The 49,262-nt window shown below is 46.1% G+C and carries 32 protein-coding genes; 15 read left to right on the top strand and 17 right to left on the bottom strand.

Annotation, left to right across the window (positions count from 1 at the left end; all coding sequences use genetic code 11):
- The 5 genes from PJF56_RS11485 to PJF56_RS11465 all read right to left on the bottom strand — a co-directional run.
- The coding region (locus tag PJF56_RS11485) for an Hpt domain-containing protein (protein WP_283762811.1) at positions 1 to 2,416 on the bottom strand (2,416 nt) is incomplete at its 3' end.
- Positions 2,417 to 2,510: 94 nt separating this feature from the next.
- Positions 2,511 to 5,492 (bottom strand): methyl-accepting chemotaxis protein, encoded by a 2,982-nt coding sequence (locus PJF56_RS11480; protein ID WP_283762810.1) that lies wholly within the window; start codon positions 5,490 to 5,492, stop codon positions 2,511 to 2,513.
- A gap of 125 nt (positions 5,493 to 5,617) precedes the next feature.
- Positions 5,618 to 6,148: a chemotaxis protein CheW gene (locus PJF56_RS11475; RefSeq protein WP_283762809.1), complete on the bottom strand. Its 531-nt coding sequence runs from the start codon at positions 6,146 to 6,148 to the stop codon at positions 5,618 to 5,620.
- Positions 6,149 to 6,195: 47 nt separating this feature from the next.
- Entirely contained in the window at positions 6,196 to 6,561 is a 366-nt protein-coding gene (locus tag PJF56_RS11470; RefSeq protein WP_283762808.1) for a response regulator transcription factor, read from the bottom strand.
- Positions 6,562 to 6,725: 164 nt separating this feature from the next.
- The gene (locus tag PJF56_RS11465) at positions 6,726 to 7,994 is read right to left on the bottom strand and encodes a response regulator (protein WP_283762807.1); all 1,269 of its coding nucleotides are present in this window, start codon (positions 7,992 to 7,994) and stop codon (positions 6,726 to 6,728) included.
- A gap of 533 nt (positions 7,995 to 8,527) precedes the next feature.
- Here PJF56_RS11465 and hmpF point away from each other — a divergent pair.
- The gene (gene hmpF, locus PJF56_RS11460; protein ID WP_283762806.1) at positions 8,528 to 10,249 is read left to right on the top strand and encodes a pilus motility taxis protein HmpF; all 1,722 of its coding nucleotides are present in this window, start codon (positions 8,528 to 8,530) and stop codon (positions 10,247 to 10,249) included.
- Positions 10,250 to 10,345: 96 nt separating this feature from the next.
- On the top strand, positions 10,346 to 10,948 hold the full coding sequence (locus PJF56_RS11455) for a hypothetical protein (protein WP_347179523.1): 603 nt from the start codon (positions 10,346 to 10,348) through the stop codon (positions 10,946 to 10,948).
- A 116-nt stretch (positions 10,949 to 11,064) separates the two neighbouring features.
- On the opposite strand, the gene PJF56_RS11450 is transcribed toward PJF56_RS11455, so the two are convergent.
- The 6 genes from PJF56_RS11450 to PJF56_RS11425 form a co-directional block, all read right to left on the bottom strand.
- Positions 11,065 to 12,450: a hybrid sensor histidine kinase/response regulator gene (locus PJF56_RS11450; RefSeq protein ID WP_283762804.1), complete on the bottom strand. Its 1,386-nt coding sequence runs from the start codon at positions 12,448 to 12,450 to the stop codon at positions 11,065 to 11,067.
- Positions 12,451 to 12,500: 50 nt separating this feature from the next.
- Complete coding sequence (locus tag PJF56_RS11445) at positions 12,501 to 14,852, bottom strand: ATP-binding protein (protein ID WP_283762803.1); 2,352 nt, start codon at positions 14,850 to 14,852, stop codon at positions 12,501 to 12,503.
- Positions 14,849 to 17,128: a sensor histidine kinase gene (locus tag PJF56_RS11440; RefSeq protein WP_283762802.1), complete on the bottom strand. Its 2,280-nt coding sequence runs from the start codon at positions 17,126 to 17,128 to the stop codon at positions 14,849 to 14,851. The genes PJF56_RS11445 and PJF56_RS11440 overlap by 4 nt, the downstream gene beginning before the upstream one ends.
- 53 nt (positions 17,129 to 17,181) lie before the next feature.
- Positions 17,182 to 19,005 carry a two-component system response regulator gene (locus tag PJF56_RS11435; protein ID WP_283762801.1) on the bottom strand — a complete coding sequence of 608 codons (1,824 nt, stop codon included), beginning with the start codon at positions 19,003 to 19,005 and terminating at the stop codon, positions 17,182 to 17,184.
- Positions 19,006 to 19,094: 89 nt separating this feature from the next.
- A complete protein-coding gene (locus PJF56_RS11430; RefSeq protein WP_283762800.1) occupies positions 19,095 to 22,913 on the bottom strand; it encodes a PAS domain S-box protein in 3,819 nt (1,272 codons plus the stop codon).
- A 209-nt stretch (positions 22,914 to 23,122) separates the two neighbouring features.
- On the bottom strand, positions 23,123 to 25,651 hold the full coding sequence (locus tag PJF56_RS11425) for a CHAT domain-containing protein (protein ID WP_283762799.1): 2,529 nt from the start codon (positions 25,649 to 25,651) through the stop codon (positions 23,123 to 23,125).
- A gap of 87 nt (positions 25,652 to 25,738) precedes the next feature.
- On the opposite strand from PJF56_RS11425, the gene PJF56_RS11420 reads away from it, so the two are divergent.
- Entirely contained in the window at positions 25,739 to 27,802 is a 2,064-nt protein-coding gene (locus PJF56_RS11420; protein WP_283762798.1) for a thioredoxin domain-containing protein, read from the top strand.
- Positions 27,803 to 27,878: 76 nt separating this feature from the next.
- On the top strand, positions 27,879 to 28,472 hold the full coding sequence (locus PJF56_RS11415; RefSeq protein ID WP_283762797.1) for an esterase/lipase family protein: 594 nt from the start codon (positions 27,879 to 27,881) through the stop codon (positions 28,470 to 28,472).
- A 75-nt stretch (positions 28,473 to 28,547) separates the two neighbouring features.
- Here PJF56_RS11415 and PJF56_RS11410 read toward each other — a convergent pair whose 3' ends face one another.
- Positions 28,548 to 30,656 (bottom strand): pentapeptide repeat-containing protein, encoded by a 2,109-nt coding sequence (locus PJF56_RS11410; protein ID WP_283762796.1) that lies wholly within the window; start codon positions 30,654 to 30,656, stop codon positions 28,548 to 28,550.
- Positions 30,657 to 30,769: 113 nt separating this feature from the next.
- The gene (locus tag PJF56_RS11405) at positions 30,770 to 31,078 is read right to left on the bottom strand and encodes a hypothetical protein (RefSeq protein WP_283762795.1); all 309 of its coding nucleotides are present in this window, start codon (positions 31,076 to 31,078) and stop codon (positions 30,770 to 30,772) included.
- A gap of 202 nt (positions 31,079 to 31,280) precedes the next feature.
- Here PJF56_RS11405 and PJF56_RS11400 point away from each other — a divergent pair, with 202 nt between their 5' ends.
- From PJF56_RS11400 to PJF56_RS11380, 5 genes are all read left to right on the top strand, one after another.
- Complete coding sequence (locus tag PJF56_RS11400; protein WP_283762794.1) at positions 31,281 to 32,099, top strand: tetratricopeptide repeat protein; 819 nt, start codon at positions 31,281 to 31,283, stop codon at positions 32,097 to 32,099.
- Positions 32,100 to 32,121: 22 nt separating this feature from the next.
- Complete coding sequence (locus tag PJF56_RS11395; RefSeq protein ID WP_283762793.1) at positions 32,122 to 33,426, top strand: SLC5/6 family protein; 1,305 nt, start codon at positions 32,122 to 32,124, stop codon at positions 33,424 to 33,426.
- 183 nt (positions 33,427 to 33,609) lie between these two features.
- On the top strand, positions 33,610 to 34,464 hold the full coding sequence (locus PJF56_RS11390; RefSeq protein WP_283762792.1) for an alpha/beta fold hydrolase: 855 nt from the start codon (positions 33,610 to 33,612) through the stop codon (positions 34,462 to 34,464).
- 54 nt (positions 34,465 to 34,518) lie between these two features.
- The gene (locus PJF56_RS11385) at positions 34,519 to 35,862 is read left to right on the top strand and encodes an adenylosuccinate synthase (RefSeq protein WP_283762791.1); all 1,344 of its coding nucleotides are present in this window, start codon (positions 34,519 to 34,521) and stop codon (positions 35,860 to 35,862) included.
- Between the two features lie 71 nt (positions 35,863 to 35,933).
- Positions 35,934 to 36,527 (top strand): 50S ribosomal protein L25/general stress protein Ctc, encoded by a 594-nt coding sequence (locus PJF56_RS11380; RefSeq protein ID WP_283762790.1) that lies wholly within the window; start codon positions 35,934 to 35,936, stop codon positions 36,525 to 36,527.
- Positions 36,528 to 36,689: 162 nt separating this feature from the next.
- Here PJF56_RS11380 and PJF56_RS11375 read toward each other — a convergent pair whose 3' ends face one another.
- Positions 36,690 to 37,400, bottom strand: a complete 711-nt coding sequence (locus PJF56_RS11375; protein ID WP_283762789.1) for a Uma2 family endonuclease — start codon at positions 37,398 to 37,400, stop codon at positions 36,690 to 36,692.
- Positions 37,401 to 37,461: 61 nt separating this feature from the next.
- The gene (locus PJF56_RS11370) at positions 37,462 to 38,241 is read right to left on the bottom strand and encodes a TIGR01548 family HAD-type hydrolase (RefSeq protein ID WP_283762788.1); all 780 of its coding nucleotides are present in this window, start codon (positions 38,239 to 38,241) and stop codon (positions 37,462 to 37,464) included.
- Positions 38,242 to 38,356: 115 nt separating this feature from the next.
- Between PJF56_RS11370 and PJF56_RS11365 the strand changes: the two genes are divergently transcribed.
- Entirely contained in the window at positions 38,357 to 38,656 is a 300-nt protein-coding gene (locus PJF56_RS11365; protein ID WP_283762787.1) for a 30S ribosomal protein PSRP-3, read from the top strand.
- Between the two features lie 130 nt (positions 38,657 to 38,786).
- Here PJF56_RS11365 and atpC read toward each other — a convergent pair whose 3' ends face one another.
- Together atpC and atpD are read right to left on the bottom strand one after the other, a co-directional pair.
- Complete coding sequence (atpC, locus tag PJF56_RS11360; RefSeq protein ID WP_283762786.1) at positions 38,787 to 39,206, bottom strand: ATP synthase F1 subunit epsilon; 420 nt, start codon at positions 39,204 to 39,206, stop codon at positions 38,787 to 38,789.
- A gap of 109 nt (positions 39,207 to 39,315) precedes the next feature.
- Positions 39,316 to 40,770 (bottom strand): F0F1 ATP synthase subunit beta, encoded by a 1,455-nt coding sequence (atpD, locus tag PJF56_RS11355; protein WP_283762785.1) that lies wholly within the window; start codon positions 40,768 to 40,770, stop codon positions 39,316 to 39,318.
- Positions 40,771 to 41,104: 334 nt separating this feature from the next.
- Here atpD and groES point away from each other — a divergent pair, with 334 nt between their 5' ends.
- From groES to PJF56_RS11330, 5 genes are all read left to right on the top strand, one after another.
- Positions 41,105 to 41,416 (top strand): co-chaperone GroES, encoded by a 312-nt coding sequence (gene groES / locus PJF56_RS11350; RefSeq protein ID WP_283762784.1) that lies wholly within the window; start codon positions 41,105 to 41,107, stop codon positions 41,414 to 41,416.
- 72 nt (positions 41,417 to 41,488) lie between these two features.
- Positions 41,489 to 43,120, top strand: coding sequence for a chaperonin GroEL (gene groL, locus PJF56_RS11345; RefSeq protein WP_283762783.1), 1,632 nt, complete (start codon positions 41,489 to 41,491; stop codon positions 43,118 to 43,120).
- Positions 43,121 to 43,246: 126 nt separating this feature from the next.
- Complete coding sequence (locus PJF56_RS11340; protein ID WP_283762782.1) at positions 43,247 to 44,593, top strand: nucleoside recognition domain-containing protein; 1,347 nt, start codon at positions 43,247 to 43,249, stop codon at positions 44,591 to 44,593.
- Between the two features lie 261 nt (positions 44,594 to 44,854).
- A complete protein-coding gene (locus PJF56_RS11335; RefSeq protein WP_283762781.1) occupies positions 44,855 to 45,793 on the top strand; it encodes a D-hexose-6-phosphate mutarotase in 939 nt (312 codons plus the stop codon).
- Positions 45,794 to 46,217: 424 nt separating this feature from the next.
- On the top strand, positions 46,218 to 49,262 hold a 3,045-nt coding region (locus tag PJF56_RS11330), incomplete at its 3' end, for a calcium-binding protein (protein WP_283762780.1).

Here is a 49,262-nt window from a genome sequence, read left to right as displayed (position 1 = left end):
CACTGAAGTCTTCTAACTCTAGGGATTCATCTGCTGATGGTTCTTCTAATCCAAATATGTCGTCTGACTCGCTGTTGCTGTCGTCGGTGAGAGACATATCTCCTAATTTTTCTGTGTCACTGAAGTCTTCTAACTCTAGGGATTCATCTGCTGATGGTTCTTCTAATCCAAATATATCGTCCGACTCGCTGTTGCTGTCGTCGGTGAGAGACATATCTCCTAATTCTTCTGTGTCACTGAAGTCTTCTAACTCTAGAGCTTCATCTGCTGATGATTCTTCTAATCCAAATATGTCGTCTGACTCGCTGTTGCTGTCGTCGGTGAGAGAAATATCTCCTAATTCTTCTGTTTCACTGAAGTCTTCTAACTCTAGGGATTCATCTGCTGATGGTTCTTCTAATCCAAATATGTCTTCTGACTCGCTGTTGCTGTCGTCGGTGAGAGACATATCTCCTAATTCTTCTGTGTCACTGAAGTCTTCTAACTCTAGGGATTCATCGGTTGAGGATTCTTCTAATCCAAATATGTCTTCTGACTCGCTGTTGCTGTCGTCGGTGAGAGAAAGATCTCCTAATTCTTCTGTGTCACTGAAGTCTTCTAACTCTAGGGATTCATCAGTTGAGGATTCTTCTAATCCAAATATGTCGTCTGACTCGCTGCTGGTGTCGTCTGGCTGCACGTCTAGTTCTGACTCTAATTCACCACTATTGGTGGTTTCTATATCTCCGGACAAATCATCAAACAACTGATTGAAGTTGTCAAAATTACGATCTAGGTTTTCGGAGCTAGATTCTTCTTCTATTTCTAAAAGATTATCAATTTCAGATAAATTTTTCGATTCTTCAAGTGATGAATTGGACTCGAAATCTAAATTGAAGTCTGATTTTTCGGTTTGTTCTGTGTCATCTATTTCAAAATCTAAGTCTTCTAAGGATCGATCGTTTTCTGATGAATCGATATCGATTTGCAATAATTCATCGATATCATTAGAGTTGTTTGAGGTGGATAATTCCAAGTCATTATCATTCGCAAACAAATCGGATAATTCAGGGTCTTGAGGTTTATTTTGATTATTTGACATAACGGTTGGCTCAATTTCTAGTAAGTCTTTTAGATCATCTTCGGGGTTTTCGGAGTCTAAGTTAAAAAGTTCGTTGTTGGATAGATTCTGTCCTAAATTGTCTGTCGTCTTTTCCGATCGCTCATTGGAAAAATCATCGACTAAGAAATCGGAGAGGTCACCCATGTCATCGACTTCTGAGGAGTCTAAGTTTTCAGTGTCCTCTAGGGAAGCAGAAGAGAGGTCTGTTTCCCAACCGAGTTCAATATCTGAGGTTTCTCCTTCAAATAGATCGGCTAAGGTGCTGAGTTCACTGAGTCCAACTTCTGGCCCGATGCGTTGTGATGACGATCTGGGGGGATCGAGTGGGGGGGGAGTGTTGTCCGATCGCCCTCCTTTAGAGGAAGCATTCTGTACAGTGTCTTCTGGGGGAGTGGTTCCCATTCTTAATAAGGTGTCGAGTTCAGCATCACTTGGGGACGTGGTAAGAGACGGTTCAGATTGAAGATTTAACAGCGCTTGACTGGGTTTAATCTGCTCTGGTGTACCGGCTAACACCAAGTCTCTAGCGCTTTTAAGTTCTTTAATGATGATGGGGGCAAGATCGGCATAGAGATGATCCCTGTTGGCGATCGCTCCTTGAGCCAATTTCACTAACTCCACCCAGGGGTTAATATCAAAGTTTTCCCCCGCTTGTCTTAAGCTAAAACAGATTTGAGCTAACTTTTTGCGACTTTTTGCCGTATCAGGTTGCTTGAACCCTTCGAGCATTTGCCGTAATTGGGTGGGCACATCACTCTGGAAAACTAAATGCTTGGCGCTCTCTTCAGGATCGGGGAGGTTAGACGCTCTATAGGCTAACACTGAACTGGACACTGATGGTGTTGCGATCGCAGGAAACATTCCCCTTGGCTCTTTTGCTGTGGCATCTACCCCATTGTTCTCCATGGCGATCATCTGATTCACACTCTCAAACAAGGGAGTTAAGGAAGCCATAATTTCTGCATCCTTAGCATGAGAGTCCCCTTCACTCTCTTCTAAGTTTTCCACTAACTCACTGAGTCCATCAAAAACCTGTAGCAGTAAAGATTCTAATTTGGGGTTAACCTGAGTCGGTCTGTCTTTGATGAACTTAAAATAATCTTCTAGCTGGTGGGACGTTTTTTTTATACTGCTGGCTCCTAACATGGCCGAGCCGCCTTTAATCGAATGGGCAGCTCGAAAGACTTCATTAACCAGTTCAGAATCCTGGACAGTTTCAGCTAAATTCAACAATCCCTGTTCAATGATCCTGAGATTATCTTTCGCTTCCTCTAAGAAGTAGCCCATTATTCGGTCTAATTGTTCCTGATCCATGGTTCTTTTGCTCCCCTAACCTTCGCATCCTGTCAGTGATAGCGTCCTTCAGTTGTACACCCTGATGCCACCCATTCCAGCTTAACCTCTCGTCCTAACGGCTTTTGGGATCGACTTTGAATCGTTCCACACCCGTGAGCAAATCCCGTGCCACATTCACCAGACTCGCCAACGCCTGTGAAACCCGTCCGCACTCTTGAGACGTTTCTTGGGCAGTCAATTCCACTGATTGCATGACCTGAGCTACTGCTCGTGAGGTTTCCGTTTGTTCCACGGTATCAGCAGCAATGGAGCGCACCAAGACATCAATCCGGTTATTGGTTTGAATAATATCTTCTAGGGATTTCGCCGCTTCTTTGGCTAAGTTTGTCCCTTGAATGACCTGTTGAGTTCCTTCTTCCATCGCTTGCATTACCCCAGCCGTTTCACTTTGGATTTGCAATACGATTTGTTCAATTTCTTTAGACGCTTTAGCTGCCCGGTCTGCCAACTGTCGGACTTCATCGGCAACAATGGCAAATCCGCGACCGGCTTCTCCGGCACGGGCGGCTTCAATACTGGCGTTGAGGGCAAGTAAATTGGTTCGGGAGGCGATTTGGGCAATCAAGGCCACAATCTTGGAAATTTCTTGGGAGGATTCCGCTAACCGTTTGACTTTCCGGGTCGTTTCTGCCACCGTTTCTCGAATTTCTAAAATACCGGCTACGGTTCTCTCTACGGATTCTCCCCCTCGGCGGGCGGTGTCATTTGCAGAGCGGGCAACGGCTTCGGCTTGGCGGGCGCTTTCTGCTACCCGTTGAATGGAGTCGGTCATCATTTGTACCGAATTCAGGGTGACCGCTAGTTCTTCCGCTTGCCTCAAGGCATCAGCCGCTAACCCCCGTGCAAAGGCTTCACTTTCTGCCGAGCCTTTGTTCACTTGCCGAGCGGCTACGGTAACCTGTTGTACAATTTCCCGCAGGTTTTGAATGGTGAGGTTAAAGGAGTCGGCTACGGCTCCGAGTACGTCGGCAGTGACTTCGGCTTGAACGGTGAGGTCTCCGCGAGCGGCTCCTTCTACGTCGTCGAGTAGGCGAATCACTTGCCGTTGCAGGTCTTCTTTGGCGGATTCGTTTTCGGCGGCTTTGCGTTGGGACTCACTCATGGTGGTGAGGACGTTTCTGGCCATGACGTTGAAGCTCTCTGCCAGATAGCCCAGTTCGTCTTCGCCATAGACGGTGGCTTGCGCTCCCAGTTGTCCGGAGGCTACTTTTTCAAATTGGGTTTGCAGTTCGTCCGTAGTTTGTTTGACCTGACTTGTTACTTTTCGCCCTAGGACGTAAGTGGTTGCACCGGATAAACCGCCCGGTAGTATAATCATGGCTAGTTTGCTAAAGGCTTTGGCATCACTTGCTGTAGCATAGATTACGGCAGCAATGGCAAAGGCGGAACTGAGTCCAGTGGCGATCGCACTATAAACATTCTTACTAATCAGAGGCGCATTATCAAAGAAGCTCAATACCCCTTGATCTACGGAGACACTCGGTTCTACTTGCCGTTGAGATTTACCCGCAAAGGTGGGAATGGTATCCGTATTATTGGAGATACTAAACATCTCTTCTTCGAGCAAGGCGGAATTATCATCACTGGGATCGGCATCTTCATCGAGTTTGAATCCATGAGTGTTCATGCCATTCATGGAATTGTCCTTAAAGTCCTTGGAAAAATCTGATGAGGGTTCATCAAAGCCAGAAAATTCATCCAGAACTTTATCATCGAAGGCATCAAATTCATCGAGAAAATCCACTGCCCCATTGCCATTTTTGGCTTCTGAGACTTCTGACTCTGTGTCAAATTGTTCTAAATCGTCATCAAATCCAAAACTTTCTGTATGAAAACCGGATTCTGTATCAAACCCGGTTTCGGTAAAATCCGTGATTTCCTCGGAATGAGTGCCATTGCCATCAAAACTATCCTCATCGCCAATACCTTGCCAGAGATGACTATCTGATAGGGTTTGATCGCTTGCCATTGAGCCATTACGGCCATTTTTGCTCAGGGATATGTCTCCCCCATTTTCCTGATGTCCATTGGCTGAGTGAGAGGTTCCACCGACAAATAAGGTGGGACTCTCTCCCATGGTTAGTCCTTGAGTTGGCCGATCTTCTACGAACTCAGAAGATTCAGGAGCTAAGGCTTCTTGTTCAGAGGTTTCAACCCCTAGGTTTTCGGAAACGGATGGGCTGCTATTGAAGGCGGGTTCTTCGTCTGGAAATTCCGAGGGATCAAAGGCTATACCTTCGTCACCATTTAAGAGTTCTCCCGTTTCTTCTATGAGATCTACATCGGTGTCAAAGGGGGAGAAGGCTTCTTCTTGCAGGTCATCGGATTCTTCTTGTAACTCTGCTAAGGATTCTCCGGCAAAGATATCATCTTCAAAGGTTTCTTCTTCCTGGAATTCTTCGAGTTGGGATTGGTCTACGGTAAAGGGGTCATCTTCTTCGGCTAATTCTTCGTTCCAGGAAGCTTCCTCTACGTCTAAGTCTAAATCGTCCGGGGTGTTGAAGGTCGGTTCTGCTTCTAGATCTGCTAGATCTGCCTCTTCTATGAATTCATCGGTTTCATCAAGCAAGGCAGATTCATCTAGACTTTCGGCATCACCTAGGGTAGGATTGCCCATCATTTCGGTATGAATAACTTCTTCTTCTTGTTCTTCTCCCTGGAGGTCTAAATCTTGCCATTCTGAAGCAATTTCGTCCTCATCCAAGTCGTCCATGGGGGGGATTTGACTGGAGGTATCTCCTTCAAAGTCTGCTCCCATGGTATGGTAGGTCGAGAATTGTTCCACATCTTCCAATCCTTGGTTCGCATAATCCATAAAGACTTGATCGGAAGTGATTTTTAATACTGATTCATATTCTTCACGGGCAACTGTATATTCTTGTAATCCATAACAGTAAATATGGCCTCTGAGTAAATGAGAATTCGGATCGTCGGGAAAGTGTTCTACCAAGTGATCGATAATTGAGGCCGCATCTTCATAGCGTCCTTGAACATAAGCCGTTTCTGCTTGTTGATATTCTGTTGCATAATCCATCCCAGAGCCTCCCCCAAAACACGATAGTTTGACTTGTTGATTTAATTTACTTGCTTTGACTATATTATGATCTCAGATTGATAGTTAAGTGTGTTGATCTTTAGGTTTATCAGGTTATACCAATTTTAGGCTGCCCAACGAGCCGATCGCAAAATAGCCACTTGGTTGAGCAACCATAAATATTGGTTGTTTTCCTCATCAATGACCCATTCGCCCCGTACAAACGGTTCCATGGTATCAGCAATATTGGTGGCTCGTTGGAGTTGTTCCACATCTAACCAATCCATTCCTCCCATGCGATCTATGGCCAAACCTAACATAGTATCTTGGTCTTCGATCGCAATCACGGGCAGTTCGGAGCGATCGGTATTTAAGGGGGTCTGCTCTCCGAGGAACTGTCCCAGGTCAGCCACCCAAATGACCCGGCCGCGAATATTCATGGTTCCCAACAGTAGGGGAGAGACATTGGGAATCGGAGTAATGCGATCCGGAGGAGATTCAAACACTTCCTTAATCCCAATAGCACTCAGGGCCAGTTCATGGCCAGAGGGCAGAAAAAACCGCAGATGTAACTCTCCTTCAGGATTTTGCAGTTCCTGAAACTCGGTTACCTGTTCGGAGTCAACTTCATTGAATAATTCGGAATTACCTACCATAATCTTATCGGTTTGGGCGTTCTGAGGGGCAATCTTGAGGCTCGCCATTAGCTGCGTAAAAGTTGTTTAACTGTTCCGACCAACTCGGTAGGCTGAAAGGGTTTAGCGATGTAAGCATCTGCCCCTTGTTTCATGCCCCAATAGCGGTCAAACTCTTCTCCTTTCGAGGAACACATGACCACAGGAACATGCTGAGTCTTTTTGTCATTTTTGATTCGCCGACAGACTTCATAACCATTCATACGGGGCATAACAATATCCAAAACCACTAAATCGGGAAGACTACTTTGAATATTTTCGATCGCTTCTACGCCATCGCTGGCAGTGGTAACTGTGAGACCACTTTCTTTGAGCAGGTCGATAATCATCTGCCGTTGGGCGGGGCTATCTTCTACTACTAAAACGCTACTCATAGGGGTATCCTACTACTTTGCTATCGTGTCCTTAAAGTTGGGGTTGAAGGGCTAACTCACTTGACTAGGGTTGAGCGCTTCAAGTCTCTCTAATTTATCGAATAAAGTGCCCTATCTGGCCACTTAATTGGATTTTTAGGTCAGAGAGGGAAAAGGTAAAGGGGTTAGGGTTGGGGAAGGTCTCCAGAGGGGGGCTTGAGGGGTTCCAAGTCGAGTTCTGAGGCGATCGCATCATCAAGAATGCGATCGGGAGATGGGTCAGTTCCTCCTCCTTTGCCAATATATTTTTCCAGAACCATCAACAGCTCCCCTTGACCAAAGGGTTTGGTCAGATAGTCAGTGGCTCCTACCATCCGGGCTTTAAGGCGATCGATAAACCCATCTTTGCCCGTGAGCATCACAATCGGAGTTTGCCGAAATAGGCTCGATCGCCGTAACATCGCACAGATTTCATAACCATCTAATTCTGGCATGGCGATATCACACAAAATTAAATCCGGTTTGAGTTGAAACACTAAACTCAAGGCCCGTAGAGGATTGGTGATCCCTGCCACTTCATAACCACTGGCTTTGAGAATCTGTTCAACCGCTTTACATAAGGCTACCCCATCATCAATAAAAACAACACGGGGGGGGCGAACGGGCTTGAGGTCTTCGGGCATCCAATCCGATTCTGAAGAACTCAGATAAGTTAATTGAACCCAGCCCTTTTGCACAAAGGGATACATCGCTTTGGCCACCGTGAGAATATCCCCATTTAAGTAACGGGCAATTTGGCGAATTGAGGTTTGTTTGTTAGCCCAAGCCGACAGAATCTTAAATCGCTTTGGGTTCAGGTTTTTGCTCAGGGCTGGGGCATCACAGAGGACAGGACATTGATCGGGCGATTGAATATGGGGATGGAGTTGGTTCCATTCTTGAACCTGTTTGAGGACTTTCGTAACTAAGGGGCCAATTTCCAGAGGCGTGAGTTGGGGCGCTAAAGGAGGGCCCAATTCAAACATAAATGAGCCATTATGCAAAGAGAGCAGATCGAATAGGGTCTCTTGAACCATGCTTTTAATGATACTTCTTCCCTGGGCAGGGGTGAGGCTGTGGTTTTCTAGCATCGCCCACAGGTAACCATATTCCGGCGCATTCGTGGCCGCAATGGTGGGAACCCTGATCGGATCGAGGGTAGTAGATAATCCATAGCGATGCAGATGATGACGTAGGCGCACCAGAGAATTGTCTGCATCTGAACCGGCATAAATAATTTTGCCATTGGCAAAAAAAACAAACCAACATTGAGGGGGCAGACGCTGGGGGCGATCGCCTCGATTAAAATGAGGTTGAGGACTATAGCTCTCAACACACAATTCCCCAGTGCGCTGTCCCAACTCAATGAGCTGGAAAATGCTGCGAATATCAATCTCGCTTAACTGTCCCTGCATTCGGTGTTCATTACGTTGGTTACGTTCTGCTACGGCTCAAAGTCCAGGCTGAATTCTCTGGGGGAATCCATTGCCCTAAAGCTGCCCTAAAGCTATTGTAAGTCCTTACGATGGCAGGTATTCCCTTGAAGTCAGATTAGACGGTCGCAGTTGATAACGGTTGGTAACTTTTAAGCTAAACTAATGGCAATGGGAAATAAATCTTGAAACATCCCTGAACTTATCCGAGTGGATTCCTGACGGCGAGTTTGTCATTGCCTTAGTTTAAGACAGTAATAAATTTTGTAAAGCTAGTTGCGGCTTCACTTGAGATAGGATCGTCATAGGGATGAATCGATCGCAGCTCATCCTCTCTTGGCTCTATACAATGGCTTCAGAACCTCACCCTGACCCTAGATTCAGGTGTGATGGGGAAAAGAAACCAATGCAGGGGTTTCCCTAAATTGGCTAGAGCAGTCAAAATAAAGTAAAGATCAGGGAGAGTTTACCCCAGGATCATTTGATTGGTGGACGCATAAACGAGGACTATCAGCGTGCTTTATCTAGCGGAAGTACAAATCCAAAAGGGGTTCATGGGCAATAAAGCCATGGTGAAACTGCTGGCGTGTCAGCGCAGCGAACAGAATTGGAGTTCGGTCTCTGAAGAACTGATTGAATTGGCAGAACCGGGAACCTTAAAAGATGGAGCGCTGGTTTTGGTAGAGGTGGCCAATAAAAAGATTCAACGACCCCCTCAAGATGCAGCGCGTCCTTTAATTGGGATTTTACAGAAGTTTTCCACCCTTCAAGGAAAATTTGAAGGCCAGGAGGAGGAAATTGAGCAGTGGAAACAGTCCTTGACCTTTCAAGCCCAGGAGCTAAATCGTCGGGAAATGGAGCTGGTAGCGCGAGAAGATGAGCTGGCTCAGTTGGAGGACGAAGCGGAGAAACTAGAGGAGAAGCGACAGGAAATTGAGTCTTTATCGGAGGAGGCCGAGCGACAACGGGAGGAGTTTGAGCGCAAAAGTCAGGAGTTGGAAGGCGCTTGGGCCCATTTGCGGGGCGAACAACAACGACTAGAAGAACAACAGGGCGAACTCTCGTCAGCTTCCATACTTGATGAAGAGAAAGCAGACCAAATTCGACAGTCTTTACAGTCTTTGTCCGAGGCTGTTTCGCCAACGGAAAGCCTGCGAGAAGCAGTGGGACAGATGACGACGGCCGTCTCAGAACAGCAGCAGGTTCTCGACCAACATTGGCAGCAACTGGAGCAGTCAAAAGGGCAAACCAGTCAACAGCAAGGGGAAGTAGAGCAACTCAAGCAGACGATTGAAGGCCGTTGGCAGGAGTGGAACGAGGCGCAAACGGTTCTGGAAAAGGCACAGGTCGATTTGAAAACTCAGCAGAGTATCCTCCAAATTAAGCAAGAGTTACTCTCACCGATGCAAACTCACTTGAGTCAGACTGAACAGTTGTGTCAACAGCTTCAGCAGTTGTCGGAAGCATCAGGGAAACCCGCAGTCACCGTCGATCGCCAGACTCTGGAAAATATGCCCATTGATGAACTACAAAAACGGGTGGAGGACTTGGAACAAGACCTGAAACGGGCATCGGGGTTTGTTAAGGATCAGGAGGAAGAGTTAGGGTATCAGATGGAGGCCATTGATGAACTTAAGCAGAAAATTGAACAAGCCAGTGAATACGATCGCCTCAGTTTAGAAACCGAATTATCCAGCGAACAAGAAAGCTATGATTTCCTGAATGAATCTTTAGTGGGGTCGCGGCGAAATTTAGCCGAGAGAGAATTTGTTTATAAGACCCATGTCAGTATTCTCCGGCGCAGACAAGGTTATCCTGTGGAAGCTGGAGGAGAAGCACTGCTCGATTTTAGCCCAGCCTTGGAAGCGGCCGAAAGCCAACGAGAACAGCAAAGCGAACAAATGCAACGGATGGAAGCAGAAATAAGTCAGATTCAATCGGCAATTGGGCAAGCAGAGGAACTGGTGAATAGCCAAATGGCCGATCAAGAAACCAAGCGCAATGAAATTAAGCAATTGGAAGAAACCTTAGCTCAACAAGAGCAACAATGGGCACAAGCAAGAAGTCAAGTGGAGATTTATGAACAAATGCTCCAACCCCTGCAAGATCAACTGGCCCAATATCGGGAAAAAGTGGAGCAACTGCAAGAGGGGATAACTGGAATTCAATCCACCAACGATCGCCAATTACAGGCGATTTCCCAACTTCAGCAAACGGTCACCGAGCTAACTCAGTAAGCCCAAGTTTGCCCTTAGCCTTATTTTCCTACTCCTTTGAAGAGTTCAACACCCGACCTCAACCACCTCAACGAATGGCCAATAAACTCCTTTGCTATGTCCCAGGTCTACAGCACTGAAGATTTAATTGCCATATTGGCCCAAGAGCGTCAAGCTTGTATGAGAGGAGAGCGTTTGAGTCTCAACATTCAGCTCTCTGGTCACCCAATTATCGACCAATTTGTAGCCGTTGAAGGGGTGCAAAACTTTATCGCTTACAAAGACTTTAAATCCACCATTCACCGCTATCAGAGAGAATATCAAGTTTCCGGAATTATCTGGCAAGACATTATCATTGGCGGACAAACCTTGCGCTATCCTGCCATTCACGATCAACTCATTGCCTTACCCCAAGATTTAGACATCCTGCAACAAGCCAAATCTAAAATTCTCCACTTTTGGCATCAAGTGACTGTCGCTATGGATATCTTTATTGCTGATGGTCGGCGATATCAACAGATTACCCATCAAGAAATTGAACCCATTTCCCAACGCACCCAATGGGCCCTGATTTACAAATGGGAAAATTCTTCTTACTTAGAAATCTTACTGCAACTCGGTTGGGGACAACCCACAGAAGCCTCCTATCAACGCAGTTTACCCCACTCTGGAAGTCGATGCATTCATGCCGTTTATCCGGGAACTCGCCCCATTGGGTAATGGGTAATTGGTAATTGGTAATGGGTAATGGGTAATTGGTAATGGGTAATTGGTAATTGGTAATTGGTAATTAGCCATTACTCTTCATTCCCCCACAGAGGATGCAAAGCGCTGTATCACATTGTTTCTTTGCAATGAACAGGAATTTGAAGCATAAATTGACTTCCTCCATCAGGCAATCGGGAATAACTTAGTTCTCCCTGATGTTCCTCCACAATAATTTTATAACAAATAGAAAGACCTAATCCACTGCCTTTACCCACAGATTTAGTAGTAAAAAATGGATTAAAAATTTGCGTTTTAATATCATCCTCAATCCCCACTCCGTTATCCTTAAAACAAATTTGCACTTCATGGTCATTCATAAGTTTCGTGCTAATCTCTAGGGTGGGAATAGCATCCGCCGAAGTCCAATAACCCAATGGTTTATCTTCTATCGCATCAATAGCATTTTCAATCAAATGAAGAAAAACTTGATGAATTTGCCCAGAATAGCAAGTGACTTTAGGTAACTCACCATAGTGTTTCACCACTTGAATCGGGGGTCGATCGCGAGTTTCCTGCAATCGATGTTGTACAATTAATAAGGTACTCTCAATTCCTTCATGTAAATCGACGGATTTAATCGCGGCTTCATCCAGTCTAGAAAACGTCCGCAGTCCTAAAACTATACCATGAATTCTTTCTACACCGTTTTCCATCGAACCGATCATGGTCTTGAGGTCATCAATGACAAAATCTAAATCAATTTCTTCCGTAAATGCTTTAATCTCTTCTGTCGGTTCAGGATAACTTTTCTGATAAATTTTGATGGTATCGACCAAGTTATCTAAATAATCATTGACATAATGCACATTGCCATAAATAAAACTAACCGGATTGTTTATTTCATGAGCAATTCCAGCAACAAGCTGTCCCAGGCTGGCCATTTTTTCACTTTGAACCAGTTGTAATTGAGTGTTCTGTATTTTGGTTAAAGCTGCTTCTAAGCGTTCTGTTTGCTGCTGGAGTTCTATTTCTCGCTCTTCTAGGGAAGCCTGAATTTTTGTGCGATCGCAGATTTCTTGCTCTAAAATTATATTCTGCTCGGCCAGCATTTTTTGGGCTTGACGAAGCTGTAGCTGATTTTGCACGCGCACAATGACTTCTTCAATTTGAAAGGGTTTGGTAATATAATCTGAGCCACCGACGCGGAAGGCTTTGACTTTATCAATGACATCATCTAAGGCGCTCAAAAAAATTACGGGGATGTCTTGAGTGACTTCAGTTTGTTTTAACTGTTCGCACACTTGATACCCATTGAGATCGGGCATATTAATATCGAGCAAAATTAAATCCGGCGGTTTTGCGCGAGCCGCTTTCAATCCCATGGCTCCATTAATCACACTTCTGACTTTATACCCTTGCTTGGTTAACAAACTCGACAACAAGCGAAGATTGTTGGGCAGATCATCAATCAGGAGAATATTAGCGGGTTCTGGGGGATCGGTGGAGTGATTCATTAGATCGCAAGCAAGCTAGGCGGCACTATGGAATGGAACGATTGGAGATCTTAGCGAGCAATAAACTGGTTACTTTCTTGGAGAATGCACTCTTCTGTTATCTCACAAATTGCTTCAAACTGGAAATTATTCACCCAATTGACTAAGTGCTGTCTCAATTCTAATTGGGAGGTGGGCAATTGGTTGATTAAGGGCAAAATTAAATCGGTATCGGCTTCAGTGGCGGCTTTCTGTAAGGCAGCAATCCATTCTATCGGTTGTTGAGCCATGGCTGCTGACAGAGAGGAGTCGGGGTTCTCAGAGGTAAGGGGAGGGGAGGGTTCGTGGCGATCGCCGCTTTGGGGTTCTGATTCATAAGTATATTCGAGTCCTAAATACTGGGCAAGTTTTTCTAAAATCAGGGCTTCAGGAAAGGGTTTATGGACTAAATCATTGCATCCTATGTTCAACATCTGTTGGCGCTCTTCTTCAAAGGTACTGGCTGTGGTGACAATGATGGGAACGGGAGGGAGAGCGCGTTGTTGTTCTCGTTGACGGATGCTGGCGGTTAGCCCATAACCATCGAGGAGGGGCATCTGAATATCGGTTAGGATCAGATCGATCGCTTCTTGTTCCCAGAGCGTTAGGGCTTCTTCTCCTTGGGTGGCTTGTAGCACTTCAAACCCTAAAGGGGTGAGTAAAGCGCGAAGGATTTCCCGGTTTTCCCATTTATCATCAACGACTAAAATACGATAGGTTTGGTCTGTGGAGGCAATTCCTATGATTCTGCGCTCAAGCCCGGCTATGGATTCTGCTGCCACTGGGTTAGAGATTAGGGGGAGGTCAAAGCGAAACACACTGCCTTGGTTAACTTCACTCGATACACTCAGGTTTCCTCCCAGGAGGTTAACCAATTGGCGGCTAATGGTTAATCCGAGTCCGGTTCCTTCCTGGGATTGTTTGCCACTTTGGGTTTGTTCAAAGGGCTGAAAGAGTTGGTCTAATTCTTCGGGGGCTATCCCCATACCGGTATCGGAGACGGTAAATTGTAGAGTGTCGGGTCGATCGCCAAGGGTGAGGGTGAGAGAAACGCTGCCTTTGTCGGTAAATTTAATTGCATTACTGAGTAAGTTGAGTAAGATTTGGCGCAGTTTCTGTTCATCGGTGTAGAGGGATTGGGGGACATGGGTTTGGATGTCGATGTTCAGATGGAGGCCTTTTTTTTTGGCTTTGAACTCCAACATGCTTTCTAAGTGATGAATAAATGTGGGTAAATTAAAGTGGTGGGGTAAAAGCTCTAATTTTCCGGCTTCGATTTTGGATAAATCTAAGATGTCATTAATTAGGCCGAGCAGATGTTGGCTGCTGCTGTAGATGGTTTGGAGTTGTTCTTGATGTTGGTCGAGTAAATGTTGGTCTTTGACCATGATTTGCGTGAATCCGAGAATGGCATGGAGGGGGGTACGCAGTTCATGGCTCATTTTGGCGAGGAAGGTGCTTTTGGCTTGATTGGCTCGTTCTGCGGATTCTTTGGCTTCGAGGAGTTGCTCGGTACGGTGTTGGACTCGTTCCATGAGGGCGTTGAGGGTTTTCCCCAAGGAGGCGATTTCGTCTTGGGTGTTAATGGGCATTCGCAGTTGCCAGTTTTCTTGTTGGGTGACGGTGCTGGCTAAGTCGGTGAGTTGTTCGAGGGGGCTGAGGATGTCTTCGGTGGTACGAAGGGCAATCCAACCGGCGATCGCCACGGCTAAGAGGCTACTGATGATAATAATACTTTTTTCCAGACCTTGGGCATTTTCGAGTTCGACTTCTGCTTGTCTAGCTTGCTGTTGAGCCATGGCGAGGAGTCCATCGAGGGTTGTTGCCAGTTGGTCTAATTCTTGCTGTTGCTCGGAGAGAATCAGGGAGCGCAGTTGAGTTTTGCGCTCTTGTAAGGGAGTATTGGGTTGATTAACAATGTCTTGGATGCGATCGCTGTACTCAACTAAGGCTTGAGTATACTGGTCTAGAAATGGCTCGAAGCTCTCTACAGGCGTGACTAACCAGGCAGGATTTCCGGTGATAAAGGTTTGTAGCTCTTCTTCGGTCTCCTGAATTTCTATGAGGTTATCATTGAGCTGCTGTTGATAGAGTTGTGAGGCTTGGCGATCGCCTGCGACTGTGCCCAGCAAAACCGCTAATCGTTCGGCTCTCTCGATTTCTACCTGAAAATGAGCCAACAATTGGGCTTGAATATTGGCATCAGCCAATTGCATCATTCCCTGTCCTTGATAATAATCGGCCACCACCATACCAATCAAGGAACCGGCTAACCCCGTACCGATGGCTAAGGCATAACCCGATCCAATTTTGTGTCGGATACGTCCCGATCGGATGTGTTTCCATCCCTGTTTAATCTTGCCGGTGATGCGATCGAGGGTCATAATCCGTTAGCCTTTTGAGAAAGTTGCTCGCGAATCAACCGATCCACGCGATCGAATTGAAAATCATACACCCATTCAGTTAAGCACTCTCGCATCTGGGAATTGGGAGTAAAAATAGTTTCAATCAAATTCAGTAGTAGTTCCTCATCGGCGGCTAAGGTTGCCTGTTGGAGTTTTTCCCAATCTGAAGCTTGAACATAGCTGAGGTCTTCCTCTTCAACCTTTTCTTTTGGAGTTTCTAGGGGAGTCGTATTCGGTCTCAGAGCGGCTGGAACTTCATACTCTATGGGGTCTGAGGATGTCCCCAGGGTTTCCCGCTTAATCGGTAGCGTAAACTGAAACCGACTACCTTTACCCACCTCAGATTCTACGGTCAGTTTTCCTCCCATCAGTTCCACCACTTGCTGACTAATGGGTAATCCTAAACCCGTACCTTCTTGAAATCCGCGATCGCCCGAACTTTGTACAAAGGGTTCAAACAGATGAGTCAATTCACTCGGTGCAATGCCAATCCCCGTATCCTGTACTTCACAGATTAAGAGTGCCTCTTCTAGAGACCGATCCTCGCGCCAATGGATTCCCACTCTTATGCCACCTTCAGGGGTAAACTTGAGAGCATTCCCCAACAAATTAATCAACACTTGGCGGATTTTACCTGAATCTCCTTCAATGAAGGGAGGCACATGAGTATCCACTTCAAAGGACAACCTTAACCCTTGATGCTCGGCCTTGAGCTTAAACATTTGATAGAGGGTACTGAGCATGTCATATAAATTAAACCGACTTTGATGCAACTCCATTTTACCAGCTTCGATTTTTGACCAGTTCAACAAATCGTTAATCAGGTCTAATAGATGTTCTCCACTGTTATGAATCACTTTCAGATAGCCAAAATGATCCTCAATTTGAGTTCCAGTCAGGGAACGCTGATTCGCGCTCAGATGGCGGATCATCACTTGGGTAAAACCGAGAATTGCATTCAGGGGAGTTCGCAGTTCATGGCTCATTTTCGCCAGAAAATGACTTTTGGCCTGATTGGCTTTTTCTGCTGCTTCCTTAGCGTCAGAGAGGGCTTCCATCACTTGTTTGCGCTCCGTAATATCACGGGCGATCCAAATCACCGAATCCCCCATGCCCGACACATCAGTAATGGGGGCAATGGTGGCAGAAAACCAGAGAATTTGATCTTCGATAGTAAGTTGATATTCGGTTTGTAGGGTGGTTTGAGTATTGAGGCTTTGCCAGATCAAATTGATAAAGGTCGCGGATTGATTGGGTTCAAAGATATCTTGTACGCTTTTACCGATCAAGTGAGCTGGCATCTGATAAAGAGGTTTGGGGGTGGTGGGAGCAATATTAACAATATATCCTTGGTCATCAAAGACTAGAATAACATCCGTGATGGCACTGAATAGGGTTTTGAATTCGGTGGTGACTTGTTTTTGATGCAGAATTCTGCCAAAGTCAAGGGCGCGATCGGAGAGTTGTTTAACCCAGTATGAATCTTGGAAGGACGAATAATGGGTAAAGAACACTAAAATCCCCAAAGTTGCCGAGCGTCTCGGTATCAGGTTAGGGGTGAGGGTTTCTTGGGCAGGAATGGGGATCGGTAGGCCAAAGGCAGCCCCTAGACCGACTTTTTGGGCTAGGGTTCCCCTGGAAAAAATATCATTATCTTGGGCGAGGTTACCAAACCATTGGGGTTTGTTGCTATACCAAACTTGTCCGGGAATGTCTTCGTCGGGGAGGAGAATCAGACCTTCGGTGTAGTGGCGGAAGTCTTGTAGGGCAATGCGGTGGTCTGGGGAGAGGGTTTGGATATTTTGATGCCATATTGGGCTACATTGGAGGGCGCTTTTGTCAGCCGTGGGAATCCAGGCTTCGGCGTAACTCCAACCGGTGAGTTGACAAATTTGTTCTAGGATCAGGTGCAGGGCACTGGGGAAGTCAGGGGTGGTGTTTAAGGTTTGTTCTAGGGCTAGTAAGAGGTTGGGGGAGGTATCTGCTGGGTGCTGAGGCTCTAGGGGTTCACTTGCAGGGGATTCGCTTGGAGTGGGTTCATTTTGAGAGTGTTGGCGTAGTTTACGGTGGAGGGTATGGGCTTGTTTAAGGCCGAAACTGGTTGTGAGCAGTAAGATTGTCCAGGCGAACCAGATGCCTGGGGGGATCGGGAGGGATTGACTGGAATATACCCATGCTGTCAGGGCGATACCGATCGCACTTGAGACCAATAAGGGGGCGATGACCAGGATAGGAAAGGATGGGTATCGGAACATGGATTTAGGAAGTTAATAATCATTAAATTCATTAATCATTAATCTTGTTGAGTTTACCATTGGGGATTAGATTGCAGCAGGGCTGTGGCTTCTCTGATGTTCAGAGGTTTGGCAAACCAATAGCCTTGGCCAAAGTCACACTGGAGTTTTCTGAGGATTTCTAGTTGTTCGGGGGTTTCGATGCCTTCGGCGACGACTTTCATCTTCAGGGTTTGGCCAATTTGAATAATGGGAGGAATCAGGCCGAGATCGGATTCTTCTTGACTCAGGGGGTTGATGAAGGAGCGATCGATTTTGAGGATATCAATGGGTAGGGTATGCAGGTAGGAGAGGGAAGAGTAGCCTGTGCCAAAGTCGTCTAGGGAAATGTGAATGTCTTGGTCTCGGATTTCATGGAGTAGGGTGCGGGCGTGGGTAGGGTTGTCAATTAGGGCACTTTCGGTGATTTCCATGGTTAAGGATTGGGGCGAAATCTTGGTTTTGGTGACGGTTTCGGCCACTTTTTCCATCAGGTTCATTTGCGAGAATTGACGGACGGAGAGGTTAATGCTGATTTTGAGCCTGTCGTTTTTGAGGGTCTGTTGCCAGATTTTGAGTTGATTGCAGGCTTGCTGGAAGACCCAATAGCCAATGTCGTTGATCAGGCCGGTTTCTTCGCAGATGGGGATAAATTCGCCGGGGCTGACGAGTCCTTTTTGGGGGTGTTGCCAGCGCACGAGGGCTTCAAATCCACTAATTTTTCCGGTTTGTAGGTTGATGATGGGTTGGTAGTGAACGAGGAATTCTTGGTGTTCTATGGCTTTGCGGAGTGCGGTTTCTAGGGTGAGCCGTTTGAGGGCTTTTTGGTGCAGGGTGGGGTCAAAGACGTGGTATTGTCCTTTCCCCATGGCTTTGGCTTTGTACATGGCGGTGTCGGCATCCCGGAGGACGTATTCGGGTTTGTGGTAGTCCGGATGGCTGAGGAGGATGCCGATACTGGCGTTGATAAAGACTTCGTGGTGTTCGAGGTGGAAGGAGTGGGAGAGGCTGTTGAGGATGGTTTCTGCGAGTTTTTCGATCTCTTCTAGGCTGCTGCAAGATTCTACGAGGATGGTAAATTCGTCTCCTCCGAGGCGGGCGAGGAGCATGTGGGAGTTTAGGAGGGTGCCGATCCGTTGGGCGATCGCCTGGAGGAGGCGATCGCCCACCAGGTGACCGAGGGAGTCGTTGATCACTTTGAAGCGATCGCAGTCTAGAAAGAGAACGGCAAATTTTTGGTCGGCATTTACTTTTAGGGCTTGAATGGCTCCTTCGAGTCGTTCCATAAATAGGGCCCTGTTGGGCAGTCCAGTTAAGGAGTCATGCAGGGCCATTTCTAGAAGTTTTTGTTGAACGCGCTTTCGTTCTTGAATTTCTTGGCTTAGGGCTTGATTGGATTCTTGCAGTTCTTGGGTACGCTCTTGGACTCTTTCTTCTAGTTTTAAGTTTAATTGTTTGAGTTCGGTTTGTGTTGACTTAAGTCGCAATTGATGCTTGACTCTCGCTAAGACTTCTTCGATTTGAAAGGGTTTACTGATATAGTCACACCCACCCACTCGGAAGGCTTTAACTTTATCGAATACTTCGTTTAAGGCACTAATAAATATAATCGGTATTTCTTTGGTAACCTCAATAGTTTTGAGTTCTTGACAGACTTGATAACCGTTTATTTCGGGCATATTAATATCCAGTAAGATCAAGTCTGGAGGTTTTGCCTGAGCTGCCTTAAGGGCCGTTCTGCCATTCATGACACTGCGAACTTTATAGCCTTGTCTACTGAGTAAGTCTGACAATAGACGTAAATTTTCTGGGGTGTCATCAACGAGTAATATGTTGTGTTTTGGGTTGGTATATTCCACGGTGCTGGTTACTTTTTGGGTGGATAAAACTCTGAGGAAAATTTCGATCGATCCAAGAGGAAGTTATTGACTGTAAAAATTCTCTTTTATTAATATAACACTGAACTTATTTTTTGGGTAATCACTTCAAACTCAAAATTATCGACTAAATCATTTAAATAAGTAACTAGGTTTTGCTGGGGTTCAGGAATTTCCTCCATCAGTTGTAAGATTAATTCTGCATCGGCTTCGATCGCGGCTTGATAGAGGTTCTGTAACCACGCTTGGGGCATTAACTCCCACTGTAGGGTCGAGTCTGAGACGGTTTCTAGGGAATCGGAGAAGGAAGAGGATGGGGGGCGGTTCGCTGTATAATCACAAACATAAGTAAGGTCTAAGTATTTAGCCATGGTCTGGAATAACTCTTCGTCTTGGAAGGGTTTACTGATATAGTCATCACAGCCGATGGCCAGGACTTGCTGGCGCTCTTCGGTAAAGGCGCTGGCCGTGAGGGCGATAATGACTGTGGATTGCCCTTGAGGATGGGATTTTATATATTGGGTGGCTTGGAGTCCATCCATAACAGGCATCCGAATGTCCATCCAGATCAGATGGGGGTTCCAGGTTTCCCAAAGGGCGATCGCCTCTTGTCCATTGCTGGCCTGTTTCACCTCAAAACCGACACTTTGTAACAAAGCCTCTAGGAGTAGGCGATTATCTGGGGAGTCATCCACCACTAAAATGCGGTAAGTGGGTTGATTGGGCGCTAAATAAATCACTCGACTGGAGATTGGGAAACTGTGGGGTCGATCCTTAATGGGTTGGAGGAGTAAATCAAAGGTAAATTGACTGCCAACCCCCACTTGAGAGGCTACCTGAATCTCTCCGCCCATGAGTTGGACAAATTGACGACTAATGGGTAATCCCAGACCCGTTCCTTGTTGAGATTGTCGGCCGACGGCAGTTTGCACAAAGGGTTCAAATAGGGTTTCTAGCTCTTCTGGGGCAATTCCCGGGCCGGTATCGCTAACTTCAAAGGTGACTCGGAGGGGGCGATTTTCTGGGGAGGCGATCGCCGAGACCACTAATTTTACCTCTCCCTGTTGTGTAAATTTAATCGCATTGCCTAACAGATTGAGCAGCACTTGACGCAATTTACTCTCATCTCCCTCCACATATTGGGGTACTTGAGGAGAGCGCACTAAGGCTAAACTTAATCCTTTGTGGTCTGCTTTAATTTGCAGCATCTCATTGAGGGTATCTAGCAATGTCCATAGATCGAATACACTCTCGTTGAGGGTGATTTTTCCTGCTTCAATTTTTGACATTTCTAGAATATCATTGATCAAGGAGAGTAAATGCTCGCCACTGCGATTAATAATCTGCAATTGCTCGCGATGCACTGAGCTTAGATCGGGACTGCGGTCAATGAGTTGAGTAAATCCTAAGATGGCATTTAATGGCGTTCTCAGCTCATGACTCATGTTGGCTAAAAAGCTACTTTTCGCTTGATTGGCTGATTCGGCTGCCTCTTTCGCCTGAATTAAGGCTTTTTCTGCTTGCTTGCGATCTGTAATATCAGCAATCATGGAGGCATATCCAATCACATTATTTTGGCGATCCATTAACACCGTATTATACCACTCACAAACTATTTTTTCTCCCGATCGCCTCACATTATCACAAATGGCATAGGTGGTATCTTCTTCGGCTTCTAAGGCTTGGATTAAGGCATCAGCTTGCTCTTTTTTGGACTCAGCAAATAAAATCTCAAAGCTGTGGCAAGAGGATAAAATTTCTAGACGACGATAGCCAAAAATTCGTTCGGCTGCCTTATTCCATTCTACAATCTGCCAATCAATTGACCATTCAATCACTCCTAAAGGGGTTTGATCGACTAAAAATTCTAAGCGTTGTTGGGAAGCTCGCAGTTTTTCTTCCGATTCTTTTCGTTCTGTAATATCAGTATAGGAGCCAATAATTCGGACTTCTTCCCCATAACGATCGTACAAAATTTGTCCCCGGTCTAAAATCCATTTATAACTGCCATCTTTACAGCGCATCCGATATTCAATGGTAAATAGGGGATTGTTTGGACTGCCCTGATAATCTAGATTGGTAAACATCACCTGTTCAAAATCATCGGGATGTAAACGAGTCATCCATTCACTGGGGCGATCGCTAATTTCTGAATCGGAAAATCCCAGCATTTCTTTCCATCGAGCCGAATAAAATATACTATTGTTTTCTAAATCCCAATCATAAATCCCATCATTATTACTTTTCAGGGCTAATTGCCAACGTTTTTCACTTTTTTTCAAAGCTTCTTCGGCAGCAATGCGTTCTGTGACATCAGATTGGAGCATGACATAGTGAGTGAGTTTTCCTGTTTTATCTCGCAAGGGATACAGGGAGAGATTGCTCCAAAAATGCTGTCTATTTTTACGATAGCTTTGGCAAGTTACCTCGAAAAAGTTTTCGTTGCGAATTTGTCTTTTTATATCCGTATATTCTGATTTATAGAGGCTTTTTTCATAGAGAAAAAAAAGCGGCTTTCCCAGAACTTCATTGGCAGAATAACCGGTGATTTTCTCAAAGGCGGGATTAATATAAATAATGGGCATATGAGAGCGTTGAACTTCACTAATGATGATCCCATTATCCGAAACTTCTACGGCTCTTTGTAGAAGCCTGAGTTGTTCTTCATTGTGTTTTCTTTCGGTGATGTTGCGAGCGACAAAAATAACTTTTTTGTCCGGCATGGGGGATAGGGTGGCGGAAAACCAAAAGGTCTGTGTCGATAGGGTTAGGTAATATTCAAAATCGATGCTTTTGTTTTGCTTGGAGACTTGTTGTAAATAACCAATCAACTTTGAACGGTAGTCTCCATAAATAATTTGATTAATGGTTTCGCCAAGGAGATCGTAGGATTGATGGAAAGAGAGGGCTGGACAAGTGGGGGAAACTTTAACGACTTCTGCTTCATAATCCATGACTAAAACCAGTTCGGTCATGCCAGCAAACACCGATCGCAGTTCCGCTTCAGAACTATGTAATTTTTGTTCTAGGAGCTTGCGATCGCTGATATCTTCAATCACACTGAGAAAGTAAGCCGGTTCTCCAGACGTAGAACGCACTAATGAGATGGTTGTATTGACCCAACTCTGAACTCCAGAGTGGCGCAAATAACTATTTTCGATGGTGATAAAGGGTAATGTGCCATTTAACAGCCGATCTAAGTAACGTCGAGTTACTTGTGCATAATTACGACGCTCTGAACTCTGAATATTTTGAGGAACCATGAGTTCAAAAAAAGAGTGATGAATCAGATCTGAACTGGAATAGCCGACTAAATCGCAAAATTTCTGATTGACTTCAATAAAGTTGCCTTTTAGGTCAATATGAGCCATACCAATGACGGCTTGGGCAAAGGTTTGATCGAAATGGGTTGGGGAGGGTGCGGGGGGTTTGTCTCTGGGGTTATCACTCAGGTACTCGAATAAAGTGGAGAGAGCAACCACACCGATCAATTCATGGGTGGGGGTGACTAAAGGGAGATGGGTGAGGCGATATTGCTGAAAATAGGCGATCGGGGTTGAGAAATTATCCTGAGTGCTGAATGTTCCCCAGTCAGCAATTTCTAGGGTTATCCCTTCGGGTTCCATCACTTGCGCGACGGTTAGGTTCTGAGGGTTCTCTAGCCCACTCAGATAGGGAAGCAAAGAAGATAGATGTAAGCGTCCGACTAAACGTTGGTCTTGGATCGCCCACGCTAGGGATGGCTGATGGTCTAGGTTTTGGGAATTTTGGTAGTGTTGCCAATGGGCGATCGCCTCTGACAATAGCATCTGAGGTTCGAGGGTGAGAGGATGAAAATTAATCCACTCATCGGCTTGAAAGCTGCATTTTTGAAAATCAGACTGGTGCATCATCGCCAGAGAGTTTAGAATTTACGCCGTATTTTGATTCCCACCATCAATCCTGTACTGATTAGGTCTTGTTGTAATTGGGCACTTATTTTCTGTTATATCAAATTTAAATCGGTTTTCCTATTTCTGTTAATTTGCGTAAAATTCAGGAGCTTTGATGGTTAAAACGAACAGCTTTTTCCGGAGTCAAGTGGGGTTCAATTCTGACGTTATTCAGACATACCGATCAAGGTAAAAGCCGCCCAATTGCGAGGTTCAGGGAACTGTTTTTGAGTCAATAACATGGCTTGACGCAAGGCGCTGGCCTTATCTTCTCCTTGTTGCATTTGTTGATAAAAGTTGGTCATGACCATCACGGTGGGCTGATCGGGAATTGCCCATAAGGAGACTAATACCCCTTCGGCTCCGGCACTGACAAAGGCTCGTGAGAGTCCAATGACTCCATCCCCATTAATCGTTCCCCGTCCCGTGTCACAGGCGCTCAGTACGGCTAATTCTGCGTTGAGGGAGAGTTGGGCAATTTCTTTGGCCGTCAGAAAACCGCGATCGCCAGTTGTGGGAGCTAGAGCTAAGGAACTCAAAAATCCACCTCGATCGTTGAGCAGTCCATGGGTGGCTAGATGGATCGTAGAGGTGGCTTGCATTTTAGAGACCACTGCCGGTTTGGTGGCTTGATGGCCAATTAAGGGTTCTGTATTGAGTAAATCGGCGATCGCCTCGGCTTCGAGTTCTGCACCCGGTAAATCCTCCAGTTGCACCCTAATTTTACCCCCATCTAACTCAATTTCCGGCATCGTCGGATTGCCCACCACCAAGGGTTGGTTGTCCCTCGATCCTTGATTTTGATTGCGATCGCGATTTTGACGAGTTAAATCTAAAACTTGAATCGAAGGGGAAGTCATTAACGTATGTTTCTCCACTAAGTACGTCCCATTCCCATCCTGGAGAGCCGGAAACGGCACTAAAAGCAGAGAATCTTGGGGAATAAACGTTACACGCTCCTGCGGGTCTTTAGGCAATAAATCGGAAATAGGTTCAATCAAATACTCATGCAATTCTTTCAGAGGTTCTCCCGGAGGCAGTCGGCGACGAGATGGCCCCGTCAGGGTAATAAACACCCGTGCTTTTTTCACCAACTCATCTAAACTAAAATTCAGAGGAACCTGGCGAAACTCAATCTTTCCTTGCGGAGAAATCACCCAAACATATAATTCAGTCGCCATTCTTTCCGGCACATCGGACGTTAACCATTCCCCCGGCCCCCGTTGATAAAAACGCCCATATTCATATTGCACCGTATAGGTGACTAACGTCGTATTTTCCCGTTGGGCAATTTGCTTAATCTGGCTAATATTTGGCGGTTCACCCACCATAGAACTGGGTTCGGTTCCTAATTTACTTACCAACAAATCTACCAAAGCTCTAGCGCGACCCGCCTCCGATAGTTCTAACGCTTCCAGAGGTTTATTTCCTGCAATCGCAATTTGCTGTAAGAGGCGATAAATATCCGTCGATTGATCGTAAGTAAAAATCTTCAGTTCATCTTCAGAGAAATTCGTAAAATTTAGATTCGATAGAACCCCATTACGCTGGGCATCATAACCTTTCATTGCCTGATAAAGTCTTGATTTTGCCGCTTCGAGTTTTTGGTCTTGTAGCAGTAAAAATCCCAATCGTTCTTGACCAATGGCTTGGGAAGAGAGACGAGCAAATTCTAGAGCATCAGCAGCAGTAGGAATTTCCTGCTGTTGTTCTTCAAATCCTTGGTTGAGCAGATTTAGGGCTTGAGTTTGAATCGCGATCGCCTGCTCTAAATTACCTGACCAATAGTAAATATTGCTGAGATCTTGCAGGGCAAAAGACTCGGAGGTAAAATCATCTTGTTCTCGAATCCGATTTAAGCGCTTTTGTTGTAACGAGAGGGCTTGCTCGTAGTCTTGCTCAATGGTATAATATTCGCTCAACGCTTTTAGGGCTTGATCCACTTGGAAATCATTTCCCGTTGCTTCACCCACCGCTAACAGTTCTTCAAAGCTCTCTAGCGCTTTTTCCAGTTGTTTATTGTAACTATAACTAATTCCTAGGTGAACTAAAATACTGCCCTTAAGTTGTGCGTATTGTGCCGATTCTGCTAAGGTTAAGGCTTGTTCTTGGGTCTGAACAGCTTGACGATAGTCGCGATTGGCAAAATAAGCTAACCCTAAATCATTGAGTCCTTCAATCTCTTCTTTTTGTGTCCCAATTTGACGCACAATATCTAGATATTCTTGGCGCAGCAAAATTACTTTTTCATAATCTACAGCTTGCAGATAAGCCAAACTCAAATATTTGAGAATCACCTTACGACTCGAAGCAGTAGGAGCAACTGCTAACTGAGATTCTAAAAAGTCAATTCCATAGGCATCTCCGAGCTGGCTGTGGGCAGTCGATGAACTCCACAGAAGGCTCCCTTCCATCTCTTCATCCCCCAATTGTCGGGCGAGTTTGATTGCCCGTTCGTAGAGGGCGATCGCCTCCTCAAAGTCACCCAAATATTGATGAGCTGCTGCTGCCTTATTTAAGATTCCCAATTCAAATAGGGGATTGCCTAATTGTTGGGCTTGCTCTAATTCCTGGGGATAGGTTTGTAAAATGTTTTCATAAACCGGGCGCAACCGATCCACCGGATTAGCCCAACTTACGGAAGGAAAAACAATCAGAGCATTAAAAACTAAAATCGATACGATAGATTTTATCATCATTAATTCCGTCTTTAGAAAAGCTTATTTTCTCGAAATTTGAGTTAGAATGCAGAACATGCTGTTGTATTCACCCATCATAGATCAATGACCAATCGTTTGGCCCAATCCAGAAGTCTCTACCTCCGAAAACATGCTGAAAATCCTATAGACTGGTGGCCCTGGTGTGATGAGGCGCTACAAACTGCACAACAGGAAAATAAACCGATTTTTCTGTCTATTGGCTATTCAAGCTGTCATTGGTGTACGGTGATGGAAGGGGAAGCCTTTAGTAATGCAGAAATTGCTGCTTATATGAATGCCAATTTTCTGCCCATTAAAGTGGATCGAGAAGAGCGCCCCGATGTGGATAGCATTTATATGCAAGCCTTGCAAATGATGACGGGGCAAGGGGGATGGCCGTTAAATGTTGTCCTCACTCCGGAAGATCGAATTCCCTTTTATGGGGGAACCTATTTCCCCGTGGAACCCCGTTATGGTCGGCCGGGATTTTTACAAGTGTTGCAAGCACTGCGACTGTTTTATGACCAGGAACGGGAAAAATTAGCCAGTCGCAAACAGGCGATCGCCGAAGCACTACACCAAGCAGCGACAATTCCCGCAACCGGAGAATTGGGTGAAGATCTCTTGCAGAAAGGACTCTCGACCAGCGTCGGTATCCTCAGAGCGCGGGACACAGGCCCCAGTTTTCCCATGATTCCCTACGCCGAAACTGCCCTCAGAGCCACCCGTTTTGCTGGGACGACTCCCCCCCAGGATACCCTAGAAACCTGCGCTCAGAGGGGTTATGACCTGGTGCTGGGGGGCATTTTCGACCATGTGGCTGGAGGCTTCCACCGCTACACTGTCGATGGCACGTGGACGGTTCCCCACTTTGAAAAGATGCTCTATGACAATGGTCAGATTATGGAATATCTGGCTCATTTGTGGGATGCGGGGGTACAGGATCGGGCTATGGAACGGGCGATCGCCACCACTGTCACCTGGTTAAAGCGAGAAATGACCGACCCCCAAGGCTATTTTTGGGCCGCCCAAGATGCCGATAACTTCACCTCATCCACGGCCTTAGAACCGGAAGAAGGAGACTTTTATATCTGGGACTATGGCACATTACAAAGCCATTTAACTCCAGAAGAATTTCAAGACCTTCAGCAACAGTTTGATATTACCAAATCTGGGAACTTTGAAGGCAAACTCGTCTTACAGCGCACCCAAAAAGGACAACTTTCCCACAGCCTAGAAACCGGATTAAGTAAACTCTTTACCCTGCGCTATGGCAGCGACATCGACACCCTGAAAACCTTTCCCCCCGCTCGCAATAACCAGGAAGCCAAAACCCAAACCTGGCCCGGCCGCATTCCCCCAGTCACCGACACCAAAATGATTTTATCCTGGAACAGCTTAATGTTATCCGGGTTAGCCGCAGCCGCCAAAGTTTGGCAACGTCCCGATTATCTAGACCTAGCCATTCAGGGAGCCAATTTTCTCCTCGAAAATCAATGGGTAAATGGTCGCTGTCACCGGCTCAATTATGAGGGAGAACCCGCCGTTTTAGCCCAAGCGGAAGATTATGCCCTCTTAATTAAAGCAATCTTAGATATTCAGCAGGCCAGTTTATGGTGTTCTCCCAGTTTAGAGATTCCCGATTTACAAGCCAAAGCGATCGCAATTCAAGCTGAATTTGATGAATTTCTCTGGAGCGTTGAATTGGGCGGTTATTACAACAGTACCAAAAGTGATGATTTAATTATCCAAGAACGCACTTATTTAGATCATGCCACTCCCGCAGCCAACGGCATCGCCATGGCTAATTTAGTGCGCCTCTTCCTCTTAACTGAAAACCTGGATTATTTCGATCGCGCTGAACAAGGGTTACTCGCCTTTAGCACCATTTTATCCAAATCTCCCCAAGCCTGTCCCAGTTTATTTTCTGCCCTAGACTGGTATCGCAACTGTACCCTCGTGCGGATTATAGAAGGGCAACTAGAGCAGCTACGGGGTTTATATTTACCGACAGTGACGATCCAGAAGGTTCCAGAATTACCCGAAGGGGCGATCGCCTTGGTTTGTCAAGGTCTGTCCTGTAAAAAACCGGCAACCTCCGTGGAGGAATTGCACAGTCAATTACGGCAATGTCAAACCCGATCTTAATCGGGAAAGAAAGTAAGGTGGGCAGTGCCCACCCTACCAATTGACTAAAACTTTATCAATTATTGAAAAACCATCTATGTCAGAATCTCGTAATCCTGTGGTCTTAATTCATGGCATTTTTCGCAAAGCCTATGTATTTAACCGCATGGTGAAATACCTCAAAGAGCGCGGATGGGACGTGCATCGATTTGATGTCGTTCCCAATACCTCGGTTGTGGGATTAGATCGACTGGCTCAACAAATTAAAACCTATGTCGATCAAAACTTTGCCCCCGATCAACCCATTGATTTAATCGGCTTGAGCATGGGTGGCTTAGTCAGTCGTTATTATGTGCAGCGCTTAGGCGGACTGGAGAAGATTCAACGGTTTATTACCATTGCTTCCCCCCATCATGGAACGTATATGGCCTATTTATTGCCCTTTATTGGCACTGTACAAATGCGTCCGGGGAGTGACTTTTTAGCCGATTTAAATCAGGATGTATGGCAGTTAGAGAAGGTGAAATTTAGTTCTCTTTGGACTCCCTACGATTTTGTCATTGTTCCGGCCCAAAGTTCCGAAATGCCGGTGGGAACTAATGTTAAACTCTGTGTTTTTCCCCATGCGATGATGGTACGCAGTATGAGTACCTTGGTTACGGTCGAAAAAGCGCTGATGGATGAACTGTAATGTATCGCGCTTCGCCTTAGAGGAATTTTACAGGGGGGATTCTAAGGCCACCCTACTCTAACAGTGAATACCCGTTCAATTCTCCATAGAACAGTTCGGGTGAATTGCCCCTTGGGAACACAGATAAGTCAGTTGTTTTGGATCTAAATTTTGCGCCTCACTAAAATCAACTCCTGCAAAGCCTTTCGGGGAAGTTACGGGAGATTGTTTTTCCACAAATTCATCTTTTGTAACCGGTTTAACCACCGATTCAAAAACAGCTCCTTCAAAATTGGCTCCAGCTAACTGTGCCCCTTGAAAATCAGTATTCACTAGAAATGCGCCCGTAAAGTTAGCATTTTGGAGTTGGGCATTACTGAAGTTTGCACCCGTTAATTGACTTTGGGTAAAATCGGCTGATTTTAACTGGGCATTGTTAAAATTCGCTTGAGATAAATTGGCATTTTCCCAGGTCGTTTCCGTGAGATTAGCAAACTTAAATTGACTGGAGATAGCTTGAACTTGTCCCAAGCGCGAACCTTGTAAGTTGGCAAAGGCGAAGTTCGTATCATTTAAGTCGGCTCCCGTAAAGCTGGCCGTTTCTAGGAAAGCAGATTGCAGCGTAGCGCCTGCTAGTTGGGCGCTACTGAAATTTGAGCCAGTGAGTCGGGCTTCATTTAAGTTGGCTTTGTTCAAGATGGCGCGAATTAAGTTGGTGCGGCGAATAGCGACATTAGATAACAGTGCGCCCGTTAAATCCGCTTCTTTTAAGTCCGCACCACTCAAATCCGCAATCAGGTCATCAAATGTACCCAAGCGGCGATCGCCCCCTGCCCCATAAAATCGACTCCATTTCAAGCTGGCTTGGGATAAAATCGCGCCTCGGAAATTAATCCCGGACAAGTCAGTTTTGTCCATCACAGCGACAAAAGCAACCGGGGCAGAGGTTTTGCCTAAATCCACTTGCGCTAAAGATAAGTTCTCTGGTTGTTGGCGATCGATCGTGAGAATTTTGACCATCGCCTGTTTTGTAGCTCGCAGGCGCAAGCGAATAATATTCTGTTGAGTTTGGTTGCTCCCCGGACTCAAGGTTTGCATATCCTTTTGCAGAGCGAGATTAGCCCGTTGCAAATAGGGGAGAGCGTCCGGCCCCATGCTAAACAGGGCCTGTTGAATGGTCTCTACTAAACCAGGGTCAGTTTCTTGGACTAATAAATCGACCAAAAATTGATAGGCTTTGGGGTCTTCGAGGGTTCCCAAGGCTAAAATCGCCTGTTTCTGGTCGGACTTAGCCACCGAGCGATCGAGATTTTGCACCAACTCTAAAAACAGTTGATTATCCTGGGCATCTCCTTCCCGGACAGTGGTTTGGGACTGAATGAAAATTTGGGTTCCCACAAACGTCACCAGTACCGAACCCAAGCCTAAACCAATGGCCGTCACCAGGGTAATACCGGGATGGGTTTGCATCCAAGCCCATAAACTCGGTTCGTCTTTCCCCGTTTTCGGGGTCACGGCCAAAGCGCCGGGGGGGTCTTCTCCGGGGTTGGCATCGGTGAGGGTTAGGGGTTCGGAGATGGGATAAGTGCCCGCAATGCGGTCATGGAAGGCACGATAATAGCGGTCAAAGAGGCCGCTAAACACTTCCACCGTGAGCATTAAACCCGATAGGCCCAGTAAAATGGCCAGTTGGGGAAAAGCGCCGCTATAGCGCCAAATGGCATAGGCCACGCCGATGGGCAGGCCCCAACGCCCGATCGCCTCCCGAACAAAGGCCCGGCCCAAGCCAGGAACGCCACCATTAAAGGAAATGACGCGCACCCCTAACCAACGTTTTGGGGAGGTTTGGCCGGTGGTTCCCAGAAGATAGAGTTGCCACCCAGCTACAGCCACCGGAGCAATCAAGGCCACTGACCACAGCAGGTTGGTGAGGGGAGAAACCGAGTTTTGGCGATCGCTCATTTGTAGAGCTAGGGTTTTGGCGATCGCCTCTTGGCCCGTAGCCACCATCCCATTGAGAGGGACTGGGGTTTGAGTCCCTCGATCTTGGGCATAGTCCCCCAAACCATAGGGAACGGCTGCACTGACGACCACCATAGACACTTCCACCACCCAAGCACTAAACCGCCGTAAGGATAAAGGAGGACGACGGAGTTTGAACGAGGGATTTGGATTACTCTCTTTTGGGGCCGTTGAACTTGCCATAGGGTCGAGTCTTGAACTGGGAATCACTCTAAAAGGATGTTTGTACCAGGGAAAGACCTAAATGTATCCCCTGCGGTCTGTCTTCCCCTAGACAAAGCTTTTTGAACTTTAACCTAATTTTGGGAGGGGTCAGACTCAATTAAGAATTTGTAACCTAAATATAAAGCTCCCCCCAAAACCGCTAAGGTAATTAGGGTCGTGACCAAACGCAGGAACAGATTGAGAAAACCAAAGCCAATCACCACCGCCACTCCAGCAACGACCAGTTTGCCCGTATTCGATAGGCCTTGATACCAATTTTGGACTTTTGTCAATAGCCCTTTAACCGACCCAGAACTAAAGGTGGTGTCATAGGAACGATTGAGTTGTTCTTCAAGTTCTCGCAAACGGCGAGTGGTATCGCGGGAGTTTTCAGAATCCATTGTTTCATCCTCTGCAAACGGCAACTCTATTAGGATAACGTTTCTTGTAGAAGGGCGAGGGGGAACGATGTATGCACTGTTGTATTGTTTTGCTAGAATACAACGGCCTTGCACGAGAAGGGCAATTTTAGGGAACTTCAGTCACTGTTGAAGAGATAGACAGGAACTGACATGATGACCGACGATCGAGGAGAAGAAACCCATGGAACACGCTATTGTGATTAATGCTGCAAATTTTGCCCCAGAAGTCTTAGAGCCATCTTATCAACAACCGGTATTACTGGATTTTTTTGCTACCTGGTGTGGCCCTTGTCAAATGATTAAGCCCATTTTAGAGAAGCTGGCAGTTGAATATGGGATTACGTTAGCGAAGGTGGATATCGATCAAAATCCAGAGTTAGCAAATCGCTACCATGTGGAAGGAGTTCCCGATATTCGCGTGGTTCATCAGGGAGAGATAATTCCTGGTTTTGTCGGAGCTTTACCGGAAGCAAAAATTCGGGAAATGCTATCTAAATTTAATCTACAATCTTCCTTAGAACGAGATTTAGACACGATTAAGGCATTAATTGCCGAAAAGGAGTATCCCCAAGTAAAATCTGTTTTAGATCGGTTGTTTGAAACCTATCCTCAAGACCCTAGAGTGGTCTTAGTTGCGGCTGAGTTTCTGACCCAATTGGGTCAATTTAAACAGGCAGAAAAAATGCTAATGACCGTGGGTAAGGACGATCCAAAATCCTTGGCTAGAGCGCAGGCAATGAAGGGGTTATTGTATTTTCATCGTCAAGTGAGTTTACCCGTGGAAACTCAATTAGATAGAGAATATGTTCGAGCTTGTCATCGGGTATTAGAGCAGGACTATCAAGGGGCGCTCGACCAGTTACTCCATTTTGTCGAGCAGCACCGCTCCTATCAGCAGGATGCGGGACGTAAGGCGATGTTAGCCTTGTTTGATTGTTTGGGTAATCATCATCCTTTGACTCAAGAATATCGGAAAAAGTTAGTTTCGGCTTTGTATTAGATGCTGTTAATGGGTATGGATTGTGAATTTATCTAGCGATCGCCATCTGGGCCTTTTTTCTCTGGCTGCTTTACTGATCTCAGCCCATTATGGGTTAGGTTTCGTCCTGGGAACGGCGGAAAAAGCGCTTTCTGTAGGAGCTGCGGGCAGTTTGTATCCCTTGTGTATTGCCCTGGGAACCTTAACCCTGTTAGCTTTGGCGAGGTTTTATTGGCAACAGGTGGATCAGATTTGGACAGTTTTGGGCGATCGCTACGGTTCTTTGGTGAAAACCTTGATTGCTCTGATGTCTTGGTTATCCTTAATTGGCATTGATGCCGTACAAATTATTGCCGGGGCGTTTATCCTCAAAGTTTTATCCTTGCCCATCTTACCCAGTATGGTGAGTTTAGCCCTTATTTTCCTATTGATTTCTTTACTCCCTGTTGAAAAAGCTGGGGTTGTTTTTAAGGCGCTGTTAATCTTCAATATTGGCTCGTTAATCTATGCCCTGCTCACCTTACAGGGATTACCAGAATATGCCTCCATTGCCGGCCAATTTTTACCCTCCTTAAATGACGTGGGTTGGGGAGAAGTGTTAGGAGTTTCCCTATCCACGGTGAGCTTAGTCATGATTGATATGAAATATCAACAGTATGTTGTCCAAGCCAAAGATATGCCAACCTTATATGCAGGAGGATTGTTAGCCGGGTTGGGGTTTATGGTGTTGGCGTTATTACCCACCGCTTTAGTCTTAGCAGCCCAAAGAAGCGATCTGTTACCAACCGATATCACGGGTAAAGAGGTGATTCCCTATATTTTAATGACTATAGGCGGCGGTCAAAATCAGCTTTTAGGATTTTTATTTATTCTTTCCTTAGTGGTTCCAGCGTTAGGAATTGGCAGTAGTATTATCCGCATTCAAACTAAAACCATTTTAGATTTGGGCTGGTTTCCCGTGTCTCCCCTGAGTCGATGGCTGATTGCCCTCGTTAATGCCAGTTTAGCGTTGATCATTGCCCTGAAGGGGGGCGAAATTGTGACGTTAATTGCTTCGTTTTATGCGGCGTATGTGGCAGCAATTTGGATTCCGTTTATTGCCTATTTGTTAACCCATTTTCAGGTTTATACTTTCGCAAAAATAGCTGTACAGTTAAGTTTGGTGATTGGGAGCTTGTCGGGGATGGTAATGTTGATTATTACCCTGTTCTTTCCCCAGATGGCGTTATGGAATAGTGCCGAGTTAACCATTTTAGTCATGGGCGCAGGATTTGCAATTTTAGGCTTATTCTTCGGGGAAGCGATCGCGCTTTTGGTTTCGGTTCCAGAGGTGGAAGAGGAGATTTAAGATCAAATTGTTTTCGTGAGAAATAGTGAGTAAGGTGGGCAGGGCGAGTAAGTTGTCGAAATGGCACAAACCCGCTTTCTTTGTTGGGTTGGGGGGCGATCGGCGCACAACTAGGATGGGATACCATTAACCTGATTGATATCTGGCGTACTATTATGACAATTGGCGACAGAAATAACTAATATGACTTTACTATTCAGGAATTCTCGAATTAAGCTTTCTTCTGGAATGCTGTTTTGGCGAGAAGTGGGTCGGGGAATGCCAATTATTTGTTTACATGGGTCTTGGGATGAGGGGGGACAATGGGTGGAGGTGATGGAGCGCTTAGGGACAGATTATCAATGTTTTGCTCCAGATTTATTGGGGTTTTCGGAGTCGGATCGGCCGAATGTTCATTATTCAGTGAATGTACAGGTAGAGTGTTTACTGGAATATTTCCAAGCTCTGAAGTTAGATTCGGTGTATCTGGTGGGTCATTCCTTGGGGGGATGGATTGCCACGCGCTATGCTTTATGCCATCCGGAACAGGTGAAGGGGTTGGTTTTATTGGCTCCGGAAGGGGTGGATGTGCCGGAGTTAAAAAACCGATGGAAACAAGCGTCTTGGTTGGTGGGGCCGAAATCGGTTTGGGTGCAGATGCTGAAAGTTTTGTTACCGGTGGCTCGATGGATGGGAAAGGCGAAACCCATAGAAGCGCTATTGGAGCGGCGATCGCATCTTCTCCGATTTTTCCCTGCCTGTCAGATGCTGTTTTTACGCAGAGCTAAGGAAATTCAAGCAGAATATGTGCAGGATGAATTGCCCAATCTGACGGTTCCCAGTTTACTGCTCTCTGGTCTATCGAGCCATAGCGATTATCCGGAAATTGACCAGCTTAACCAAGTGTATAGCCAACGAATGCCCAATGTGAAAGAGCAAACCTTACCTACAGGCGATCCCGATTGGCCTCGCAGCCATCCTGATGGGGTGGCACAGGCGATTCGCGAGTTTGTGCAGGCGATCGAAGTTCCAGAAAAGCGATCGGAAGACTTGACATAAAAAAATAAAATCGATAACAATAGTAGATTGTGCGATCGCTTGAGAGAAAGACCCTTGGCTAACGTTGTCGTAATAGGTGCCCAGTGGGGCGATGAAGGAAAAGGAAAAATCACCGATCTACTGAGTAAATCAGCAGATGTCGTTGTTCGCTATCAAGGCGGAGTCAATGCTGGACATACAGTTGTTGTCCAGGGTCAAACCTTTAAACTACACCTGATTCCCTCTGGTATCCTTTACCCCGATACAGCCTGCATCATTGGCGGAGGAACGGTCATCGACCCCAAGGTACTCATCGGAGAAATCGATCAACTCCACCAGCTCAACATCTCCACAGAGCAGTTAATGATTTCCGAAACGGCCCACGTGACGATGCCCTACCACCGGCTGATCGATCAAGCCTCGGAAGAGAAACGGGGAGAACACAAAATTGGAACCACGAAACGGGGAATTGGCCCCACCTACAGCGATAAATCGGAACGCACGGGTATTCGGATCATTGACCTGATGCAACCGGATATTCTCCGCAAGCAACTGCAATGGACGGTTGAATATAAAAACGCGATTATTGAAAAACTCTACGATTTACCGCCCCTCGACCCCAAAGAAGTCATTGAACAATACTTAGCATACGCGGAACGGTTGCGCCCCTATGTGGTCGATAGTTCCCTGAAAATCTATGAAGCGATTAAAAAACGTCACAATATCTTGTTTGAAGGGGCCCAAGGAACGCTGCTGGATTTAGACCATGGAACCTATCCCTATGTGACTTCCTCTAATCCCATTGCAGGGGGGGCCTGTGTGGGGGCAGGGGTCGGCCCGACAGTGATTGACCGGGTGATTGGCGTGGCCAAAGCCTATACAACCCGTGTGGGTGAGGGCCCCTTCCCCACGGAACTCAAAGACGAAATTGGTCAAGAGTTAGGGGCTGTGGGGGCCGAATTTGGTACAACAACCGGTCGCCCCCGGCGCTGTGGTTGGTTTGATTCGGTGATTGGTCGCTATGCGGTGCGGATTAATGGCCTGGATTGTTTGGCGATTACTAAACTGGATGTTCTCGATAATATCGATGAAATTAAGGTCTGTGTGGCCTATGAAATTGATGGCCAACGGTGCGAAAATTTCCCCACCAATGCCCGGATTTTTGCCAAGTGCAAACCGATTTATGAAACGGTTCCAGGGTGGAAACAATCTACGGCTGAGTGTCGTACCTTGGAGGATTTGCCAAAAGCTGCCTTAGATTATCTCAAATTTCTAGCAGAACTGATGGATGTGCCGATCGCCATTGTCTCTTTAGGAGCGAGTCGCGATTGTACCATCATCGTTGAAGACCCCATCCACGGGCCCAAACGGGCCTTACTTGATGCTAATGGTATTCCAGTGAAGACCAATGGCCACTAATTGCTTATTGGTCTAGACGGGGCCATGGCAACCATTCAACCTGAGTAAAAATAAACACTGAAACAGAGATTATGGAACTTACTATTGAGTGTCACGAAAGAGAAGCAGGAAGCAAAGCGAGAGCTTTACGCCGTTCTGGATTAATCCCGGCAAATTTATATGGCCATAAGGGCAATGAATCGATTTCTTTAACCATCGATGATAAAACGGCTCAACAGTTATTGAAAGATGCCGTAGTTAATAATACCCTGATCGATGTTAATATCCCAGAACTCTCTTGGAGCGGTAAAGCCTTGTTACGGGAAGTGCAGCGCCATCCATGGAAAGGGTTTCCCTATCATATGAGTTTCTTTTCTATTGCCTCTCAGAAGAGCGTGGAAGTTGCTGTGCGTTTAAACTTCGTGGGTGAGGCGATCGGGGTAAAACAATCCGGTGGTTTACTCGATTCTCCCATTAGTGAAGTACAGGTTCAATGCCCTCCCGATCGCATTCCGGAAGCTATTGAGGTGGATGTGAGCGATCTGCCCGTTGGGGGATCTTTAGCGGTCAAAGATCTGAATATCCCCGAAGGAGTCAAAATTATGGCTGAACCCAAGCAGTTGGTCGTAACCGTACTCGCTTCTAGGGTGACTCGGAAAATGGCGGAAGAAGAGGGTGAAGTTTAGGATTTATATCAAGTCCGAAAAAACAATCCTCATCAAAGAGCTAGGGAGCGAGACGCTCCCACTCCTTGATATTAAAGGTTTTAGGAGTGCGGGCATCTTGCCCGCTTTTTATGGCCATTGAGCGGAGCAGAAAGGACAAACATCTTGCTCCCTTGTTATCGCTCAGTTTGGGCTAACTTCCTGTATAAACTGTTGGTGTTCTGTGGACTGAATTCCCTCTTGCAAAATGGTCAAAACTTGGGCCATATTGCCTTGGATCATGGCTTCAAGATCTAATCGCAATCCAGGAAACCTGGGGGAGGAAATGACCCCCGCTTCATCGGGTGACAAGGCGACATAATCACCATTGTCTAAGGTAAACCAATCAATCCGGCGATCGCACACTTGCCAAACGATATATTCTTGTACACCACCACGCCGATACGCCCGTTTTTTATCCCCTAAATCGATCGCCGCACTACTCGCAGCAATTTCCACCACTAATTCCGGTGCGTCTTGTAAATATCCGTCTTCGCTCAACCGCACTTGTCCCCCACACTCCGGACGAATAAACAACACCCCATCCGGTTGCACTTCATTGTCAACATCTAAACGCACGGTTGGCTCAATGCCCATCTGGGTTTGCGGTGTAGCCACTTTGTATGTCCACAACCAACCCATCACATTACCATGGGGTTCGGCATGGGGGGTAAAGCGTAGGGGGGAAGCCATGTATACTACTCCTTCAATCAATTCCGCTTTTTTTAGGCCTGTCATGTTGATATAGCGACGCTCAAATTCTGGACGAGTGAGGCGATCGCCATTTTCCAGAGGCGGAACAGAAGGCAGGGTTATCTGGCGATCTTTGGAGGTGGTGGGTAATGCAGAAGTCATAGATTTGGAGCGTTATGGCTAGGCGATCGTCTTTCATTGTAGATCGATAGACCATGACTGTTTATCCCTCAATCAACGCTTGAATCTCAGCAACGGTTAAATTTTCCACATGCTTAAATACCTTCTGCGCTCCAGCACTTTGCAACCGTTCGCTATAGCTCTGGCTTCGTTCGGAGGTTTCTTGCACATGGGGCGGTAAAATACCGATCGCCACCCATAACCGCTCCGGTTGTTCTGCTCTTGCTCCTTCTACCGTCTTCATATCCGCCACCGTATCCCCCACATAAAACACCGGTAGCGCCGGATCGGGGTCTAACTTTTCAATCACCTGAAATAACCCCGTCGGATCGGGTTTCCCAGGAGCATCTTCCATCGCCACTAAAGCTAAATTCGACAATCCTAACCGATACTCTAGGGCATACTTGGCTTCCGCTCGCGTTGCTCCACTAAAAAAGCCCCATAAGATCCCCTCGTCAGTCAACCCTTGCAGATACTCAACGGTGACTAAGAGGGGTTCAGTCGTAATATAGCCATTGAAATTCTCCGTATCAGTCCCTTGATAGCGAGACTGGAAAAACGCCACCAGTGCCTGATAATCGAGTCCCACACTCTCACGCTCGCGCCCTTGACTTACCCAATAGCGATACACCAACTCTTGGGAGGCTTCCCAATCATTGTTCCAAACGCCCTCACTCTTCAGCTCATCCATATCCGATAACGTGGGGCGATATTGGTTATCTGTAAACTGCTCCACCGTATCGGCGATCGCCCGACGATAGGATTGACCCACATCCCGCAAAACCCCATCAATATCAAACACCACCAACCCTTGCCGCTTCATTACTCCATCCTTCCTAAAATTAGCCCTCTATTCCCCTCACCTCCACAGAACTGCTCAAAGTGCAATATAATGAATGATCGCATCTGTTGAACGGATCTATATGTTGGAGGTTTGATTGTCAAAATTTCAATTGAAAGTCCTCTGGTTAGAGGATAACGTTGCCATTGCAGTCGATCAAGTAGTCGGCAAAGGGAATAGCCCCCTAACCCGCTACTTTTTCTGGCCCCGTAATGACGCTTGGGAAGAACTCAAAACCGAACTCGAAGCCAAACACTGGATTGATGACCCAGATCGAGTTGGCCTCCTCAACCAAGCGACTGAAGTGATTAACTACTGGCAAGAAGAAGGGAAAAAACGACCTATGACAGAAGCTCAAGGCAAATTTCCCGAAGTGGTCTTTACCGGTAGCAGTTAATGGGTAATCGGTAATCGGTAATGGGATATCCCTATCCCCCCATCTCCCTATCTTCCCCACAAAACAAAGCCCTCCTCTAGTTTCGAGGAGGGTTTAGCGTACCCAGGGCAGAGGATATGGCGTATCCACTCTAAAGCTTGACCATACCACCGGCCGCTTGGAATTTTGCTCTAGCCCGCTTTAAGGCTTGGGTTGCCTGGAACTGTTCTTGACGGTCTTCAGAATTAACCTGTCTTAGGCGCTCTTCGGCTTTTTGATAAGCACTTTCCGCCTCTTCTCGATTAATATTTTTACCCAGTTCTCCCCCATTAACCAAGATGGTGACTTCATTAGCATCCACCTCGGCAAAACCTCCCATCAGAGCAATGGGCAACCATTCTTTTTGGGATTGGGGGCGCACTTGCATTACGCCAATATCGAGGGCAGACAAGAGGGGAGCGTGACCACTGAGAATTCCCAGTTGTCCCGTCGTACTCGGTAAAATCACCTCATCCGCCACATCATCCCAGACAGTTTTATTAGAAGCAATAACACGAACTTTTAAGGTCATGAGTTGATTGAAATTCTAGATTGAGAACTTAATTTTTGAAGTTTTGAGCCTTAATCTAGGCTGGGTTAAGCCAGGGTGCTACCCAACCTAGTTTTCTGAATGCTGAGGATTAACCCTTAGCAGCCAATTTTTCTCCTTTAGCAATGACCTGGCTAATATCGCCTACCATATAGAAGGCCTGCTCAGGCAGATGATCCAACTCTCCAGACAGAATCATCTTGAAGCCCTTGATCGTATCGTCAAGCTTCACATACTGACCTGGAGAACCCGTGAATACCTCAGCCACAAAGAACGGTTGAGACAAGAAACGCTCAATTTTACGGGCACGAGACACCATCAGACGGTCATCTTCAGACAACTCATCTAAGCCCAGAATCGCAATAATATCTTGCAGCTCTTTATACCGTTGAAGCGTAGACTGAACCGCACGAGCCGTTTGATAGTGGTCATCGCCCACAACGCTCGGTTGTAGCATCGTAGACGTAGAATCCAGGGGATCTACTGCCGGATAAATTCCTTTAGAAGCCAAACCACGAGACAATACCGTGGTGGCATCCAAGTGGGCAAATGTAGTAGCCGGAGCGGGGTCAGTCAAGTCATCCGCAGGCACATAAACCGCTTGAATCGAAGTAATCGAACCTTCACGAGTTGAAGTAATCCGCTCTTGCAGTTCTCCCATTTCCGTAGCCAAGGTGGGCTGATATCCTACAGCCGAAGGCATCCGACCGAGCAGTGCCGATACCTCAGAACCCGCTTGTACAAACCGGAAAATATTATCGATAAACAGCAGTACATCTTGCTTACTCACATCGCGGAAATATTCCGCCATCGTTAGAGCAGATAGACCTACGCGCATTCTCGCTCCAGGGGGTTCATTCATCTGACCGTAGACGAGGGCAATCTTAGACTTGGAAAGATCTTTGGTGTCGATTACGCCCGATTCAATCATTTCATTGTAAAGGTCGTTTCCTTCCCGAGTGCGTTCGCCCACGCCCCCGAACACGGAAACCCCACCGTGGTTGATGGCAATGTTGTTGATCAATTCCATCATGATCACCGTTTTGCCAACCCCGGCCCCACCAAACAGGCCAATCTTGCCTCCCCGACGATAGGGGGCTAACAAGTCTAATACTTTAATACCGGTTTCAAAGATAGAAGGTTTGGTTTCTAGTTCAGTGAATTTAGGTGCTTCCCGGTGAATGGGAGAGGTTTCTTCACTGCTAACCGGCCCTTTTTCATCCACTGGCTCACCCAGGACATTGAAGATCCGTCCTAGGGTAACATTTCCCACAGGCACGCTAATGGGCGCACCCAAGTCAACAATTTCCATGCCTCGTGTCAGTCCATCTGTACCGCTCATGGCTACAGCGCGGACTTGATTACCACCGAGGAGTTGTTGTACTTCGCAGGTGACAGAATATTCTTGTCCATCTGCGCTTTTTTTGATGACTCGGATTGCATTATAGATTTGGGGCAGTTTACCACTGGGAAATTCTGCATCAATAACCGGGCCAATGATTTGAACAATTTTACCGACGTTGGTTTTCTCTGATGTGGCTACCATATCTTCGCCTAATTGTGATTGCTGCTTAAGAATATGACTGGGGACAGTCGCTGGTAATTCTTAAAGGTTCTAAGTTTAAGAATGTCATCTTTCAGATTATCACGGGATGTTCACCCCACAATAGACTTGTTGGGGAATGAGTTATGAGTCATTGCTGCATCTCCCCATCTCCCTACCCCAGGGTACGGTAACCCGTACTTTTGAGCCTGTTGCAATGGTTGCTCGACTCAGATTACATTAGCACTCAGGAGTTGAGAGTGCTAACGACTAATACAGCCCCTCAGTTCCTCAAACCCTATGAACTTTTTACAGTCAAATCGGAGAAGATTTTCCTATGGCAGCAGTATCCCTGAGTGTTTCTACAGTTAAACCCCTTGGCGATCGCGTTTTTGTCAAAATTAGCGAAGCTGAAGAAAAAACCGCCGGTGGCATCATTCTGCCTGATAATGCCAAAGAGAAACCCCAAGTAGGAGAAATTGTCCAAGTTGGCCCGGGCAAACGCAATGATGACGGTTCCCGTCAAGAGCCAGAAGTGAAAATTGGCGATAAAGTTCTCTACTCTAAATATGCCGGAACCGACATCAAACTCGGTAATGAGGACTATGTTCTGTTGTCTGAAAAAGACATTCTTGCTGTAGTAAGCTAACCCGCTCACCGCTAACAACTCGCTTACATAAACCTATCCATTTCTATACACCAATCAAGGATTGAGAACACTATGGCAAAACGCATAATCTATAACGAAAACGCTCGTCGCGCCCTGGAAAAGGGAATGGACACCCTGGCTGAAGCAGTAGCGGTTACCCTGGGGCCCAAAGGCCGGAATGTGGTTCTAGAGAAAAAGTTTGGCGCTCCCCAAATCGTGAATGATGGGGTGACGATTGCCAAAGAAATCGAACTCGAAGACCATGTGGAAAATACGGGAGTTGCATTGATCCGTCAAGCGGCTTCTAAAACTAATGATGCTGCCGGTGATGGAACCACCACGGCGACGGTATTGGCCCATGCGATGGTGAAAGCCGGTCTGCGTAACGTGGCTGCTGGTGCTAACCCCATTTCTCTGAAGCGTGGTATTGATAAAGCGATCGGTTTCTTGGTCGATAAGATTGCCGGTCAGGCCCGTCAAATCGAAGATTCTAAGGCGATCGCCCAAGTTGGCTCTATCTCCGCCGGTAATGACGAAGAAGTGGGCCAAATGATTGCCGAAGCCATGGATAAAGTCGGTAAAGAAGGGGTCATTTCCTTGGAAGAAGGAAAATCCATGACCACCGAACTGGAAATTACCGAAGGGATGCGCTTTGATAAAGGCTATATCTCCCCCTACTTCGCCACCGATACAGAGCGGATGGAAGCGGTTCTCGATGAGCCTTATATCCTGATTACCGATAGGAAAATCACCCTGGTGCAAGACCTTGTACCGGTTCTAGAGCAAGTGGCTCGCTCTGGCAAACCCCTGTTAATCATTGCTGAAGACATCGAGAAAGAAGCTCTGGCAACCCTGGTCGTGAACCGTCTGCGCGGTGTGCTGAATGTAGCTGCGGTTAAAGCACCTGGTTTTGGCGATCGCCGTAAAGCCATGCTCGAAGATATCGCTGTTCTCACTGGCGGTCAAGTGATCACTGAAGATGCCGGTCTAAAAATTGATACAGCAAAACTAGAGCAACTCGGTCAAGCACGTCGCATTACTCTCACCAAAGACAACACCACCATTGTTGCTGAAGGCAACGAAAAAGAAGTTAAAGCCCGTTGCGAACAAATCCGCCGTCAAATGGATGAAACTGACTCCTCCTACGACAAGGAAAAACTGCAAGAGCGGTTAGCCAAACTCGCCGGTGGTGTGGCAGTCATCAAAGTGGGTGCAGCAACCGAAACCGAAATGAAAGACCGCAAACTCCGCCTCGAAGATGCCATCAACGCCACCAAAGCTGCCGTTGAAGAAGGTATCGTTCCGGGTGGGGGGACAACCCTGGCTCATCTGGCTCCTACCTTGGCAGAATGGGCAAATGCTAACTTGGTGAACGAAGAACTTACCGGCGCGTTAATCGTCGGCAATGCTCTAGTTGCTCCCCTGATGCGGATTGCTGAAAATGCCGGTCAAAACGGTGCAGTCATCGCTGAACGGGTCAAAGAGAAAGACTTCAACGTAGGCTACAATGCTGCGGATAACACCTTTGCCGATATGTTTGAAGCCGGTATTGTTGACCCTGCGAAGGTCACTCGCTCGGCTCTGCAAAACGCCGCCTCGATCGCCGGTATGGTATTGACCACCGAATGTATTGTAGTTGACAAGCCCGAACCCAAGGACAATGCTCCTGCGGGTGCAGGTATGGGTGGTGACTTCGATTACTAATCTCCTCTCTCCTGCATTGAATCGCTTTTAGTCTTCATCCCCCGGTTGCTCTAACAACCGGGTTTTTTGTAGTATTTTTAATCGATTGATGCATCAGTCCTGTTTATATCATCTAATCTCCTGAAAATGTCTCAAACCGATCGCCCATCGGGAAAACCCAGCGCCATTAATATTGTCTTTGTCGGTTTCATTGCTGTCGCCATTCTCTTTGCCGGTTATACCGGCACAATGGAACAGGTGACTCAAGCCAGTTTTGAATCCGCCAAAACCGCCGTTAATCTGGCGATCGATTTAATTGGCGTGATGGCACTTTGGCTTGGTTTAGTGCGAGTCCTGGAAGCTGGAGGACTCATGTACACTCTGGCGAATCTCCTGAAACCCTTGATGGTTAAGCTGTTTCCTGATGTACCCCCTACCCATCCAGCAATGGGGGCAATGATCCTCAATATTTCTGCGAATATGCTGGGATTGGGAAATGCGGCGACTCCCTTTGGCATTAAGGCTATGGTTGAACTCGATAAGCTCAATCCCCTCAAGGGGACTGCCACCAACGCCATGTGCTTGTTTCTGGCAATTAATACCTCCAGCGTTGTGTTGTTTCCCTTGGGAGTCATCGGTGTCAGAGCAGCAGCGAATAGTAATAATCCGGCGGCTATTTTCCTGCCTACCTTATTGGCAACCCTTTGTTCTACGGTTGTTGGAGTTTCGGTTGCCTCTGGGTTGGGGAGAAGAGAGTCTAGCTTGCAGGAGGTTGAGTCTGTCAACGAGCCATCCCCAGAGGACTTGGAGATCGACAGCAGCGATAATCAAGTGGAAGAATCCGATTATTCTCACCTTCTCTATCCCACCAGTAGGGTTTCTCAAATGATTGCTGGGTTATTTGCGATCGCGTTTGGTGGCACTCTCGTCTATGGTGTAATTCGCAGCGAAAATCTAGGGGATTTCTTTAACCCAGATTTCCTGTCCCATTGGCTAATGCCGATCTTGATATTCCTGATTATTACCTACGGAGTCGGGCGAGGCGTAAAAGTTTATGAAGCCGTCACTGAAGGAGCCAAGCAAGGTTTTGAGATTGCGATTCGGATTATTCCCTTTTTAGTTGCCATTCTAGTGGCGATCGGGATGTTTCGCGCTTCTGGGGCGATGGAAATCGTCACGAATGTACTCAGTCCCATAACGAATTTAATCGGAATGCCTGCGCAAGTCTTACCGATGGCACTCCTGCGCCCCCTTTCGGGTGGTGGGTCTTTTGGCATCATGAGCGAGATCATTGAGCGATCGCCGGATTCCTATAGCGCCTTTGTTGCGTCTACCATGATGGGAAGTACGGACACCACGTTTTATGTTCTGGCCGTATATTTTGGGGCAGTTGGCATTACCCGCATTCGCCATGCTCTAGTAGCCGGACTTCTTGCGGATGCTACGGGAATTCTAGCGGCTTGCATCTTTTCCAGTTTATTTTGGGTGGGTTAACATTGTCAGGCCTGTATTTCCGCAAGCGGACATGAAAGCGTCGCTAGAGCCAACAGTTCTCAACCGATCCCCATTATGTCGGCGATAGCCGACATGAAAATTGTTAATTGTTAATTGTTATAGGTAATTTCTAAACGTTTGGCTAAAAACAATCCTAAGCTATTCGGTTTTAGAGTTCTACATTGATAATAAAATTTCTCAAATAAAGTAGAAATGGTATTATTGAAGTCCTAACCGAGTTTAACAGCAGGGCCGGCTAATATGATTCATCAACTCAACGATCGCCATGCCATTGAGAGCCAACTCAAGTTTATTGATGGTACAACCGAGTTCAGACCGGAGCAGATTGTATCGCTTCCTGAAAAAGTCGCCGACTTTCCCATTATCCAAATTGAGAATAACTTCGCGAAAGCCGCCATTTCCCTTTATGGGGGTCATATCCTCTCCTTTCAACCCGTCACCGAATCCGAAGATCTCCTATTTCTGAGCGAAAACACCATCATCCAATCTGGAAAAGCCATTCGCGGTGGCATTCCCGTCTGCTGGCCCTGGTTTGGCCCCCATCCCGAACACTCCGATCTTCCCAGTCATGGATTTGTACGAAATCGGTTTTGGTCAGTCTTATCCACCGCAACCACTCCAAAAGGGGAAACCCAGATCCAACTCAGATTAACCGACACCCCAGAGACCCGCAAACTTTGGCCCCATGCTTGGGAATTAGTCCTTGATATTATCGTCGGTGATACGCTAACAGTAGGTTTAATTACGCGCAACCGAGGCAATGAACCCTTCACAATTACCCAAGCCTTACATACCTATTTTCAGGTGGGTAGTATTGATGGGGTGAGAATTTTAGGTTTAGATAGAACAGAATACATTGATAAAGTAGACAGTGGAGCGCAAAAATTTCAAGCTGGAGGAGTAGAGATAACCTCAGAAGTCGATCGCATTTACACCAACGTTCCTCCTCAATTGATCATTGATGATTCCACCTGGAAACGCCAGATTCAGGTACTTTCTAAAGGGAGTAGCAGCGCCGTGGTTTGGAATCCTTGGTCTGAGAAAGCTGCAAAATTTCCAGATTTAAGCGATGATGACTATCTTAAGTTTGTTTGTGTCGAAACCACCAACGCAGGGCCCGATCGGATTCAAGTTTTTCCTGGAAGTGAGCATCGATTAGAATCAAAAATTAGGAATTGAGACAATATACAGCAGTTTTCTTTCTCTATGCCCTACATCTCGATCGCCTCAACCCTGCTAAAAAAGCAGGGGGTTTTCATTCTCAAAAATTATACCACAACAACTGACAATCTTATCTGTACCCTCATATTCTGGAATGGAGTGGGAAAAAATCTAATCTAAATAGGGAGAATCAACACTTCTGGAATACACTACAGTCGCTATTTTCCTACTGAGTGTATTTTAAAGATTTTTATTCGGCACATTTATGCAGAAAAACCGGGAGTTTTATGAAGGGTTTAAAAAGCCTTTAAATATAGAGTGCTTCTTAATGATAACACTTCTGGATTTATTGATAAAAAATCAGTATTGTTACGGTTTATTTGTTTTTTATTTGGAGGTATGGTAATAAAATCTTTATAAAACATAATTTTTTAGTAAAAATATGGCAACTTATACAGGCGCTAACTTTGATGAAGTCACGACCTCTCTAAAAGAATTTTCTAATCAATTAAGCAGCGTATTAAACCCAGATGCATTGTCAAGTTTATCGGCAGACATTCCCCTGATTCAAATCGATAAGTTAACCGAAAGTATCAATAATGATTTCATCAATCCTTTCAATAATGCCTTGAATCAAGTGTCATCAACGGTGAATAATGTAAATGATTTCATCGCAAAAATTAACAGCGATTTGGCGGGACTGGGCAACGTAACCCTTCTCGACGAAAAAACTGACTCTGTAAGTTTCAAGATTAATCTCGATCAAAACATTGATATTGCATCTCCTTTGTCTTTTGATTCAATACTTCCAGGATTGGGAATAAAAATTGATGGCGGTGAAGATGCAGTTCAGGGCAGTTTAGATCTCAATCTAGACTTTGGTGTTGAACTGTTTAACGATAGAGAAGTCCAGCTCAAATTTGATGGCATAGACGATCTTCAACTGGGTGGTGAAATTAAGCTCAATGATGAACTGAGTTTGGGGGCTGATATTGGTTTTTTATCCTTTGATGCTACAAATAATGGCACTCAATTTAATGCCGATCTGGATATTGACTTAGATAAAAATGGGGATGGAAAACTAGAACTCTCTAATAATGACACCTCAGCCAAGTTAGATGGTGGATTAGATGTCAACCTAGGTTTGAAAACCCAGGTGTTTGGTTCTGGTATGCAACTGCCCTCTATCGAGAGTAATTTTGTCGTAGACTGGGATTTAGGAGACGCAAAACCGGACAAGGTTGCCTTTGAAAATACCCAGCTAGATGCGGGTAAATTTTTGTCGGATTTCATCAATCCGGTTCTACAACCCGTGAATCAGTTGCTCGATCCCATCAAGCCCGTAATAGATGCACTACAAAAAGAAGTTTCACTGCTCACTACATTATCAAACAATCTTGGTGGTGTTTTGGATGTTAATGGCGATCAAAAAGTGAACTTGATGGATCTTCTACAAGCTGATTTGCCCTTCTTAAAAGGGGATTTAGATCCGGATTTTATTGATAATGTAACGACTCTTGTCAATCTGATAGATAAAGTACCGTCGGGATCGGAAATCGAAAATCTAACGATCGATATTGGATCGTATGAACTTCAAGATTTTATTTCAGATAATCGTGAATTTACGATTGACACTCAAGCGATTAATCCAGGAGTCGAAGTTAGAGGATTCCAAGACCAGATATCATCCCAGAATAAAGTATCTACATTTTTTTCCTCCCTAGATGACATTGGCTTTGAAATTCCTGTACTAGATAATCCCACTACCTTATTTAACCTTTTTCTGGGAGAACAGGGTAAAGATATTGATTTTGTAAAATACACATCTCCTACCCTGAGTGGTGGATTTGAAATTACTAAGGAAATTCCTATAGTTTGGCCGCTATCAGTTTTTTTGAAAGGGACGGCAAGTTTTGATGGACAAATCTCTTTAGGATTTGATAGTTATGGCATCAAAAAACTTTTTTCAGAATATGATTCATTGGAGAATGCTCCCGACGTTAGCAAAAGTCTTCTAGAAGGATTTTATATTGATGATGCTAATGATATACCAATATTCCAGGCAAATTTAGGTGTTGAAGCCACGGGTGGAGTAGACGTAGAAGTTGAGGTTGCTGGTTTTGAGATTGCTGGAGTTGAGATAAAAGCTGGTGGCGGTATTGATGGCAAAATAGCAGTTGATGTAGACGATCGAGATGGAGATGAAAAAGTTCGTTACTCTGAAATTTGGCCCCTTAAATTATTTGGTGAAATCACCGCGAGTTTGCGGGCTAATGCTGAAGCAAGTGCCTTTGGTTTTAGCAAAGAATGGAGCTGGGAGAGTCCTAAAGTAACGATTTTTAGTTTTGAGTCTGGTGGTAATTCAGCCCCTGACTTATCCGAGATTATCTATCCTTTAGGTAGTACATTAACCATTAATCCTCAACAAGGGGAGTATCGGTACTTCAAACTCGAAGAAAATTTGGTCAGAGTTGGTTCTTCTGGTCTAACTAAAGAGTACAATCTCAATCAATTTACTGAGGTTGAGGTTCTCAAGATTGATGATGATATAGTGATTGAGTCAGCCGAAATCTTAATTCCCTTAAAAGTTACTACTGGCAATGGAAGCGATGGAGTGCAAGGTGGTCTAGGAAATGACTCAATTGAAACCGGTTCAGGGGCAGATGTCATTGAAAGTAGGGCTGGTGATGATACGATTCGTGCTGGCGATGGTGATGACTTAGTTTATGCTGGCATTGGTAATGACAGTGTTGATGCTGGATCTGGCGGTGATATTGTTGAAGGTGGTGCTGGAGACGATCGCATCGATGGTGGAGAGGGTAGTGATAATCTCAGGGGAGACGAGGGTAACGACACTATCAATGGTGGAGCGGGTGAAGATTTTGTTGAGGGTGGCAAGGGTAATGACTCTCTCCTAGGTGGAGAAGATAATGACTTATTATTGGGTGATGCAGGTGAAGACACGCTCTCTGGTGGAAATGGGGATGATCTCCTGTTTGGGGGTGCAGACGGCGATCGCCTAACCGGAGATGCAGGAGATGATAGCATTACTGGAGATGAGGGTGATGACTTCATCGAAGGTAACGAAGGCCAAGACCAGATTAACGGCAATGTAGGGAACGATACTATTTTAGGCGGTGCAGACGGCGATCGCCTCTTGGGAGAGCGCGGTGATGACTCCATCCAAGGCAACACAGGGGATGACATTATCTCTGGTGGAGACGACAACGACACCATTACCGGAAATGAAGACAACGATCTCCTCTTTGGTGATGCTGGTGACGACTCTATTGAAGGAAACCAGGGTGATGATAACATCAAAGGCGATATCGGTAATGACCGCATCTCCGGCAACGAAGGCAATGACCTGATCTTAGGCAACGAAGGAGATGACATCCTCTCTGGTGGTGCAAATAACGACACCATCCTAGGCGGTACAGACAACGATGCGATCGCTGGAGATAGTGGAAACGACCGTATCCAAGGG

It is taken from the genome of Roseofilum halophilum BLCC-M91 (genome assembly GCF_030068445.1).
Lineage (GTDB): Bacteria > Cyanobacteriota > Cyanobacteriia > Cyanobacteriales > Desertifilaceae > Roseofilum > Roseofilum halophilum.
Note: the sequence above shows the minus strand (reverse complement) of the source record. Positions and strands in the feature narration are given on the sequence as shown.

Excerpts from the sequence above, each read along its gene's own strand:
- PJF56_RS11480 (WP_283762810.1), bottom strand. The coding sequence starts at position 5,492 with ATGGATTATGCAACAGAATATCAACAAGCAGAAACGGCTTATGTTCAA.
- PJF56_RS11475 (WP_283762809.1), bottom strand. The coding sequence starts at position 6,148 with ATGGTAGGTAATTCCGAATTATTCAATGAAGTTGACTCCGAACAGGTA.
- PJF56_RS11470 (WP_283762808.1), bottom strand. The coding sequence starts at position 6,561 with ATGAGTAGCGTTTTAGTAGTAGAAGATAGCCCCGCCCAACGGCAGATG.
- PJF56_RS11465 (WP_283762807.1), bottom strand. The coding sequence starts at position 7,994 with ATGCAGGGACAGTTAAGCGAGATTGATATTCGCAGCATTTTCCAGCTC.
- PJF56_RS11455 (WP_347179523.1), top strand. The coding sequence starts at position 10,346 with ATGTCCCAGGTCTACAGCACTGAAGATTTAATTGCCATATTGGCCCAA.
- PJF56_RS11450 (WP_283762804.1), bottom strand. The coding sequence starts at position 12,450 with ATGAATCACTCCACCGATCCCCCAGAACCCGCTAATATTCTCCTGATT.
- PJF56_RS11445 (WP_283762803.1), bottom strand. The coding sequence starts at position 14,852 with ATGACCCTCGATCGCATCACCGGCAAGATTAAACAGGGATGGAAACAC.
- PJF56_RS11440 (WP_283762802.1), bottom strand. The coding sequence starts at position 17,128 with ATGTTCCGATACCCATCCTTTCCTATCCTGGTCATCGCCCCCTTATTG.
- PJF56_RS11430 (WP_283762800.1), bottom strand. The coding sequence starts at position 22,913 with ATGCACCAGTCTGATTTTCAAAAATGCAGCTTTCAAGCCGATGAGTGG.
- PJF56_RS11425 (WP_283762799.1), bottom strand. The coding sequence starts at position 25,651 with ATGATAAAATCTATCGTATCGATTTTAGTTTTTAATGCTCTGATTGTT.
- PJF56_RS11420 (WP_283762798.1), top strand. The coding sequence starts at position 25,739 with ATGACCAATCGTTTGGCCCAATCCAGAAGTCTCTACCTCCGAAAACAT.
- PJF56_RS11415 (WP_283762797.1), top strand. The coding sequence starts at position 27,879 with ATGTCAGAATCTCGTAATCCTGTGGTCTTAATTCATGGCATTTTTCGC.
- PJF56_RS11410 (WP_283762796.1), bottom strand. The coding sequence starts at position 30,656 with ATGGCAAGTTCAACGGCCCCAAAAGAGAGTAATCCAAATCCCTCGTTC.
- PJF56_RS11405 (WP_283762795.1), bottom strand. The coding sequence starts at position 31,078 with ATGGATTCTGAAAACTCCCGCGATACCACTCGCCGTTTGCGAGAACTT.
- PJF56_RS11400 (WP_283762794.1), top strand. The coding sequence starts at position 31,281 with ATGGAACACGCTATTGTGATTAATGCTGCAAATTTTGCCCCAGAAGTC.
- PJF56_RS11390 (WP_283762792.1), top strand. The coding sequence starts at position 33,610 with ATGACTTTACTATTCAGGAATTCTCGAATTAAGCTTTCTTCTGGAATG.
- PJF56_RS11380 (WP_283762790.1), top strand. The coding sequence starts at position 35,934 with ATGGAACTTACTATTGAGTGTCACGAAAGAGAAGCAGGAAGCAAAGCG.
- PJF56_RS11375 (WP_283762789.1), bottom strand. The coding sequence starts at position 37,400 with ATGACTTCTGCATTACCCACCACCTCCAAAGATCGCCAGATAACCCTG.
- PJF56_RS11370 (WP_283762788.1), bottom strand. The coding sequence starts at position 38,241 with ATGAAGCGGCAAGGGTTGGTGGTGTTTGATATTGATGGGGTTTTGCGG.
- atpC (WP_283762786.1), bottom strand. The coding sequence starts at position 39,206 with ATGACCTTAAAAGTTCGTGTTATTGCTTCTAATAAAACTGTCTGGGAT.
- atpD (WP_283762785.1), bottom strand. The coding sequence starts at position 40,770 with ATGGTAGCCACATCAGAGAAAACCAACGTCGGTAAAATTGTTCAAATC.
- groES (WP_283762784.1), top strand. The coding sequence starts at position 41,105 with ATGGCAGCAGTATCCCTGAGTGTTTCTACAGTTAAACCCCTTGGCGAT.
- groL (WP_283762783.1), top strand. The coding sequence starts at position 41,489 with ATGGCAAAACGCATAATCTATAACGAAAACGCTCGTCGCGCCCTGGAA.
- PJF56_RS11340 (WP_283762782.1), top strand. The coding sequence starts at position 43,247 with ATGTCTCAAACCGATCGCCCATCGGGAAAACCCAGCGCCATTAATATT.
- PJF56_RS11335 (WP_283762781.1), top strand. The coding sequence starts at position 44,855 with ATGATTCATCAACTCAACGATCGCCATGCCATTGAGAGCCAACTCAAG.